We start from the raw sequence: 57,671 nt of genomic DNA, 5'->3' as shown, positions 1-57,671 counted from the left end.
CTGGGGAAAAGGAACTTAAGCATGTGTGGAGTCCTAAGAAACCGTATGCTCACTCTGATCAGAACGGAAACACGTTCGGGTTTACACTTGATGATTTTGTCACAGTAAATCGCAATACGGATCAACAATGGTTCGAAGGATTCCGAGGAGAAATTGCAGCCGCTGCATCTATACCACTATTAAATGACGCAAGTACGTTTGATCAAGTTAGAAGGGCATCCATTGTGAACCCAATTCAGAAGGACTTGGAATACTATATTAATAAGTACAACAACTTTGCGAAACGCAACGGAGTCGCTTACACCTTTACACTGCCTCTCATCAGTCAGGAAGAATGGAACAATACCATTAATGACGTAGGAGTTCTCTCATTCGTACAAGGAATGCCAATGGGTGAAAAATACTACAACAACTATGCATTAGGTGGTAGCCGTGTAGTAAAGAAACCTATTTATAATGGGATTATCGCCAACGGGCGCAAGTATTATTATTCCAGGAATTCTTGTACATCCTCATACACAACAGAAGAGGTTTTCACATCTGAGAAGGAAGCAGCAAGTAATGGTTATATTCCACTTGATTGTACAGTGGGTAATAGGAATTAGTTTTATAAGAAGCATAGCAAATGAGATCGACAACAGATAGAGAAAGAAACCTACACTCGGTACACTTATGCTGTAGAACAACTTGATAGATTAGAAGTTCAGATGTTTGAAGTACTATAACGGAAAGATATATTTGCTACCGAGGGTATTCAGCATTTCGTCCAACTCTATCTTAGATATGATCGTTCCACTTATCCTGTAGTAGATGCGAATGCCAAGCTCACATAATTTCCCTGGGGAATTCTCACCTCACAAACTGTCGAAAACCTCTATTTTGTAGCGTTTTGGCAATAAATAATAGCTAATTTTGGTTTTAATTGAGTTGAAATACCGAAAAGACGTTCTTGAGATATTGATATTAAGTTCTTTTTCGCTGTCGCACTCTGTATGGAGTGCATGGATTGAAATAGCAGGAGGGATGTACTCTCAGTTAATGCAGGGGACACATTCTATATGAGTATGTAAATAGAAATTAAAGATATGGTAATAGCATGAAGTGAGATGATTAAAAGCATCCGATAACTCTCTACATCAGATAATAATGGTTTAGCCATTAAATCTTAGGTTTGAATGGCCAAACTAAAAGAGTACGTTGGAAAATTAGTATAAAGTGAAATGGTTGACAATCCCCTTCTTTATCCTTAATATTGAGTATAATTAAACTGAATATGATCCTTTATTTTAAGGTCACCAAAAGCGAAGCACGCTTAATGCCATGAGGCATTTTGCGTGCTTTTTTTGTTTTCATTGGAAAGGGGTGAGTAATGTTGTAATTATTCGAAAATATATTAGAAATATCAATTTCTTCCGATATAAAATTATATCGTCCCAAATTCGCGTTCCCTTATGAATCCTAATATGATTTATTGAAGGGACAGGGGCTGAGTCATAAGACTCAGTAAAAATTAATTTAATGATGGAGGAAAACATTAATGAAGAAGATGATTATTTCCGGAGTTACTGCTTTAGCTTTGTTAACAGGGGGAGTTGTAGGTGTTGGTGTCATAGGAAATCCGGTAGAAGCCGCACAATCCACGCTGAAATTCAAGGATGTTCCCTCGACACACTGGGCTGCTGCAGCTATCAACTCAGCAGTTGAATTGGGATATTTTAAAGGTTATACCGACGGTACATTCAAACCAAGCTCTCCCGTAACTAAAGCTGAAATGGCAAGTATCCTTGGTAGACTTGATCAACCTAATACTTCTAGTCCAGGAAGTAATAATTTTACTGATATCCCAGAGTGGGCAAAAAGTGGGGTAGCCTCTGCAATCCAGAAAGGGTTCATTAACCCTACAAGTTACAAAGGAAAACTGGATGCAAAAGCATCACTTAAACGTGGTGAAATGGCCGTTTGGTTGACACAAGGTTTAGCTACTGTGGATTCGGACTACAAACAAGCACTGTCTGACGTAAAAAACACGGTCGTTCCCGCAAAAGAATATTTCACGGGTGACCTCGCGGCTTCGGAAAAAAATGCTGTTGCTGTTGCTATGGGTACCGGACTTATGAGCGTCTACAACGACAAAATGTTTGGATCGGATCGGACGACGACTCGTGCTGAGGTTGCTGTATTGATTGCTCGCTATGCATCAATTGCTAAGACCAAACCTTCGAATTACAAAGGTTTGAATGAACTTCGCCAAGTTGGTTTGACTGGAACAAACATAAATATAATAGCGCCTAAGTATCAAAAAACACCAGAGGATAAAGTATCACTATCAGTTGATTACAGCAAGGTTACAGATGACTTCTCGAAAGTTCGCAATAAAAATATTATTACTGATACTAATTATGCTGACCTTAAGATAAAAAATTGGATTATTGTTAATACCTTTGCGAAGGGTGCTGAAAGAAGTATTTATTATCCTGCCTTCGTAGATGAAGGATTCACTCTCTTACGGGGAGCATACTTTTCTTTTGCAGAACTTGAGTTGAATGTGAAAAGTACTACCATGAATACACTTCAAGCTGGAAGTTTACTTAACTCAGCAACAATAAATCCTATGAGTTCTCCAAATTCAGATGCATTTTCTGCATATCATGGACCAAGTATTAATAATGTCACAAAAAATAGAGGTGTATTCGCTGTTAGTAATCCAGTTTACTGGAGTGTAGGACTTTTACATTTCGATAAAGAGTTAATTTCTGCTGTCAGCCTCGTGACTAAAGAAGGTCCTACCTACAGCGTAATAGCCACAGATTAGAGGGGATAATGTTTGGGGCAAAAAACATCAGTTAGAAAAGTAATGCTGATCGTGCTGTCACTTGTACTATTTTTTTCATCAGTAGGACAAGTCAATGCAGGTGGGGGACCAGGAACTAAACCAGAGTTGAAAACATTTCATATGGAGCCTTCTTCACCTGCTAAGTCACAAAAAAAGGTTATACCTGTTGAAGGGAAGAGGAAAACTAACATTGGTGTATATATTTACCAGGTTGATAGCTTAAGATGGAAAGTTGACGGTCAGTGCAATAACATCGAAATAGAAAACGATCCCACAAAAAACCTTCCGGTATCTTCAAAAGTCTGCGTCGACCTTAATTTAAATAAAGATGTTTATATTCCGACTGAGTACTTTGATAGTGACGGTAAACCTCATTCTTTTGCGGAGATAACTGATAAATCTAACGAGCCACACTATATGGATAATACAGGTTATTATTATCCAGGGTTACCCATATTAGTTTCTGTTGAATCGTTTACTGGTCGTAACACAAAATTCACCACTCAAATTGGCGGTGCTATTCCACCTATAAAGACTGAGGAATATAATCCACCCAAATGGAATGCTGACTATCAATTCAACACAGATTTGTATTGGAAAGGATTAGCAGAGATCACCAAAGAGATCAACCTGACCAGTGGTGGTCAGCTCCAGATCAATGATCGAAAACAGTTAAATGCAACAGTTAAAACCAAAACTGGTGATGGAAGCTTCGGTGCTGAAACCAATGTGAACAGTGGCAATGGTAAAACAACGTGGACCTCTTCAAACCCTTCAGTAGCGACAGTAGGATCTTCTGGACTCGTAACAGCTGTAGCTAAAGGAACTACCACAATAACAGTATTGTGGGAAAAGGATGACTTTCAGCTAACCACCACTACAGTTGTGGGTGTAGAAGAAGATCCAGGCGATGATAATAACAATAATGGTGGTGGTGGCGGCTCCTGTACACCAAACATCGGACCACCGTCACAAGGAACCACGATGAACATGAGTGATTTGGATCCGAATGCGAATGGAGTTATTAAAGCAGATAATAGAGACGCTGAGAAATTCGATGTGTTAAAAGGTATCCCTACATCTGAATCTTTGTACACCAATGCATTTGCAGATAACTACTTGTTCAAACAAGCTTGGGCAAAAATGTCTGGTAAAACAACGTATGATTGTAATGTTACGATCTCATATGTCAGAGAATGGACTATACCTGGACCAGAGGTTTGCCCACCTAAAGGTGCATGTACGCCAGGACCGCCTATAAAAACAGGCGATACTGTAACGCAGCCCTACAACTTCCAGATCACAAGAGACTACTCTTACTGGAAAATCAACAATCTTGAAGTGTACAAGATTGCTAAAGCTACCATGGAGAATTACGCTCTTCCAGGTAAAAAAGTAACCATGACTCCAGCTGGTTACACACCACCAACGCTAGAATCCAAAAATGATGAAGCGGTAGATACACATGTAAAACCAGCACCGACAGCTGCAATCTCGTATACGCCACCCAAGTTAACAGGGGGATTAAATTCTCCACCAGACGTACCAAATGATACTGATCGGTTAAAAGGAATGGCTGAGTCGAACACGCCTCAAAGTAAAGTGAAGAATGATTTGGTGAAGTTTAACAACACCAAAGTTATGGATGATGCAGAAGCAACCAAAGATGGCCCAACACCATCGAACATCCCTAATCCAACAACCATTGGACGAGATGTTCTGTACAAGCCAAATAACATGATTAGTAACACGCTACTTAATGAATTAAATACCACCAGTTCTGGGGAGATCTACTATGACTTGTTACCTGGAAATATCAACGGTGGAGCAAACAAAGTGTTACCGATTAATGGAATCAATACCGTTACAGTACACACCCCAACGGTTATTTATTCTAATGCATCAGATGATAAAGAACACAATCAGCGAACGAAGCCCGATGCGTCTCGTCGTGCATTTATCCTGGATCGACCGTTTACCGTAAATCTCCCAACTAGTGGGCAGCATCGGAACATTCTCGGTTACGGAAACAGGGATTACGCGAAATACATCAAACTCAAGCAAGTACTTTTTGAATTCGATGTGTACACTGCAGACAAATCGCAATATTATCCAGCCAATACCTGGATTGATGTCCCTGTAAGTCAAATTGATAAAGAGTTCTACTTGCCATCTTGGGTTGACGAAGGCAACTATACTGTATCCTACAGGTCCTTTGCTGAGAATTCACCAAGTACCGGATTTACATGGGAAGACAAAGCTAACCTTAACCTTGTAAACCATGTTGCAGTGAACACAGTGCCGGTACAGGTTATCGGACGTGTGTATGATTTCCGAGTAACTGATATTGCCGACCCGAATTGGGAAACCGTATTCCGAACTGCGAAAGGTAGCAGCACATCTAAAGGTACATCCTATTGGGTAGGCATTAAAGGAATTGATGGGGGATCGAACGGTTCATTCTCTCCTTATCAACTACCTGTTCTGAGAGGGAGCCATCCATTAGCCAACTTTAAAAGCGTTGCGGTTAAGACCGGTTACCATTTCAAGTTTGATTTGAAGACGAAGGGAAATATGTTTGGAGATAAGGATGCTATCCGAATCACACCAACCTTCTACTTCCAAGATAATGATAAAAGTACAGCTGCTAAACGAGTACCGGTGGATCTGTATTACCACTCGGACAAACAGAAGTTTGTTAAGATTGGATCCAGTGCTGATGTAGAGCGCCGGAATGTCACACTCAACACCAGGCTTCGGAATGTCCCATACGCAGATATCGTGAACTCTGCTGGGTCAATTTATGACCTGAATACTGGATGGTCGGTCACTCGAAATCAATATCTGAACTCCTACTTAAAACGCGCTAAAGAAGCGACGTATGTAGGCGGATATGATGTTCAAGTTTTGCCATCACCACTCCGTACTTACATTAATACGTTTGATCGTCCAAGCAATGCAAATGCCACTCCAGCGAGAGTGAATGCATCTGTTCAACAGTGGTACGGCGAATATAGTTTGCCCGCTGCTGTATATGTAGTCCCTGCAGGGACCGATTTAGCTGCGTACGGTAAAAAGAATAGATTAGATGAAAAGTCTCCTATCTTCTTAAAAAATGGTTATATCACGGTTAATTTCAACATTGAAACCATTCGTAATGCAGACTTGAATAACCCTTATCTTCAATACATCCATGGTCCATTGAACAACCAATGGTGGGACATGGAAGGATATGATGGTACAGATGGTTCACGTGACCACAAAATCACTGATCCGTATGGAGTCCAATTCCTTCTCCAAGATGGGGACGTTATGTTCTACGAAGCAAATAAAAGCTCGTATGACGACTATACCCCCAACGGAACACACTAAAGGGTAGCATTGTGAATCACATTTGTATCGTTTATAATGAAGGTAACCAAATAAACAATTAAACGGAAGCACCGTCATCCTAAGGAAACCCTTATGGATTGGCGGTGCTTTTTTTATGTGTAGGAGGCAATTCAATGATGAATAAAAACATTCAAAAACCCATAATTATGGGCAACTACTATTATGGGGAGGGGGAAATGGCTTGGGCATGGTGGCAATACAATCAAGCGGAACTTGCAATTATAGGCGATAGCACAATTTCTCCACGAAGAAAACTCGTTTCGGATATCACTAAAGAAATCAGTAAGCGGGATCCCAATGCTGTTTTCATGATATCCACGGAGGCTCCTCAACTTGGCGAGGCACACACAATTGAGTCTATCCCTTGGGTGGAAGGATATCCCGATCCACCTGAATTCTTTGAGGATCGAAATGTATTTATTGAAACTAGACATTTTTTTTCTAACTCTTATTTCAACCTGATTGCGAAGATACTAGATGTTTCGCGTAGTCAACTACTGCCACCGATCAGCTTCAAGCCGCATATTGAGGGTCCATTACAAGGTTATAGGAGAGCCATTGAGTCTCTGAGTGACGATGTAAACTATAAAGAAAAACTCATGGATCATCTGTTAAAGATCGGAAAGATCCCTTGGGTCCAAGTGAAGGATCACGGAAAAAGATATTATATTGAAACTACTGGGAGTGTTTATGAGCAAGCACTATCCTTTCTAACGGCTGCCTGGTCGTTCTGGGCTATGACATGTCAAAAGGATGACCCTCAACAAATGCTTTTAGTGATAGAACTTCCAAAAGAATTGTTGCGTCATAATGTAGATCCGGTTATAGAAAAAATAGTCATTGAAACATTGAAGATATTGAAATATGTTTCGATTGTTACCACGACATCAATTGTTCTGTCTTCTGAAATGCTGTATCCAGCACCTGAAATGAAGCTTAGATATAAGTTGTTTTTCGAGACAGCAAACTCTGATATCAATCTTAATCACGAGAGCTTAAAAAACGTGATTGATCCTCAGTTGCTTCATGAATGGAAGAATGGAAATCCTAATGTCGGGCTATGGATGGACGACGTTACCAGCAATCCGGATGACACTCGAATTGTAGTGAGGGTAGGAGATCAGAGTCCATTTTTCTGGGATGATTATGAACAATCTTAAAATGTTATTCCTGACAAGAGGGACGGATGGTAAACTCACACATATCATCTCTATTTTATTTTTGTAGATTCTAAGTGTGGCAATTCAACCTTAAGGTGCTTAATGTCTGTCCTTTTACAGACATTGGCCTCTTTAAGGTTTTTTTGTATAAGAAACGGGAAGATTATAATGAAAACTAAAACTTTTTTATTATTGTACCGCATTAAAAATGAAAACCGATTATACAAAAGTGCTTAGCAATCACCACATGAGAATCTTTGTTAAGATCAGTTTTGTTATTATCAACCTCAAAATACCTATACGATATTATTAATTAATCTGATTAAATGTTTAATGCTCCGTGTCAACATATAAGCTTAACCCCTTACTATGCTTTCTATTATTTTATTGCTAATGAAGATACTTAACTGATTATAAATTATAGACACAGCGTATAGGGCGGATACAGTCTGAGGGTAATATGAAAGCTTAAAAACACTTTATTTTAGTATGGAAATTATTCATTATATGAAGTATAATAGATGTATATCATTTACTAATATCTTAAACTTTCGGAAGGTCAGGCGACTATCCGCATTCTAAAGATCCTTGGATCCATTGACTCAAGTTTTATTACTTGCGTCTTTATTTTAGAATCGGTTGTTGTTCTGGCCTTTTTTTGTTGAGAGTTTTTAAATGCATCCCACCAGGATGAGTGTAAATCACACTACAATCTGGTGGGTTTTTTATTTATCCAATTATAAAGGAGAGATTTTGATGGAATTATTAATTGCTTTTCTGGTCGGAGGTATGACTAACCTTGCTGTTGCTTCTAAATTGGAGGATGGTGCATTATTACCATACATTAAAAAGGTGGGTAAAAAACGCTTCTTTATTCCTGGCCTACTGGTTGATTTCTTCATTGGTGGAGCAGCGGCACTTGCAGCTTTTTCGTTCTTCGAACCAGTTGGTTATGCTAAAATTGTTGGTACTTCTGTGCTTGCAGGATTTAATGGTTTAACTTACTTGGCAAAAAATGCTCTTAGCAAAGCTACAGATGCTGATCCAAAAACCATTTATGCTGAGTACAAAAAAATTGTTGGCAGCGATGCTGAAAAGAAGTAAATGGTTTCTTTGTGGTGTATATGCATTAAGTTTCATAAGCCCAATACGTCTTAAAAATAACCAACCGAGATGTAGGAACGTTTACTAATTGAAAGAAAAGTCTAAGCAAATTTGCTTAGGCTTTTTTTGTTTTTGTGGGAGAAATTAGTCTGTGTTATGATGTTGTTATAGGAGGGATTTGCATGGAAAATAGTTCATCTGTGAACAAACTAATTGAAACAAAAACATTAATGGCTAAGATACTTCGTTTATATTATTTAACGAATAGTATCGTGGAAAAGGAAGAATTGCAACTGAAGTACACAGAGCTAGAGGAGCAGTATCAGCAATATAATGAAGATTCATTGACCGAAAAAGAGAAGGCTCAGCTAGAGCGTTTAAATCACTATACTGAGCTCTATGAAGAGTACCATACTACAAATAGTATTGTTCGGAAGGCTGAGATTGAAGAAGTTTTCAAGAATATTGAGACTAATGACGAGGAATAAATAAATCAACTGTATTGAATAATAATGAGTAACTCTGCGTCGGAGACAACCGCCACGCGGGCAATGTGTCCAGTATAAGCAGCTGTCTGATAAAATAGTTTTTTTATAAGGAATGATCTACTATGAATCTACTCCTCAAAAAAACGAGCCAGGGCTAACTACTTGAAGTTGGTAAAACGATTTCCAATCAACTTAATGCTATAGCATTTAAAGTCTCACAATAAACCTCGTGTTTTTTAAGGAGAGATACATGCGGTTACATAGCAAGTTTTCTAAGGGGCTACGGTGGTAGCCCCTTATTTCTATTTTCTTCAGAAATCTTGACTTCAGGACCGTAATGAACGCAAGTGTTTCACCTGCGACTAACAGTAAGACTAAGCCATAAAGGGTTGATTTAATAATCACGGTTACTGTAGAAATTACTCAAGATCGAAAAAAAAATTGCTTGAAGGGATAGCTTCACATGAGAACTCAACAGGCAATTACGATAAGGAACTCCTGGCAGGGCTGAGATGGATGATAGTTATAACATTGGAGTTAATGAACATCTTTACTCTGAAGTGGCAGAAGCATCTTCATTCATGCCATGACGAAAGCTGTATCTATCTGAAATTGAGAAAACAGACGCCGTTGTTAGCCATCAACTAGTATTGTTCTATTCTAATAATTGTATCTCCCACGCTGAGGGCGGAGTGAAAACTACTTCTAATGAAATGAACGAATCTTGGGGGCAAGGGAACTACCGTTCAAGGAAAAGTCCAATGAGTGCATTTATATGATGTCTTATTAAAATTATGAGTGTGTTTGGAACTTACAATTTGGGACCTTGTTGATTATATATTCCAATATATAATCCAAGAGTTTCTATGTTATGATAGTGCTGGAGGTGAGTAGCTTTGATGGAGGAGCATATACCGCAATATTTTATCAATCAAGTTGTTGATGAGTTAGGCCTTAGATGTGAAGAGCTCTATAATAAACTAAATGAAGGAAACATCAGGGATTTCCTGCATGACATCATTTCTTCTGAGCTCACACCTGCCAACATACATGAGGTAAGAAGAAATACATTTAAAGAGCTACAAAAAACAAAGAAACGATGGCTCAAGTCTCTTCAAGAGCTTTCAAATATATCTAAAGTAAAAAACAAACGTGTTGAAGTGGTGAAGGAACTTGACCTTGCCAATGAACTCATTGAGATGTATGGCTTGGATCAGTTCAAAAAAATTTATGAAGTTAATACGCTAGAGGAGTTAAATGCAAAACGTGTCAAAGAGGTCACAGCATGGGCAAATGACAAATTATCAAGACTCATTGATTACCTATATATAAAAGACAAAACCCCTTTACAAATAAAGAAGGCAATTAAATCAGATACGATCGTAATCATCGCAGACATACTTATAAAAAATTTCGACGGAAACATCAACAAAATCATTATTGATCAGCCGCTGGTATATACAGATCATGCTGCTGTAAATCCAGGATGGTCACGTATGAAATTAACCAAAAAAAGTGTAATCATCGATAACAAATTACACTATATCAGTGAATATCAACCTGATGAGAACTATTCATTGCTAACACTTGTGAATCAAGAAATCATTAATGAAGACCAAATTTTGCGTGCCATTGATGAAACCGATTCAAAATTGTTTAGAGCTGTTCTTTCTATGAGAGATCGCAAACTATTTTTCGAAGAACGCAAAATATATGTAACGATTGGTGATCTAGTGAGAAGAACTCATGGTTCTGACAATAAGAGTAACTATCTCTCCGTAAAGAGCCGTTTGACTAAACTTGCTAACGTTAAGTTCAATGTCATCAACGACAACGAAACACTCGTATTTGGTATTTTTGATCGATTGCATATTACTGAATTCGGTGACGGTGAAATGGCAGAGATCACAATCGCAGAAGACATTCACCAAAATTATATGATGGGTCAAGTTGTTCGAGCGTACAGTGATAAGTTAATTCATTTTGAAAATCGGATGTCCGAGCATTTAATCTTCCCTCTACAGAAGGAAAGATTTCTCTGTTACTTACGCCAGCAAGGGTATACTGCTGAATTCGATTACACTTACTTTATTCACAAAATACAGTTCCGCAGTAAAAGAAAAGATATCAATCTCACATTTATTGAAGAGTGTTTAAATGACTTTGTTAACCATGGAGTCACCGTTGAGTCTTATGTACGAAAGAAAGATGTTTTTCTCATTACTTTTCTCCCGGTCAAACCATACGAGGCTGAGGATTTGTTAGGAAATCAACAAATCAATCATTTTATAAATGATCCCGAGCAATTGACCTTGCCCATCTAATATTCACTCAATAGAGTTAGTTATCTAACTCTATTTTTTGTTTTTCCCCCAAATCTCCGCTGAAAACGTGGGGAATTTTTTCGAAATAGTATAAAAAGTGCTCCGAATCTCCGCTAAACCCAAAAAAATTCTCCATATTTCCGCTGAATAAACATTTCTCACCTAAATCTCCGCTCAACTTAAACGAAATTCTCAATTCTATATTAATTTTGGAGGTAGTAGGGGAAGAAAATCGAGTTTTCTAAGTCAAAAACAACGAATAATTCCCCAAATCTCCGCTGAATTTTAATTGTTCCGCATATATATTGCTAATCGTATTAAATAGTAAAGATAAATTCCCCAAATTTCCGCTGTATATTTAGGAAATAAATATTTATTTTCTATTATCCCCTAAAAACACTGTCAGCTAGGGGGTTAGAAAATTTCCCCCAAATCTCCGCTCTTTTTTGGGACCTTATACTTCAAAGGATATTTCATAAATTCCCCAAATCTCCGCTCAAGCTACCTCTATTTACCATAAAATTTTTCGGTGCTATAATTGCCTAAAGCTTAGAAGATATATGGATACATAAACAAAAACTCGAATTTAACCGTCGAAATAAAAATCAACAAAAAAAAGAACCCAACCACAAAGTTCTACTAAATGGCTAAGTTTGGCGACCTGGCATTTAGATAGAATTCGAGAAATCGGGTCTTGGTCTTGCTTCTTTAACTGATATGCCTCAATTATAGCATGTCTATTTCAGAAAAAAAAGCCAAAACCTTTTATTTCCCATGCCATTTTCGGGTTGGATTGAAGGAGCGGCATAACATGAAACACCATCCTGATTTATTTGATGCACGCACACTCCACAATGATACTCGTTTGTTATTCAAACTTAAATTGTTGCTCGGTACGATTTGCGCATATGGAGGGGAAGTGCCCCTTTCTATAACAGCACTTGCAAAGCGTATGGGCACCTCCACATACCGTATACGAATCCTTCTTAGTAAGTTAGCGTTTGAGGGCATTGTTCACTATAATGATGCCGGAAACCTGTTCTTTAATCAGTACGTCTTTGTTCGAGACCAAGCAGAGGTTTCCCAAGAAAACCTCTATGCGAAAAACTTTGCATTTTTCACTTGCGATGAATTCCTATCTGAAGATCGCAATGTTCAACGTTTTGTTCTCCATTATGTCGGTAAAGAATTGATCTACATTCCAGGCAACTTTCGCTGGGGTTATATTAATGATCTTTATGGTCCAACCGGGCTTCTTAATATTCGAACGCCTAAGGAAGCGAAAAACATTCTTATCAAGGCTTCCAAGTATCTGAATATTAAAATACATACAGAAAACTATCAGGTACTCCATGTTCATCAAAAATGGATCGATATGGGGGAAATCTATTCTGAAGGTGCAGAGCTGTGGGTCTTTAAACAGCTTAAAAAGCATCGTTTTTGTTGTGACTTTTTATCACGAAAAGCAGTATGGCAGATTGCTAAAGTAATGGAAGACTACTATGCTAAATTTGGCTATGAGTATGCCACTGAAATCTTTGATACAGCTCTGTTTAACATTCAACTAAATAAGATGCGCTCTCAAAATTTCTTGAATATGATTTACCGAGAAGATTCTGATTATATTGTTACTGATGATAAGAATGAATTAGATGAGATCAGTGCCTACTTTCGGTCAGTGATGGAATCAGCCGAGCTGAAGTATGCTGTACAGTTATCCATGGACCTTGAAGTAGTACACCAGAAGAAACACATGGCAGAGGCTCAGCTTTTTGTTAATGATGCGCTCTCAGAGATGAATCAAGCTTTGATTGCCAAAGCTGAGGAACAACAAGGCAAGATATGGGACAAGCTTCGTCTCCTACACAACTGCTGGCTTATTCGCTTCAGACAAAACCCTGAATGGTTTGCTCAGCGGTATTACCAGATAAAAACCTTACCGGCACCTATTCTGGAAATCAAACTTGAGATTGAAAAATTCATCTCAAAACAAAAAAGTAAGGTAGTCTAATTAGTCTAATTTAGAGTAAAAGTTAGGCTTCTTTAAGTTTTTTTGAATCTCCTAAATCTAACTTTTGGTGCAGTGACTTCTACAACCACAGTAGAGTGACTGCTATTTGTGATGAACTAAAATGAAAACCGTTTGCAATATTATTGGCGAATTTTGATCCGTTAATTACTCTATCCTAAATAGTTCATCTGATTTAATACTAACTATCTAAAATACCTGTGGATAACGTTTTAATCATTTTTGATAACGCGTTAATCGATGTTGGTGACGTGCTAATCGATGTTGGTATTGAATTACTCTAATGGTATATCGTTTGTTAGAGTAGGGATCACGTTTAGATTAACGTTGATAAGCTCTATTGGCTCGTGGGTATAGGTTTTAGTTAAGTGTACCCATAGTTTATTCATTTTTTTCGCAAATTACGTTTATGTAAAAAGCCTTATGTAGCAAGGGTTTCAACGTTTTTTGGGGACCTATTAAAAGGTATTAACTAAAGGTTTTAATCTATGGTTTTAAAGAAAGTTATTAAAATAAGGTTTTAATTGATGGTGTTTAAGCATGGTTTTAATATGTTTTAAACCAACTCCATCACCTAAAAGATATGAAACTTACTACCATTTCAGAACATAAAATAAAAGTACAATACCAAGACACAATGAATACAAAAAGAGGTCAGCCTCCAGAATCCGTTTTACAAGATTTTTTTGATAAGGGTTTAACTACAAGTTTGCTGACGAAGAGATTAGAAAGGGTATAGAGCATTTATCAAAAGGTTGTTTATATTATTCTTTCATCTTAGAATGAGGCTAGTGCACTTCAAGTAAGTATCATATTGAGAAAGGAGCTTAATAGATAAGTTAAGCAAAACACATAGAAATGAACTACACCAAACCTCATAAAGTAGTTGCGAGAAGGCATTTTATTCGTGTTCAGTGGTTTAATGTTGAAGTATTTATTATTAGGAGGAATATGATTTTGAAGAATGAGTCAATGTATAAAATGTTAGCGGGGATTCTCTCCGTTTCAATCGTAATTCTATTCGCGGCAATATTTATCTCACCCAAGGTCGCTCTTGCAGCAACCGAACCCAAATATCACGAGTGGGACAATGAGCAGGAACATGTCGGATTGAGCCAACTGTGGTTCACTGACCGAGCTGCCAATGGACTAATTCCAGTTCGGCAAAATTGGAAATGGGGATTCATCAATTACCAAGGTAAGTTTGTAATTAAGCCACAGTTTCAATTAGCTAGAGACGCGTTCAATCAGGGAGTAGCAGTCATAAATAGAAATCAGTTGATTAATAGTGCGGGCAAAGTGATATTTCAGGACAAAAGCATCGAATATATCGGTTGGTTTGACAATGGACTTGCGATCGCAAAGAAAAATGGGAAGATCGGCTACCTGAATACCAAAGGAAAATTTGTTATCCCTCCTACATATGAAGAAGGAACAAGCTTTTATAATCAAGCAGCATTAGTAAAGAAGAACGGAAAATGGGCACTAATTAATTCCAAGGGAAAATCGCTTACAGCGTTTAACATTGAAGATATGGATTATGGGACACACTATCGTAAATCAGGGCTATTTCCGGTGAAAATCGATGGACTGTGGGGTAGTATGGATTACCAGGGCAAACTGGTGGTACCTGCGGAGTTCCAAGACAAGATCGAATTTAGAGGTAATACATATGATTGGGGTCTCCACCATAATAAGTACAGTGCAATTGTTCGACAAGATGGTGTGATTATTCCTTTAGATAAATATTATCTCGTTTTAAGTGAGCCACAGAATGGACTTTGGAAAATACAAGAGAGTGGCGAAGGAATCGTTGATGTGTCCGGGCATATGATTGTTGAACCTCAAGATGATCAAAAGGTCATTCTTTCTGGAGATGGTAGCTATGCTGTAAAAGATATGAAGGATCTGACCTCCAAATGGAAATTTTATAAAAAAGATCAATCGCTGTTATTTGAGGGCAACTATAATGATGTTCAAGCTTTCTCGGAAGGCCTAGCAGCTGTGAAAATCAATCAAAAATGGGGTTATGTTTCGAATCGGGGAGACATCAAGCTACCCACTCAGTACGAAGAAGCCAAACCTTTCCAGATGGGAAGTGCCGTCATTCGTAAGAACGGTAAGTATGGATTGATTGGAAATCGTGGTGAGGTAATTCTTCCTACCAAATACGATGAAATTGTACCACTTATCGAGCGTAACACTTATATGAATAACCGTATAGAGAAAATAACTACGAAGAACCCGCTATACCGTGTGAAACTGAATAAGAACTATGGGATCGTGGATAGTCGTGGAAAAATAGTAATGGAAGTGAAATTCGAACGTCTTGATTTCGAGCGTGCCGATTATTACCACGATATTGATCCAATCGGAACGATTCGCTATGCGGTGAAGGCCAAGGATGGTGCGATCACAACAGCAATCAATATTCAGACTGGTAAACGGATATTTCCTAAATACGGTTTCGTAAACTACCTTGGTGACGGGATGTACAGTGGGGTTCCGCTAGGAAACAATAGTAAGTATATAATTTTCAATTCACAAGGAAAGGAAGTATTCCGCTCAGGTATTGATGGATAAATCAGCACCATTAGTTGAGACAGGTGAGGGACTCCAAAGTTACAGTACACGATGATAGTAATAATTTATTCAATATCTACTTGGACACAAGAAATAAGCTTGTTGTGAACGATCATGGTGTTGACCACTGAAGTTCTTTTTATCTATACTATGCCGTTGTTCATTTGTAAAATGATCTTTATATTATTCAAAGTACTATGATATACTTATGGTAATTAAATACTAAATAAGTGGAAGCACCGCTACGTCGATTCAGACGTCTAGTGGTGCTTTTTTTGTTTAAATATATGAACTTTGGGGTGAATTTTATGAACATACAGAAAACTAAACCAATCACAACAATTGCAGCAGACATCAAATTAAAAAGGCTGTCAAAAATGTACTCTCAGCAACAATTAGCATTGAAAATGGGTGTAGATAAGACCACGATCTCAGCCTGGGAACGTGATGTGCGATTTCCAAAAGAAGAGCATCTACTTCAGATATCTGAGTGCTTAGGTTTGCCACTCATGTACCTTCTCAAAGTCTCCAAAAATAGAAAGTCTGTAGGGTGAACAGCATGAGACCAGTAGGAAAACGTCTCAAAAGTGCAATTCTGATCGATGAAAGTAATGCTATCTATCAGTTACATGAATTAGGAATCAAAGGCATACGTTCTTGGCGAAAATTCTATGAAATGGTTGAAGATTATTTGAAGGCTAACTATGGATCAAAGATGTCTACAGATTTTAATTTCTATGGTACTTTACCACCTAAGCATGTAGATGAGATTAAATATAATAAAAGGCACAAATTCTTACAAGCGTTAGAACATGATGAGATTAATGTGTATCGCGGCGTGTGTTATGTCAAAGAGGAAACCTATGTGGAAAAGGGGGTTGATGTATTGATCTGTTTGGATCTTTACCAATTCTCAGTATATAAGTATGATTATGTTGTTGTTTTTTCTGGGGATGCAGATTTCGTGCCTGCTATTAAACGAGCAAAAAAAAATGGAACACTAGTTCTTGCCATATTAGGCCATAATAAAGCTGCTTTTCATCTTAGAAGTATGGTGGATGTAATAATTGATCTGGAGTCTATTATAGAAAAATTAGATCAGACAACACTCATTCAAAAATTGAGTTAACTGGATTTCCAGAGACGAGTCTTCCCCAAAAAATATGATGTAAAACCCATAAGACGAGAGATGTGGTGTGCACATTTTTATGTAAATTAAATATACTTGATGGGCTGACATTATTTTGTATATAATAATCTTAATTAAATATATGAAGCGACGAAGAACGCGCAAACTCTTAGGAGTTGTGCGTTCTTTTTTTGCTTAGGAGGAGAAAAAGTGTGTTCAAAAAACTAATGATTAGCTCCATCGTTGCGATATCTTCGTTATCCGCACCATTACAGATGAGCGCTGCAGCTATGGAGAACGAAATATCGGTGTACCTGGATGGAGAAAAGCTACAGTTTGACGTTTATCCAAGAATGATAAATGGAAGTACATTAGTTCCCATGAGGACGATTTTCGAGAAGTTAGGGGCATCCATTGCATGGGACAATAGTAATCTTTCCATTAAAGCTAAAAAGGGAGATCAAAGCATATATTTAGTCATTGGGAAGAAAGAGGCCACAATAAATGGTGTATCGTTAAAACTGAGTCAAGCACCCGTCATGATTGATAATGTTACATATGTGCCTCTTCGTTTTATTAGTGAGAGTATGGGCACCACGGTCGGATGGTTGAGTAAAAATAAAACCGTGACCATCAGTTCTATACCACTGGAAAAGGTTAAGGTCACACGTGTAAAAGATGGCGATACTTTTATCGGGCGGTATACAGATGGGACAATTGCCGGAAAGCAAGCGGTGTTTCGTTTAATTGGTGTTGATACTCCAGAGACCCTAAATGGACCTGTCCAATTTTATGGCCCAGAAGCTTCAAAATACACCAAAGAACAACTGACAGGTAAAACGGTTTATATATCTCGAGACCAGACAGATGATCCTTATGGTAGAGTACTCGCTTATGTATACTTGGAGGATGGTATATTCTTTAATGCAGCTCTCGTATCTAATGGATTTGCTCGGTCTATGGCGATCGAACCCAATACGCGCTGGGAAGAACTATTTGGCCAACTAGAATCTAGGGCTAAAGAAGAAAATAAAGGGATGTGGGTCCAAAAGGATTCTCCTAAGTCCATCATTGATCCTTTCAAAAATTATGTTGAAAACAAGGGCAAAGAATTAGGGATTGTCCAAGGAGAGTTTCATCCAGAGCAGCTGATCACGAAAGAGCAACTATTAAAGAGCCTTCTTATTGTTCTTTTCCCTGAAACGAAAGCTGTACTTCTGGCAAAGTCATTCTATGATCTAAGTCAGGATGAGCAGTTCAAAGAAATTCTTAAATATGCAATAAACGCGGGTCTAGTATTAAAGGATGAAATAGTCCATTCAAATGAACCAGTTACATCTGCAGAGGCGGCATCCATTCTGAAACGTGCACTGAGTTTAGATAGCATGGAGCAGGGGACTACACTAAGTGACTTTGGTATTTATTCTCTTCATACTAATGCGAATGAAAAGCTCACTTATACGGATGCAATGTTATTGATGGAAAAAACGAACAATGCATACCTACCAATTAAAGATTATATTTACCATTTGAAAGAAGCTGCGAAAGAAACAGAATTGATAGACCAATTGTCTTTAACTTTATCAGATAGAGCAATGGCGGAGAAGATTTCGTCTTTTGCAAATCAAATGTCTCTAAGTAGCCTTACGGATGCTGATGAGTTAACAATTCTAAAGTCAGGCGCTGCAGATATTCTTAAAGCTGTGACCAAAGATATCAAAACTAACTGGAAGGATATACTGAACCTGACCCAAATAAAAAAAGCTATCGGAAATGCTAACGATAGCCTGGATAAAGCAGATAGAGCTCTTCGAGAAGCACTTGATGTGAATTGATGGTTTTTGCCGTTCAATGTTTTACATTTAGATGTATCATTCAAATAAAACACGGACTATAATCTGATATTTTTTAATCGTAGGCATGTATGTTATTCATTTTCAAAATAGGATCGTATACTCTATTGGCAACATCAAGAATTAACGGATCATGGACATTATCCTGGACTTCCTTGAAAAGAAGAAACAGAATGATTGAGCAACAGGAGAGGTTGTTGTATAATGAAAACAATTAAATATGCTAACGCGAAGCACGCGAACGTCCTTAGGGATAGTTCGCGTTTTTTTATTTTATGAAATGGGAGGTGAACTATGAAAAGGCACAACAAAGTGATCTTGCTTATTTCTGTAATACTGGTTTTGTTCGTCTTTAATCTTCAATTGGTTATACCCGTTCTCTATGTTATTTGCGGATTTATCATTTATGTGATTCTCTTCTGCTGGGCCAAAGCGAAGGGGTTGGATACTGAGTATCATGCTTGGGATCCTATTCTGAACACAACTAAAGGAATGATCTATTTTATTCTAAGTGGAAGCATTATTTGGGCACCCGTTTTAATTCCATTTGTAATAGCACAGCGACAAAAATGGAGATCAAGAAAAGAAGGGAAAAATGAACGGTTGTATTTGTGGGTTCAATACTTCAAGAACCCAACGAGATTACATCGTGACTGGTTTGATAATTTCTATCAATAAGAAGGATGTGCAATACTTATGAGTATTTTTGATTTTTTTGTTGGTATTAAAGGGAGCTTCGTTGCATCGCTTCTCCTTTTTCCAATATTGATATTGTCTTGGGTTCTATCTAGACAACTACATGAGAAAAGGAGAAGAAAATCGTATATATTCTTATCTAAAATTACACTAGGATATCTTACGTTCAATGGAATCAGCCTGATATTCAGTCTAGTTGCTTCCTCCATAGGAATAGAATCTTTTGCAATATCTTCTTTCTTTAACATCATAGTGAAAAGTACGTTCATTATATTTCTATATGGCTTCTACCGGATACATAACAAGGAAAACTTTAAGCTTCAACTGATTTTTATAGTTCCAACAATCATTGTGATACTCAGTGGTCTGTTTGTTCCCGTAATGGGATATATCATAGCAATCTTATCAATTGTAACAATGAATATTTTATATGGGAATAAGTTAGGAAGAGGTAAATCCATCTATATTGCATCTGGATTGTTTGTAGTTTCTCTTTTAATTTCTATAGTTATAGGCATCGCTCCTTCGTTACATGGATCTTTGTACATGCTCAATATTTTATTAGAGGTCAGTTCTTATACTCTTTTATTGGTTAATCTTATTGAACATTCATTGATCATAATGCAAAGCTCTTACGTTTCCGCAATTACTGATTCTTTGACTGGATTATTTAATAGAAGGTATTTTACAAAGTATATTAATGGTTGTGTGGACCGAAGTATTCCTGTGAATGTTATATTTTGTGATATCGATAATTTTAAAAATTTAAATGATACAAAAGGCCATAAAGTAGGAGACGAGGTACTTAAGCAAGTGGCAACCATTTTCAGAGAAGAGGTTGAGGGCATTGGTGTGGCTGGGCGTTATGGTGGTGAGGAGATGGTTCTACTTATTCAAAGTCTCGACGTTGATATGGAAGAACTAACTGAACGAATGAGATCCCGTATCGAAAAGGAAACGATAACTACAGCTAGTATAGGTTATCGTTTGTATGACCCAAGTGTACCAGCCGACCTTTTAATCAAACAGGCGGATGAAGCGATGTATGAGGCAAAAGCGGCAGGTAAAAACCGAGTAATGTCATATAAACTAAAAGCAGTTAATACATTGAACTTAGCTGCCAATGAGTAGGGCATGAACTATTATTGACCCTCCTTCAAAAAGATTTAATAAGAGATTTCCCTTGAATTTTATGAAGTTCTAGGGAAGTCTTTTTTTAACCTCTATTGAAAAACCATTCATACTATCGTAATACATGAGGTTTACGTTTTGAATGTAGATCAGGTACTTTACATATGAATTCTAGTTAAAGGTAACCTTTTTGTTTCTGAACCAGAAGAAACCTCGTTTTAATTTTAAGGAACAACCTGGTATGATGACAATAACAACATGATTGAGGTGGTTGATGTGTTTGATTATAAGGAGAATATAGGGTCTACAATACGATTTTATAGAGAGTCTAGAGGACTAACATTGAAAGAATTAGCTGAGGATTTAGATATTTCATATGCATCTCTTTCTAAAGTCGAGAGCGAAAATCAAAGAATAGATAGTGAATTCTTGTTGAAAGTGGCGGACTACTTCGGAGTATCCAATGATGCAATGCTTAATCGATTAGAAACAGAAAATATTAACGAAAGAACAGGTGAGCTACACATCAGAGAGACGCTAAAATACATACTCGATCATTACCAAGAAGCAAGATTGGCATTGTTTAAGAATCATGAAATGGGTAAACACGTACGCCATATTTTTAAAGACATACTTGCTAATGAAGCAGAATTGGTTCAAAAACGCTTCTATATCATGGGCTCAGTTGGACAAGGACAATGGGCTGAAATACCGTGGATGTCAATTTTTATTAGAGATATCACTACAACAGCTACAAAAGGCTATTATATTGTTTATTTGTTCAAAGCAGATATGAGCGGTGTATATATCTCTTTGAATCAAGGATGGACTTATTTTAAGAACAAGTACGGTACTAAACTAGGCCGTGAAAAAATACGATCGACTTCAAACATCATTAGAAAGAAGTTGAATATCACTCCAGATCATATGACTGCAACAGCAATTACTTTAGGAGGACGAGGGGACTTAGCTCAAGGTTATGAAAATGGCCATATTTTCGGTCGTTATTATAGCGCCGATAATTTACCTAGTTCGAAAGAACTTATCAGTGACCTTAAAGAATTACTGATTACATACAAAGAAATTGAATATATGATTGGGGAAAGAACGTTAGAGCAATTTAACGACTACCTATTGTTAAGTGATGATGGTCACTATTTAGAAGAAGAGCAGCAACAAGAAGAAGACTTTCAAAATCGAGTGCAGTCAATGCTTGATAAAAAGGTGAAGATAGCCGAAAAGAATAGTATGGGAGAAATAGAGACTGAGGATATTCCGCTCCCAAAACCAGATCCTGTTTTTGATAAGTCTAGAAAAGCACGCTGGCCAAGAGATGCTCAAGTTGCAGCTAGGGCACTTCATTTATCCAAGTTTAAGTGTGCCTTCGATGAGTCGCATGTTTCTTTTACTTCGAAAGTTACTGGGAAACAATACTTGGAAGTTCACCATCTCGTACCAATGAGGTTTCAGGGTGAATTTGATGTAAGTTTGGACCGAGAATCACAGCTTCTAGCTTTATGTCCAACGTGTCATCGTCAGATTCATCATGGAACAGATGAAGCCAAAGAGATCATGTTAACAAAGTTATTTTACGACCGACGGGAGAAGTTAAAGGCCATTGGTATTGAGATAGATACAGATGAGCTATGTCAAATGTATGGTATCGAGAGGTAAGCAAAGAAGAGAGAGATGTATTACTGATTAAAGAAGCACCGAGTTGAGTGTTGGAGAGTTAAATATCTTGAATATAATAATGAAAGTGATGTGTTAGTTATGATACTCGCTGGAAAACTATTTTCATTTGAAATGCTTAAGAAAACACGAAAGGAATTTGAACATTTTGATGTTAAAGATTTTGATATAGATACAGTCCCAGTGGTGTATATCCAAAGAGACAAGAAAAACCTCTATGTAGGGAAATCTACAGATGTATATGGCCGTTTTTCTGTACATTTAAAAGATATTAGTAAGACGTTTACTGATATTACGATTATTAAAAGTGATCTCTTTAACGAAAGCTCCATTAAACATATTGAAACGCTATTAATCGATTATTTATTGGCAGATGGTCATTACAATTTACTTAACAAGATTAAAGGTCAAAATATTCACTCTTATTATGGCATTGAAAATGTAAATGATATGTTTGTAAACATATGGGATAAACTTATTCAAGAAGGAATAGCTATTGAACCATTAAAGGAAATACATAATAAGTTTATTTATAAATACTCACCTTTTAAGGAGCTCTCTGCAAATCAAATTGATGTATGCCAAGGCATATTACAAGCAATGCTAACTTCATCCGATAGTAGGCATCTGATAACTGGGGATCCAGGTACAGGTAAAACAGTAGTTCTAACGAATATTCTGTATGCACTCATTTATGACCAAACAACAGTTAAGGACCGTGAAGGAATAGAACGGGAAGACATCGCACTCGTCATTCCACAAAACCATTCATTAGGTTTATATAAAGACTTAATTCGAAAAGTTGGTTTACATGGTATTACAGTGTTATCACCTTCACACTTTATTAAAAAGGCTAAAGGTAGAGATACAAAATATAAGTATGTTTTTGTAGATGAAGCACATCGGCTAAAACAGTATTTTGGTAAGCAAGCGAGAGATTTAAAACATCTAATTACTTCTGATGGGTTTACAACGGAGTTAGACCTAATTTCAAACTACGCTCATCATCTAACCGTTGTGTATGATCAGTATCAAACTATTCGTCCAGCTGATATAGATTCGGACCGTTTTAAAGAAAAGACAACACATTATCGTAAACATATACTACGTAAACAGTTCCGTTTGAAGTCTGGAGATCAATATTTAGCATGGTTGAGAAAATATCTACAAATTGCTTCAGATGTTCCTGTGTATGAAAAAGGATTACTAAAAGATTATGACTTTAGAGTGATGGATTCCATTTCGGATTTACACAAGGGGATAAAGCAACTAGATCAGACCCATAAATTATGTCGGGTGATTGCGGGCTATTCTTGGGAATGGGCAACACAAAAGGATAATCATTTATATGATATAAGCGATCCTATCACAGGTAATACATTTAACTGGAACTCTAGAACAATAGGTTGGATTAATCAAGAAAATAGTGTTGAAGAAATAGGCTGTATTCACACAACTCAAGGTGCAGATCTAAACTATGTAGGCGTAATTTTTGGAGAGGAAATCGATTGTAATTATACGGGTGAAGAAGATGGAAGCTATGATCTTAAAAAAGTAAGAATCATTGTCTATCCAGAAAAGTATAAGGATCGAAATGGTCTTCCAATCAAAGGTACTGACGAAAATAACGAAGAATTAAAATCCTATATCCAGAAAATCTATTATGTCTTACTGTCACGTGGCATAAATGGTTGTTACGTATATGCAACAAATTCTAATATGCAAAAGTATTTAAAGGAACTTCTAAAAATCAGTCAGTAGTTGATAAGTTACAAAAGGGAATTTCATAAGGAAGGAGAGTTCCTTGAAGAATCTCAAGGGGAATGTAGCTTCAGATATGAAGTACTTGAGTACAAAAGATAATCTAGAGATATAGTTTATTATTTGTCTAGGAACTTTACTAACTAAAGTTGTTTATTGCAGTATGCAGTGAATAATGCAAAGCAATTTTAAGACAAACGAGCTAAGATAACCTTTTTTATAGGGTTGTCTTTTCTAAATACCTAGAATAAAATACAAATATACAGAAGCACACATTAAATTAATGAGTTATCCGTGAGATATGGAGTAAATATATTTGTATTACACATAAGAGAGATGTATATAGTTTTAAGAAAATTCAACTACTAATAATGCTTTCTTGATTATAAAATCATGATGAGAAAGGAATATTTTTCATGAAAGTACCTGAACGTTATTTAAACAAAGGTCCTAGTGTTTTTAAAGTTGTAGGTTTAGCATTTAGACCTGAAAAACACGAGACTGCATCCGAAAATAAACTATCCATTGGATTTAAAATTGGTGATTGGGATGAACCTATTAATTTTATTCCTTACTTCCAAACGGTCGACCGAACCCAATTACATTAAAAAAACACTTTTTTTAAGGCTTCCTTATAGGAAGTCTTTTCTTCTAGGTTGGGTCAAGAAATACAGCAGTTGACTAGCCAATACTGATCATAATCACGCATCAGTATATTATCAAAACTCTGCTGCTGCTCATGCTTATGGTGTTTCTCTTTTTTATAAAGGGGAAACAGGGTACCGTAGAGGTCTTGACCGAGATAATGATGAAATCGCGTGTGAACGGTGAGTCAGTGGAATAGCTATATATTATGGATGGGCAAGGAGATGTACGAATGGATCCTATACAAATTCTAGCCAAAGGATTAACCACGGGGTTAACTTCTTTTATAAAGTCTAAAATTACAAATGAGAAATGGTTCCGAGATTTGGAATCTTTCATAAGGAAAGATGATTACTCTAGAGAAGTTACTAATATGTTCAGTGCAGCTATCGTGGATGCAAATAGTCAAAGCAGATTACCTGATAGCTTAATTAACGAATTATTGGAAGATCCGCAAAACAGGATTGAAGTGTTTCGATGGGTTATTGAAGGTGAACCTGATGATGCCCCTAAAGCAGATCTAAATTTAGAACCATACATGGAAAGGTACCCTAAATATCAGGATGAAATCCTTCATTTCTTTTATATTGTCATCAATAAGATGCAAAATTATAAAAAAACTCAGTGGCCACCAGGTATATTGCAGATTCTGAGTACACTAAAAAATATGCAGACTGATCTAAAAACGATAGATCATCGAGGTAAAGAAATACTGAAAATGTTAGGAGATATTCAACCAAGAAATTCTAGTATACAATTTCAAAGAGCTTTAGAGGATATGCTCTATGATATGAACTTAGATGGTGTTGAACAGCAATTAAAAAAAGCCCTTCTAACCGTTTCTAATGCAGAACATAGTGACCCGAATTGGAAGTACGCTTGGCAAATAGACGGATCAGATATTAGCGTTGTAGAGAAACCAGTGAACCCAGAAATATTGAAAGATATGGAGAAGAAGATTGTGGTCATACCGAATTTCCCACAAGAATTCCGTCGCTTCGGCAATTTGTACGAAATTATTGAATATGGAAAAAGAAAGCAGATCACAATTGAAATGCCTCTTCAAGAGTTCCGTTCTTATGCAGGTCAGCATCTCCTTCATAAACAAGTTGCTAAAGAGCCTGAGGAGTTAATCATGTCTATACCCCCTGTACCTTTTCCACACGAGGAGTGTACTTTAGCCATCGGTGGGCAAATTAAATCTATGGTCTGGCTGCAAGTAGTCGAAATAATGGATGATGATACCCGAATCTTCAGTAACCGAAATCAACCAGATCGAGTTATTGAATATGAATTCCGTTTTCATCCAGATCGTGAAACCATCGCAGAGTTCCGTTTAGTAGCGATTAAAGATTCTAATCTCGTAGAAGCTTCTTTACTATTATTCAGGTATTTACTAATGGAAGGGGAGCATGAAATTCAACTTACATTGAATGATAATAATATGGTTATACTTGGAGGCATTCTGTCTAAAGATAGAGAAAAGGATACTAGGATAGAGAGATCTATACCTGTCATGGAACATTTGTTTGAAATTGAGTGCTTCTTTAAGATTAAATTTCAAATGCCTACTACGTTAACAGAAACAGATGTAAAGCAAATTACTGAAGTTGTCCGAATCATACGTTTAAATAATCTTGAAGAGGATGTATCAGGTTATACATGCGGTGTGTATTTTTCTGATTTAGAAATGTTAAGAAAAATTGTTTATGAAGAGATTAATGATGTCACTTTTCAACCATATGACGATGCTAAGATTACGTTGCTCAATTATTGTTTCAATATCAGGACAAATTTTATATCAGACATTCCTCCTAGAATCAAAGATGTTGGGTTACTCAAGAAAAAGTTGGAGCTCTTATCTCAAGGAGAAACAGTGAATCTTCAATTTGTTTCACCAGAAGGAGCTAATACGAAAATCAGGTTCAACATTATCTGCGGGGAACTGTAAGTCAATTATCTACTACAAATTTAGTGAAATTAGCAACTGGCCAATATGTATGAGATAGTTGTTAGAGGGTGCAAAATTTTGTAAACCAAGAAACGTAGTTTCAATCTTTCATTACTTAATGTCTTTAAATATCCATCCATATTGTGCTATACTATCTTCATACATTAGCAACATTTTTCTTTAAGGAACAGGCACACGCCACATTCCAATTCTACGTCCTATCAAGGGCGATCTGTATCACTTTTATTTGGTGATCATGTAGAATTCGGAAAGGGCAGGTGCCTTTTTTTGTTGTGTTGATAGGCTATACCTCTCTGAGAATAGGGTGACCTAAAAGTGACCTTAAAGACACCTTTAACACTTAGGTCCATCCAAAGAAACCAAAGGAGGTCTATACAAATCCATGAAACACATATAAACGTACAACTCGCTCATAGGACTAAACTTCTTTTAATACATCCTAGTCCTGCTGCGTTCTCGCCGCTCATTTTTTGGTTGACTATTTAGCCTGCCTGTTGTATTGCCCCCTTTTAACGAGGGTTTAGATTTGTATCTAGAAATCTGCAACTTTTATTGAACCTGGAACCCCCTTTGCGCGCGGCGCGCACTCACTCTAGCCCTAAAAAAAAGATATAGATACGTATCTAGGTTTCAGAATTGAAAGTAGATCATAGATCCGTGCTTATGTGTCTCAGGGTTGAAGATCTCGTATAAAGGGGAAGGAAAAGGCGAGAAGGAAGAACGTATGCGAGAAGACGAAGTGCTTTCCTGTGACCGAGTAGTACGATATAATGTATATATGGATGAGTTTTACAGTTGATGGTCTATTGCCCTTCCTCCCTCTCCATATGTGTTGACGATCGTTGCTCTTCGCATCTACTAAACGTTCATCATTTTTTTTAGAAACAGATACATATACGCTTAGATTTGCGGTTCCATCGAAAGGTACCTGTAGGGTGAAGAATGAATTTCTGTCTCGAGATCAAAGCTTTTTCTAGTAAACCGATTGTTTCGAAAGTATCTATAGCACTATAGGGAGAACGATAAACACACAGAGGGCGGACATAGCTTGTGTAGTAAAAATCAGAAAATAAAAGGAGTATGAAAATGAATAAGGATTTTTTAGTAGCATTAACGGAGATTGAAAAGCAAAAAGGGATTTCAAAAGAAGTTTTGTTAGAGGGTCTTGAGGATGCACTCGTATCAAGTTACAAAAAGAAGTTCAATACGGCAACGAATGTGCGTGTCGATATTAATCGTACGTCTGGTGCAATGAAAGTGTTATCAAAGAAAATGGTTGTAGATGATATTATTGATGAACGAGTCGAGATATTGATCGACCAAGCTCGGCAGATCAACCCAGAGGTCCAGCTTGACGAGTTTATTGAAATTGAAGTTACTCCGAAAGACTTTGGACGGTTGGCTGCTCAAACGGCCAAACAGGTGGTTATGATGAGAATTAAAGAAGCTGAACGAGCTCTCGTGTTTGATGCGTACGCTGGTAAGGAAGAAGAGATCATCACTGGAAAGGTCCAGGGCATGGACTCATCTAACTTATATGTTTTACTAGACCACACCGAGGCTGTCCTACCTATCAGTGCCTTGATGCCAAATGAAAAGTTTAAGCTTGGGGATACTCTATCAGCGTATATCTCCCGCGTTGAACAAACCTCTAAGGGAACTTTGGTTATTCTGTCTCGTGTACACCCAGGGCATCTGAAGAAGTTGTTTGAAACAAAGATCCCAGAAATACAAGAAGGAAAGGTCGCCATCAAATCCATCTCCAGAGAAGCGGGGATCCGTTCGAAGATTGCAGTTACTGCACTAGATCCAGATGTGGATGAAGTTGCGGTATGTGTAGGCGTAAAAGGGCAAACTATTCAATCCATTACCAGTGAACTCGGCGGCGAGAAATTAGATATCATTAAATGGTCCAAACAGATGGAAGAGTATGTTGCAAATTCCTTAGCACCTGCTAAAGTACTTGAGGTCCACATTTTTGACGATGAAGAGGATCCGACAGCACGTGTGATTGTGCCCAATAATCAGCTCACACTTGCGATTGGTTTGAAGGGGCAAAATGCACGTCTTGCAGCAAAATTAACGGGTTATAAGATGGATCTGTATAGTGAGGATCAAGCATTTAAACAATTCGGCCGTCCAGTAACGATAGTCGAATAGATTCAGTTCTTTCTAATTAGGGCAATGGACACCTTGGCTTTATAAAATGATTTATAGGGTTAAGAGAGATATAGCAGGCGCAGAAACAGCCCGAGATAAAGAGGCCTTCTAATCGGGTTTATAACCGTACAAGCATAGTCTTGATCCAAATGATAGAATATGAATGTTTAACTTGCCATATGCAATTTTAATTTCAGCAACAGAGGAGAAGTAATTATGCAGTTCCTCATAAAAATCGGAATTTGTTCCTTTATTCTTAGCATGTTTTTTGTGGCCAATCATATTCATGGCGTGATACCTCCAAGTGTTTACCGAATCTTTGGTACGATTGGGATATCTCAAATCATTATTTCTTATTACATGTGGAAAGCTGAATTTTCACGGATGCAAGGTAGTATGGATCGTAAAGTACCATATGATGAAGTTGAAAAACCTACGATGACAGGACCTATGGTAAGAGGCGCTGTAGTTTCACTAGTCTTATGCGGCACTCTTTTAGTTCCTCATCTGATTGCAATAGGTGGGGTGTGGATCCTCTCATATGGAATTAGCTTTTTCGTGGTATATACGTTCCTTTCGAAATACATGGGCATTCGTCAAGACACAAAGACACTACGTCATAAACAATCTTTTTCACGTTCGTAATCAAACTAAAGGATCCGGAAAGTGAGGGAGTCTAATGCCAGTGAAAGAGGAGATTAAACTCGGTCCAGAACGCTTAGGGCTCAGTGAGAGAGATATCATGTACTTGCTCATCTTTCGTGAACTTCACAATCAGTCGGCATCTCCTTCAGAAATCTTTGAGGTGGTCCGCGCGGAATTAAGTAATATACAACGAGGACGAGCGAGATCCTATTTCTACAATGTAGTAAATCAGATGGAGTCTTTCGGATGGATAACATCGATTCGGACGGAGAACAAGAACAATAAAAAATACTACGCTATTACCGCAGACGGTTATGCGAAAATAGATAGTTTTAAAGAATCATGTATGGATTCCATGAAGAGTTTAAAAAGTATGGCCGATCACTTTGACTTTCATATCTCGGGTACCGGTAAATCCGAACCCATTCAACTGAATACGCAGCAACGAAAAATGTTTAACCGATTAATTAACGTGCGGCATTTGATCCGGTTCTTATTTTTAAAGATTCTAACGGAGTCTGAACATCGTCAAGAAAGTGGAAAGAAAGTGTGGTTACTTTTTAAAGAAAGATACGAATGGCAGCCTGCACAAGGGTATTTTTACGAGGTGCTTCGAGAAATGGAAGTAGACCAGGGATATGTAACAGGAAATTGGACGACAGATCGGCGTAGCACCTATATTTATCAGATTACGAGTCACGGGTTAGAGTCTATCGCAAGTGAAGCAGAGACTACGTTACACTTCTTACGACAGTTACAGCACTATACACGTTTTATACTAAACTTGTTTCCTGATCGGAACAGTTAATGCCTGAACGAATTGCATATTCAATAGACTCAAAGCTGCATCTAAATCAGATGGGCTTGGATAAGGTCATCTCAACAGGAGGAATTACGAGTGCAATCTTTAAATTTCGCACTACAACTGTTTAAAGATAGTGGTGTTCCATTCAAGCTAAGTGGCGAAGAGCAAGCAGAAAGAGAACTGAAAGTAACACGCTTAGTTGTAACTAAAGATCATGTAGTACAAGGACATATTCAATCGTACTTAAATGTACTAGTGAACGTTGAAAAGAGAAAACAAAAAGGGTACAGCTCTGTGGTCATTTTATTTGAAGGGTATGAACATGAAGCCCGAAGAATGTACAATGTGCCCGAGTTAAAAGCTTGGATCCAAAAACTAGTGAAGAACAAACCACATCTGTTTTATTTTATTGCTAATATGAATGATCATTATGTTCATGATATGGCACTATGTTCAGTTATGCCTTCCGCTTCTTTTGTTCCTACATCTTTATTGGCGTATACGGGTAAGTCCCCGGAACTTGAGTTAAACGGAGCAGATGTTACACCAGTGATTCAAAAACTGGCTAAAGCAGCATTTATGTATGCCAAAAAGTTGAAGCACACGCCTGAAGAACTGATGGACCAATGTATCACTTTTCTGGATCATGTGAAGTACGAAGAACATTTAAAAGAACATAAGCGATTTCTTCAAGAGATCTAGATTACTTGCCGGTATGACGGAAAGCACCTCAAAGAAGGTGCTTTTTCTTTTGCTTCTAATGAGGGTTTATGAGCAGTTTTAAGCCTCTTCACACAAGAACACCTAATTCAAAGATGAGTCTGAAAACGAGTAGTGCATTGACGCTGACTGCGCCTGCTTCCTATGTGATGCTTACGCTTCGGTGTATCAAGAGGCCGTAAGCAAGGACTTTGCCGTTGTATGTCGAATGACTGTATAGAGGTGGTTCATTGTGGAGGAATTAATACAAAAGATTACTACATTTAGAGATGAGCGGAACTGGGGACAATTTCATAATCCCAAGGATCTGGCCATTTCTTTGAATCTCGAAGCGAGTGAGTTGCTTGAAATATTTCAATGGAAAAGTAACGAAGAAGCCATTGCGAAAAGCAAAGACAAGCTTCAAGATGAATTGGCTGATGTTCTATATTATGTGTTACTCATGTGCAACGATCTTAATATTGATCCGAAGAAAGCTTTAATAGAAAAGCTGAAGAAGAATGCAGAGAAATATCCAGTAGAGAAGGCATATGGCTCAAACAAAAAATACACCGAGCTTCGTGGGAGTAACCAAGAATAAGGGTCCCTTTCCTTCATTAAGGCTACATTGTTCATTCATAAGGTAGTAGATTAACTATCCGTGGGAAAGGTTAATCAGTTGGGTTTTAATCCAGATGACTTGTTCACATGTAAGTAGAGACCGCAGAATAAGAAGATGTTTACACGCTTCTGGACAGCATACAGGGTGACCTCGGTGTAAGATTACGGTATAATGAAATCAATTGAATACTCACAAAGCGAAGCACGCTTCTCCCTATGGGGAAGCGTGCTTTTTGCTCGTTATAGGAGGTTTACATGAAACTTATCATAGCTGAAAAAAAAGACCAAGCCCAACGACTAGCGGCTCCTTTTCCAACCAAAGGGGAAGGTTGGGGCTACATCGAGGTACTTCCCTGTCCGACATTCCCCAAGGGAGCTTACTTCTCGTGGGCAGCAGGACACTTAGTTACTTTAAAAGAACCAGAGGATTATGATCCAACGTTTGAAAAGTGGAGAATGGAGCATCTCCCCATACTACCAGGACCCTTTCAACTGAAGCCTGCAAAAGGGAAAGAAAAATTGTTCGCTCACTTGAAGAAATTGATTCAAAACAAGAGCTTTAACGAAATTATAAATGCCTGTGATCCGGGCCGCGAAGGTGAAGCCATCTTTACTTTGATTTATCAACTTAGTGGGTGTAAAAAACCCGTGAAAAGACTTTGGACATCTTCGTTAACGAAAGATGCGGTTTTTGCAGCATTTCAGAATCTTCTACCCGAATCAGAAAAGAAAAATTTGTTTTATGAAGCATATGCTCGGTCATGTGCAGATTGGCTTGTGGGGATAAATACATCAAGAGCATACTCCATATTGCTTCGAGAGAAAGGAGTCAAAGTTGAAAAAGGAGAGAGCTTCTCAACAGGGCGTGTTCAAACACCGGTTCTAGCACTTATTGTTGAACGCGAGAGGGAAATAGAGAGTTTTGTATCCACGCCCTATTGGGAAGTCATTGCAAACTTCAGCTTTAGCGGTATGGAGTATAGGGGGAAATGGTTTACAGGCAATCAAGACCGACTTATGGATCAGGGTAAAGCTGAGAAATTGGCCGCTTGGTGTTCAGGAAAAACGGCAGATATCGATGAGATATCTGTGGAGACTAAAGAGACTTTTCCCCCTTATCTGTTTAGTCTTTCCGCATTGCAAACCCTTGCCAATAAACTTTTTAAACTAAGTCCGAAAGATGTCTTAGATGCCTGTCAAACGCTATACGACAAGGGATATCAGAGCTACCCACGTACGGATAGTAATCGGATAACGACTGAGGAAGCAAAGGAGTTACCCAGCATTCTTGAAAACATAAGTAAACTAGGGTCTTATACTCCTTTAATCCCTAAACCGGTTCCCTCTATTATGAATAATAAAAGATATGTGGATGCTTCGAAAGTATCAGACCACTATGCGATTATACCGACCGATACAGCTCCAGATTTAAGCAGATTAAGCCATAATGAAAGACTGATCTATGATTTGGTTGTCAAATCAGTAATTGCAGCTCATTATGATAGTGCTATTCTGGAACACACCACGATCATCACGTATGTGGGAGATCAATTTTCGTTCATAACCAAAGGGAAGAGAATCATTCGAGACGGCTGGCGTCTCGTTATGAATACAGATGACCCTGACGAGAGCGAAGAAAGCCTACATCTGCTTCCTAGTGTAGTGGAGGGACAAGTTGGTCACACCACCGATTGTTTTGTTAAAGAAGCCTGGACTTCTGCTCCTAAGCGTTTGACAGAAGGTAACCTTATCTCAATGATGAAATCTGCGGGGAATCAGTTAGCAAATAAAGAACTAGAAAGCATCATGCGCAAAACGCATGGTCTTGGGACAGAAGCGACTAGAGCAAGTATTATAAGCCGATTAAAGGATCAGAGTTATATTGAAATCAAAAAAAACTTGGTGTATCCCACTGTGAAAGGACGAACGCTTATTCAAGCTATCGGCCAATCTGCTTTATCCTCAGCCGAAACAACTGCCAAGTGGGAACAAACATTAAGTGAAATTGGTCAGGGGAGATTTACACATACTAGCTTTATTGATCAGGCCAAGAAACTGGCTACTAAGCTTGTTTATGATGCTGTGAACTCTGTTCATTCTATGGACATGCCCGAAGCAGTTAAACCAAACTCAGCAGCGACTGGTAACGGCATTCCCATGTCACGACCTCCATTATCTAGCTCACCAAGACAATCTGTATCGTCGCTGGGGGAGTCCAATACTACACATATCAAGAGGGATCCAAGACATCAAAAGAAATCGATGCATGATGAGGATATAGAAATCAAGGGGAACGCTACTGAATATTCAGATGCTTCAGAACAGATTACTTCTCCTATATCCAGTAGCCCGGCTAAGACATTACCTATAACTGAAGCGCACCGGCGGCCAAAACGAAATGTGACCGCTGATCACAACTTGGGATCTTGCAAAAAATGTGGCCAGCCTGTCATCGATAAAGGAGTTTTATATGGCTGTAGCGCATGGGAGAACACGGGATGTGATTTCAAAATTAGCAAAACAATCAAAGGAAAAGTCATTGAAAAGGAAACGATCCTACGTATTCTGGAAACGGGATCGAGTGGTTTGATACGGGGATTTGTTCATAAGTCCAAAGAATCGAATAAAAGCGATACCGTCTTTGATGCTATATTACAGTTTGACCAGACAGGCAAATTGTGTTGGAGTTACCCAAGCACCGGTGTGTTGAAATTACCTGTCACCTTACTTAAATCTTCAACAGTCATCCCCCCTTCAAACCAGGATTCAAAAAGTGCTTTCGCTGAGCTTGAAAGAGAAACAGCTAATATGAAGTTACCTGCCAAAGTTATTCGCGTCACCTATGGACCTCGTGTAACGAGATATGAATTGGTACCGGCAGAAGGGCTAAATATATCCCATTTTAAGCGACTCAAGATGAATTTGAAAATGGCTCTCAAGGCTGAAGAAATTACGCTTTATCTCCCTATCCCAGGCACAAACGTAATTGGTATTGAAGTACCCAGTAAACTACCCTATACCGTTCATTTAAGACCACTCCTTGAGAATAAAGAATTTTTAGCTATACGAACTGCTCTAAACTTCCCTATTGGCATGGACATGTCGGGGGAACCGGTTTATGCAGATTTAGCCAGCATGCCGCATCTACTGATCGCAGGAGCTACAGGAGCAGGCAAATCCGTATTTATCAACGCTATGATCATAAGTCTTTTATACAGTCTGGGTCCGGATAAGCTTAAATTTTTGTTCATTGATCCCAAAATGGTCGAACTCTCTATTTACGAAAACATCCCGCATTTGTTTGGCCCGATCGTAACGGATGTGAAAAGAGCAGGAATTGCATTGAAAAAACTTGTTGTAGAGATGGAAAAGCGATATGAAATTTTAAGCCACTATGGTGTGCGTAATATTGAATCGTATTACGATAGGGTACAATCTGTAGATCCTAGCGCTCCTCGTCTACCTTATATCGTTTTAGTCATAGATGAACTTGCGGATTTGATGATGACAACAGGAGCGGATGTAGAGGAATGTATTCAGCGAATTGCCCAACTTGCACGTGCAGCTGGTATTCATATGATCATAGCCACACAGCGGCCCTCCAAACAAGTTTTATCGCCTGTGATTAAAGCAAATTTACCCGTAAGAGTTGCATTCGCTGTTGCCAATCATTATGATTCTAAGGTAATTCTGGATGAGTCGGGAGCTGAAGATTTGCTAGGGAGAGGAGACATGCTCTATCTCCCTAAGGATGGGGCAAAAAGAAGATTGGTTTCTGCTTATGTGTCTGATGTTGAAATTGAGAATATAGTATCTCACCTCAAATCAAGTGAAGAGGGTCCCTCACGAGCTTTTGCAAAACGAATTTAATGTATCTTCACTATCTCCATTTTGTACACTTTTTTGCACCCGAGCCACGAAGATGGATATGACGACTATGAGTAGCTACAAAGCGCCACGAAGAGGGCCGCCGAGTCAGCGTTGATATCGAAGTACTCCGCGAACTACTAAGGATTCCCGATAATCAAGGTTTACTGGCCTTCGTGACTACGCGTCAATCTTATTGACGTTGGATACCGGTATTCGGCTATCGGAAGCCCTGGCGCTGTTACCAAGCAATTTCCGTCCCAAGGCTCGCGAGATCCACGTTACGGCATTAACGGCGAAGACACGGTGATCTCGGGATTTTCGATATCTGACGCGACGATTAAAGCTATGAAGAAGTTAATTCGTGCGCGGCCGCTGAGTTGGGCGGAGAATGTTCCGATATTCTGCACGTACGAAGGGAACGCGTTGAACCGGCATGTATGGTTCGATAGACTTGAGCGGCATAGTAAGAAGATAGGCGCTCCATATTCGGCCATACCATGATGGAAATGACCCGGCGTTGAGTTGATTAACGATGACTTGAAGATCGAACATACGAGGACTTCACCGCTCAATAAGATTGCGGAGGACGAAGAATAAAAGAGGCGCTGTTCTCGCGGATTAATTTCTGTTGAGGGCTGCGTCTTTTGTTTATTTTCTCAGGTCTAAATTGTATATTTGACTAAGGGGAGGGATTGACAATGCCGGAGAATACAAATGAAGTTGAAAAAGTTCAGCACAGGAAGTTCAAGTGTAGCAGTGCTTCATGGACATTACTTGTTGTTGGGGCAGTATTCATCGGCTTAATCGTTTTGCTCACAGTTAGCCGGGCAGGACTGATATCTACTGGCTCAACGGACGCTGTTGAACAATCTAAGCCAGAAATCGGTGAAGCGGTGAAAGTAGGTTCATTCTATATATACATAAACGATGTTTCGGAAACAACGGATGAGAGTGACGGGATGAAAGTCGTAACGATTGGCGTTACCGCTATTAATAAGGCGAAAGAAGCGGACGCATTCTTAGGGAGTCAAATATTACTGCTTGATACACAAGGAAACGTATATAATCCGGAGATATCTCTGTTTGGCGGTGTTACGATTAATCCGGGTATCACCGAAAAGGGGACGGTTGATTACCACGTGCCAGCGAGCGTTAAAATAACAACCGCAATGGTCCGCGCAGAAATAGTCGACTTGGGCGGCGCAGATTATGTACGTGTGGATTTAACGAAATAGGTACCGGATTGACTGGCACTCAAGTTCTTCCTTCCACCTTTCTCCCTCTCAAGATAAGATATATAACCCCTTCATATGCAAATGGTACACTTGCCCGCAGCGGATATAATTTTCGTTCGCGGGCTTGTTTGTCGTTACGGGAACGCATCGCTGCAACTATTAATTTCGTATATCTGCTGTATGTAAGATGTTGCGACGTCGCTAATTTATCCCGCTTGAATATTCCGTCCCTCCCGCGCTATACTAAGAACAAACGTTCCGCTCTCGCGGATTCAAACGGAGTTGAAACGGAAAATGATCGATATCACCTCGGAAGACCACACGCTAATCAAATCGCATATCATACTGCCGCGTGTTCTCACCGCATTCGAACGGGACATCGCGCTTATAAACGCAACGCTAAAGACACCGGGCCCTTACGTCGACGTGATTGCGGAGGCCCAGCGGAAGATTACCGCGGATATATATGAGATCCGTAAGTGCTTTCGTCAGCGCGGCATTAAAGTCTACGAAGAGGTATCAGATAATGACGGCGTAACGGCGCGCTATAAATGCCGCGGCTATGAATCGCAAATGCGTATAAGGTGGACCATGATGGCGGCGGATGCGAACGTGGTTATGCGGAAGTATCTCGGGTTGAATACAGATATGTAGAGAGGGCGTTTGTGACGGTGCCTCCGATGTAGACAGCAAAAAGACGCAGCTTCGATCGACTGCGTCCGGGGTCTTGCGTGTGTTGGCAGTAAGCGTTATGATGATTGCATTAAGTAGATGGCGGTAGCAGCTCTTGGCGGGGAGGCTATCGCTTTTTTTGTGTAAGGGAAAGTAGACCAATAATAACTAATCCAAACTGCAACATTATCGTGAGGGCTTCGTAGGTACTCATTTAAATCACCTCCCATCTCTATTCTAAAATTATACAGTAGATTCTATGTTGGCCAATTGTTCGCATAAAAAGGGAAACAAAATATGATAGCGATGCTTCTACTAACTCGTTGATACCTCCGTAGTATAAGTGGAATAGCGTAATTTGGTAAAACGTCATCTTCGGCGATTTTGATTTAGTGGGGAGTACAATTACCCTAATAAGAATAATCCTCTGACTTAAAGGATTTTTAGCGAATACGGTCTAGCCCCATTTTTGCAATGTACTCCTACGAAAACTCGTATATGCTTTGTATTTCTCATTCTCATGCTATTTTTCATTATTTGAACATTATCTCGTGTTCACTCCTTCGATTTTGACGCTGAGAAACAGCAGGGAATTTGCGCCAATTTGTCGAAGTATATAAGCAACCAACAACGAAAGGACTACGTCTATAAATGCGTCCGCTAACTTCCGACATCCAACTTTATACCGCGCAACTGGGCCGGATGCCTATCGTTATATTTATCGGCGCGGAGCTCATTGGCAGCGGTGTGGTCGAGGACATTACGGAGATGAGCGTTGCGGTGAAGGGCGAACGGTATTGCGCAGAGTCTGCACGTTTAAATATGCGGGATAGAGGGAGGATGGGGAAGTATGAGCGAACCAAGTTTATTTTCGGAAGCTTTAAATAGCACAGGAGATATCGTAAAGAATCTACCTGAGGAGGTTAAAAATGACGTTATGCGCGGACCAGCCAAAGAAATTGGTACAGGTCTTAGTAATTTGATGTATATAATTTTCAGCCCCTTTTTGAAGTCTAGGGTAAAAATCGAGCATAGTGTCAAGAAAATGAAAGCAGAGCTAGAGGACTCAATTAGTAGCGTCCCAACTAACAAATTAGTTGAGCCTGCCTTAAATATTGTAGGTCCTGCAATAGAAGGAAGTAAGTACCACATTGAGGATGACAATGTGAGAGGACTGTTTGTTAAATTAATCACCTCCGCTTCGAATGTTGACAAAGTCAAACGAGTACACCCTTCTTTTGTTGAGATTATTAAGCAACTATCACCTTTTGATGCTATGTGTATAAATTTTCTAGCAAAGAATCAATTACTTGTGGGATGCGGCATTATACATATGAGTTACGGTGGGGGCCATGGTTACAACGAGACTAAGTATTTATTTCCATTCAATGATATAAATATAGAAAATATGACCGCCTATTTGTCTTCTATAGATAATCTGATTAGGTTAGGATTAATACATTTTTTTGAAGAAGAATTTATTGACGAGAGTATGTATAATTCTTTTGGCGTTCTTGATGACATAATCGTATACCACAAAGAGAGACTTCTTCCGGATTATCCTCATTCAGTAGTTACATTAAAAAGATGTTCTTGGAGTTTTACTATGTTGGGTTTAGATTTTATAAATTCATGTGTAATTGACCTCAATTAACTCTAAAGATTAGCTTTGTGAAATACCGCATCCCATACGCAGGGATGCGGTTATTTTTCGTTTTCTCCGTCAAATACCCGTACATATAGCGCGATTAGCCCGGCCGGGGATGTTCCCCTTAGCGAAGCCCTAATACGCTGAATCCACGGTAAATCCACGCAAAAAAGAGCCGCCAATCATGCGGCTCTCCTATTCCTTCTCTATTACGATAAGCTCCGATATATCGTCGATCTCAAGCGCGTCAGCTATTTTAATCAACGTTTTGATATTGATCTGTTCGCGAATGTTACGAGACATCTCCGAGATAGCGGCTTGCCTAACGTTTGATATCTCAGCGAGCTGTGTCTGTGTCAACCCACGCTCAACCATTACTTCATTAAGGCGGATTCGAATCCTTCTCATATGTACACCTTCCCTTAAACCCCATTATAACGAATATACAGATATGCGTAAATAAAGTGTTGACGATATACTAGAAGTCGTATATACTAAAATACGTATATCATAATATACGTATAAATAAAAAATGAATTTCAATTTTCACAACAATGTACTCGAATGACATGCCACTCATTTAAAATATCGCCAAGGAGGCGCATTATATGAGGACAATCGTTCCAACTTACAAAATTAAGTACACTCGCGATCGCATCGCCACAATCTTCACCGTCACGCTTAACGGTATAGAACGCAACATTCCGCATAACCTGTTTCTCAGAGTATTCCCGTGCATTAAGTGAACTAACCGGACAGCCAGCTTAGAGGCATCAGCGGCGGTGCTCGAAGTGTTAAACGTTATCGCAGACTCTCTGATCCGTTAACTTCGTGGATTACAAACGAATTTGGGCGAACGGCACGGCGGCAATTCGTCGTAACGCACTTGTCATCCGGACAGAAGCTCAATATTTTGCCGGGAACACTTTGGAGGGCACTTGGATTGAGTCCGCGGACAACCGAAGGAGTAACTGCGCTGTCAGCCGCTAAGCTTGCCGAAGTCGGATTTATTATCCAAGGAGGAAACAACAATGACTGCAACTACCATTATGAAAACTACGTGTAACAACTGGAATTATAAAAATTTATATAAAAGTAGCTCTAACCGTATGCTCATATTCGTTTACTGTCTTGTACTTAACGTGAAGGAATTGATCGCCTAATGACAGCGAAAGTTGAACTCGAACTAGCTTCGATGGTGCTTGGGCCATTTGACGAGGACCACCAGTACGTATTGTATGAGGGCTATGTATTGAATGGCCGTCACATTTTCATTATGGATTCTGGCTACCTTTGGTTGCGCCAAGTACACAAGGCTCAGAACATGGATCACCTTTATATCGACGGAGACTCCAGCGGGCTAATTATTGCCAATGAAGTAGAGGGCATGGACATCCGCGAGCTCATAGAAACGATTATCACAGAATTGATGCAGATAAACGGTCTCCAGTTCCTTCTCGATATCATGCTATGGACGAAGGATCGTAGCGACCTGAACCTCAAGCTCGAACACCTTCGATGAACCTAACGGCGCGAGCCGCCTATTGGGGAGAAGACGCACGCCATGGCGACGTTATGTACTAAGGGGGCTGAATGCTGACATGGATCGCTATGCAGTTCGTAGTTTATCCGAACTTTACCGCGCCGACGGTTGGTCCGGAGCTTTTAACGCGATTGAGAGGTGGCCGGTTAAACTGGAACAGTCACTCATTGTCCGTTTAATATTCCTATAAATAATAATGTTAGTTTCTGTTAAATTATCTGGTAGAAAATCTTATGTTCATGTCTCAAATTCAGAAAAAGTGTCCTACTCATATATAGGGGGATTCTTAAAAATACCCTAGACTCGAATCGGTCGGCATTAACAAGGATACGCAATTTTCCGAAAAGTGTGTTAAAGAGATGGGGAGTCTTCTAGTACGAATATACCTGAGATTTACGAGGAGCCGAGGTAATGTCATTGAATGAAGTAAATTCAGTATGCTGTCTCAACCCGTATATCAATATTTTCATTCTTCAATCCTACGCTCATCCTCATGATAACCAAAAGGGTGTGGTATCCTCTCAAACATACATATCCCGTTTGAGGTTTTACAGTTTTATATTAAAATGCTCACAAGTTATACACTTGCGAGCATTTTTTCGTGTTGTTCCATAACTCTGAAAAGGCTTGGATCTTCTTCAAGACATTGAATGAAAATCTCAACAATATAGGGATCAAATTGATGACCAGCGTTATTTCGAAGTTGCTCAATAGCATAGTTTACATCTAAGGCAGGTCTATAGGACCGGCTGGTTGTCATTGCATCGAAAGCATCGCATATGGAAACAATTCGTGCCGGCAGAGGAATCTCATATCCGGACAACCCTCTTGGATAGCCCCTTCCGTCCATTCGTTCATGATGATAGAGAACGATCTCACTAACACCTATAGTTCGGAGCTCTTCAATCTCATTAATAATCTGAAAACCATATTCGGGATGCTTACGAATAACAGCAAATTCAGATTCCGTAAGCTTTTCTGTTTTAGAGAGGATGTTCTCAGGAACTCCTACTTTTCCGATATCATGAAGAAGCGCACCAATCTCTAAATAATAACTTTCACTTTCATTAAGCCGCAATTTCTCAGAAAGTGCCTTTGCGTATCGGCTGACATTTGTTGAATGAGAAGCTGTATAAGGATCTCGAGCATAAACCAGTTTAGAAAGAGCGCTAATTGTATCTTTAAAGAGGGTGCTCATATTCTCATTTTTTCGGATCAGTTCATGATTCATCGCATTAATTTGATGACTTTGAAGTTTTAATGTTGCTGTCAATTGGTTAAATCCATTTTCCAAAATACTAAATTCATCCCCTTTAGGATGAGCTCTATCTACAGTACTTCTGACTGCAGCTGTATCCAATTTTTTAATGACCTGCGATAGCGGCCTCATAATTGGCCCTGCAACCATATAATTGACGCTGGAGATTAAAATAAAGCATACAATATACTTTAGGATCTCATAAGATAAAATCTCAACTGTAAACCGATCATTACCTACAATATACCCGCTGAAAAGGTTCACTGATATTAAAAGAGTCGTTGCCATAATACTAAAAAGAGTAGCCAATTTAATCCTCACAGCCATCTGAATTTCCCTCCCAAAACAAAAAAAGCCCACAGCAATCCCTTTGGATTACCGTGGTGCTTCCACGTTTGATATTATATTATCTATATTATACCAGAATATAGTTCGTAAACAAAATAAAAGATTTCCCCAGAAACACCCTGAATTAAGCTGACAACTCTCGAGATAGTGGAGGTTTTCTTCGTATGAGGAAAAGGAAAAGGACCTACCCATTCGTTGAAAAAATAACTCTATTCATTCTAGTACGATTCAAGTATACTATGGTTAATTGAATACACGGTTCTGGAAGCACCAGAGGTTTAGCCGATCGAGAATTCTCGATTGACGTACCTTTGGTGTTTTTTTGTTGTTTTTTATGGGGTACTCTATACGTTCTCACCTTGGATTTGTTGTTGTTGTAGTCAAATAACCAAACAATAATGACGATCCAAACTTGTTTGATTGTAGATGAATAATGTTCAACGAGTACTCCATAAGAACCACCTACAGGATCGATATTCAATTTATTCCTTATTAACCTAAAGAGAACATTTGAGACATAAATTTGAACATTTCGAACAAATATACTTTAATAGTCCTATATGGATTGGTATATTAGTCATGTCCCTAATAGTTCTTTAGGATTACGTCAATGAGAGGTGCATGCAAGATGTATACGTCTAACGATTCATATTTAGAAAGAGAAAACCCACTAGTGCGAAAAAACAACGAAAATCTCTATGATCAAATTAAGCTCTGCATTATTTCCGATTATTTCCCAAGAACACTTTCCAAGCTCCCCAGTGGCACGATGGAATTCTTTGTGAGAGATGGAGAACTCGCAATTAACTATCACACTACAAAAATTGGACTCAGGGGTCCCAAGCAGGGGTTAGCAGGCGAGGGGATGAACCGTAGCAAACTGCTAACATTGTTACTACTTTTAGAGGATCAGATCACTGGACATCCAGCAATTGATTATGGAAGCATCACAATTACATACGAACTCCTTGAAAATGGTGAAGTAGATGGAGAAATCGAGTTCAAAACACAAGTAAACCACCGGCGACGCTAAGTACTTTGTGTACGAAATTTCAAGAATAGATCACCAGCATCCATATAGTTTTTTTTAGTTAAAGGGACTTTTTCAGAAGTATAGTCTAATGAAACGTTATAATTTTTTGTAAACATACCATCAGGTTGTATAGCCGTGATATATAGTATGTTAATGAGATAGCTTCTGTGCGAATAGACTAAGTTTGGCGAACACATTTCCTTAATCTCTTTAAGGTGTGTACTCGTCTCAACAGTTGTTCCATCTTTGAGGTGAACAATGTATCTATTACGATACTCTTTATCCTTCTCAACAAAGATGATCTGATTCTCTGCGACAGTTACATCACGGTAATTCTGCTTTAATATAACCCAATTTATAGCTTCTGCTACTTCAGCATCAATTAGCTTTTTTGCATATATCAGTTCTTTAGCTTTGTTAATCGCTCTCTTAAATCGATTTTCGTTCACGGGCTTTGTTATATAATCAACGGATTCAAACTCAAATCCTGCTAATAGATGTTCTGTAATGATAGAGCCTGTAACGAAAATGATCTGTGGATGAACACCCGATTGCAGTACTTCTTTAAAGGCAGTTATACCGTCCATTTTTTTTAGTCCTATATCTAACAAGATAATATCAGGTTTGTGTAATTTGGTTTCCTCTATTAAACGTATCCCGGATGATACACAGGAGACGACGATTAAATCCATTTCTTCTAAGTACTTTCTCAACAAAGACACTTGATGTATGTCGTCTTCTGCAATTATTACCTTATATCTTTGTTGTTCCACTTTCTAACCCTCCTATGCTGAATTACCTGACTAGCTTTAGATCACTGCATAACTCTACTCATAATTACCTTCAACGAATAGCATCTGTACTTCTTAAGAATCAAATCTGATTTTAATAAGAAGATGTTTGAAAAATTGTTTAGATATCTAAGGATCCAGTTGTTTTGTTGAACGATATTCTACATTTGACTAAAGTTTTAAAAATGTCTCGGAACCACGCAGTCCCCTTTAAAATTAAAGGTAATACCGTTCTTAACCACAAGAGAATAATACCTTTTACTCAAGATCATTTGTGTCGTATTGTGTCGAAGACTGTACATTAAAACGCGAGTATAGTTAAAACTTCATTAAACAACGAATAAAGAAAATGATTAAATTTTCTATTTTAAAATAGAAAGAAAGTAAAAGAGATCATTTTTCTGCAGCTCATCCTTACAAGAATATTATAAAAAAAACCCACTTCCTTTATAGAACAAGGTGATGGTTATTTTAGGTTTTCACCCACTATGTGGTGATATCATTAATTACACCATGATAAGCTTCAATACGGACGTGTTCATTTCTACATAATCTTTGTGACTCTTCAAAGGAAAAAAGACTGTCAAATTGGCTTTGTGCTATTCGAATCGCCATCCTGCAACCCTGCCTCTATAAAAGAACGCACAATATCTATTGGATTGGTTTCTTCATATAAGAATTCAGATTGACCACCTACTAAAATAGCGCGCAAGTACACGTTCCGCATATCATTGTTTTTCTGAATACCACTTAATTTAATATATCTTTTGTTCTCATTAACTGTAGTAAACCAAACACTCTGTGGGGAGAGCTTTTCTAGAACTCTCAAGTTATGAGAAGTAAATATAAGTTGACCTTTACTATGATTCTGGAATATTTCGATAAGTTCACCTAGCAGGTATTCGAAAACTCCTTCATCAAACTTATCTATGACAACAATTGTTGAAGGATTGTGAAAAGCAGATATAAGAGAAGTAGTTACAGCAAATAACTTTAGATTTCCAGCCGATTCAACCTTTAATGGTAAAATTTTATCCTCTTTAATTGAAATAAATTCTGCTCGGACTCCTTCTTCTCCATTAGTTAGGGTTGTGGTTCCCATATTTTTAAGCTGTACTTTCAATCCTGGAATAATCGCGCTCAGGACAACATTGTTTCTTTCAATGACATTTGCGAGATTTTTGTAATGTTCTTTAGATAAGGACACGGGATGATTAATATCAAAGGTGCTGTTTTCCATTGATTTTGAACTTAAATCATCAAATAAATAAGATGGGAACACGCTTTCTTGCAAGTTCTTTATTACTAATAGATTTTTAGAAAGCTGATCCCTTAAGGCTCGATAAATTACTAACTCCGGACCATCAAAAAGTCTATCGGCGTGGCTTGTAACTATTTTACCAAAAAATAATGACCCTTCTATTTGATCAGATAGTAACTTCATACCCTTTAGAAGAATCTCGTCTTCTTGTTTTGGTTTACGGCTTAATTTAATTGGTTTTCTTTCATCATTTTCGTAATGGAACATTTTACGGTACGATTTTTCCTTAGTGCTCACACTTTCCATCTGAACAACCATTTTATCTTCTCTATACTCCAAACTAACTTTGTATTTAGCTTTGAACCAGTTTGTATCTTGTTGTAGCATAAATTCAAATTCCAGAGAGAGTTTTTTTTCACCCTCATAAATTAACCGTTGATTCTTACCTGGAAGTTTCTGACCATTAAGTAAGCTCTTTAAAATTGACAATGCCTCAACTACAGCAGTTTTCCCTGAACCATTTTGACCATAAAAACCTACTACTTGTGCATCCAAAATATTATCGTTGTTAAGATCAAAATTAACTTTACCGTAACGAACATTTTTTATGTTTTGCATCTCTATGGATAAAATTTTCACTTCACAATTCAAATTTAACACACCACACTTCCTTAACTTCTTATACATATAATATCGCTAATCGAGAATCAAATACATTGTTCTCGATAGGAATTATGGAATAACTCAATTACAAAAAGATTATATTTGGTTTAAATTGTAGTTTTATATTTAAAATTTGAAATATCAATTTTCATCATGGGTAAAGATCGAAATGGTTTAGAGCATAAATAAAACAAAATACTAAATATTGAGAGACTTTTCCTGTTGCATGTAGAAATTAGTATAAGACGGTTCCATGGTTTTTTCTTTTAAGATGTTTTGATGTGAGGAGATTTTATAGTTTCTATTGCATAAGCAGAGCCCCAAAAAATGTTGATTTCATGTATACCACTGCAAAATTTTATATCTTGAGACCTAGATAAATATATTCCAAATTACCTAATTATGTTATAATCCTTTTCGGTACAAATTTACTAAGGAGGATGAAATGGGAAGAATAATTTTATACATTATTGTTATAGCATTCATAATTGCTGTAATCACTAAGTTTTTCTATCTACTTGTCGCTGGTGCTCTAGGATACTGGGCATATAAGCAATTTAAAAAGAATCAAGTCAAGGGAAGTAAGCAAACACTGACTTATATCTTAGGAGCGTTTGCGGGAGTGTTTCTAATCTTCTTTTTAGGATCTCTTTCTTCCGAAACAGCAAACAAGACAGAGCCGATTGCTGTGATTGATACTAAAGAGGACAGCTCATCTAATTCTGAGACAAAAAGCATAACGGCAGATGATATAGAGACATCCCAGAGCTCAGATTCCAAAGGGAAACAAACTCAAGGAACTCAAAATAATCATGATAGGCTTCCTGCTACTTTGCTTGAAGTCACGGACGGCGACACGTTAAAAGTTACGGTAGAAGGCAGAGAGGAACAAGTTCGTTTACTACTTATTGATACACCAGAAACCGTTCATCCAGAGAAGGAAGAGCAGCCTTTTGGTAAAGACGCATCCAACTTTGTAAAGAAGCAGGTTGCCAAAGGTAATATGGAACTTGAATTAGATGTTTCGGAACGCGATAAATACGGGAGATTGTTAGCATATGTATGGATAGATAATAAAATGTTAAATGAGCAACTACTCGAATATGGGTTAGCTCGTGTTGCTTACATATATCCACCGAATACGAAATATGTAGATCAATTTGAAGAAATCCAGAAACAAGCACGTGTACAAGCCAAGGGGATATGGAGTATAGAAAACTATGTCCAAGACAGTGGCTTTGTTGAACCTAAGCCTACGATGGAAGAGCCGGTTGTTGTCACAAAAGCACCAAGTGTTGAAAAGAACAACGAAGTTAAAAACGAACCAATTGTAACGAATGTGTATTATAAAAACTGTGATGCTGTAAGAGCCGCAGGAGCTGACCCGATTTATGAAGGGGAGCCTGGATACAGTCGTAAACTTGATCGTGATGGAGACGGTATTGGTTGTGAAAGATAAGTAGTCAACTATCTCAATAATGGATCAGATACATTCAAGCGTATAATTTAATCTGACTTAAGATCTTTATCAGTTTTTGAAACTTTTGAAAGGTTGTGTAGAAGTGAAGGAAATAAAGAGAAGTAATATAGTATTACCTATTATAATTAGTTTGATGGTCGTTGTTTTATCTGCTTGTGGTAAGCCAATAACGGAAGAACTGTATTCAGAGACCGTATCACAAGATGTGAAGAATAGCACTCAACTTACACAAGAGGAAAAAGATTATTATAGCAAAGCAATTGAGAACGCAAATAGTGAAAGTGCAGATCTTTCTGCTAAAACCGTTAGTCAAATCATAACTGGTGAAAAAGAGAGACAGCTAAAAATAGAGGAAGAAGAAAAAAAGAGACAAGAAGAGATTAAACGTAAACAAGAAGAAGCAGAAAAAGAAAAACAAGTTCAGCTTAAACTTTTGAATGAGTCCATAAAAGTTGGCTTAATCAAGAAAAGTGTGACCTACGCAGACACGGATAAATGGATTTTCAGAGACATCATTAACATGACACTCGATTTGAATAATATTTCTGACAAGGCAATAAAAGGATTTCAAGGGGTCATCACTTTTAAAGACATGTTTGGAAATGAGATCAAGTCACTTAACGTAAAATACGATAAAGCAATTAAAGCTGGTTCATCCGTTTCTTATGATGGTAGCTTTGAAGTGAATCAATTTATGGATGAGGATAGCGAGCTTCGGGATACACCACTTGAAAAGATCACAGTTGATTTTCAGATGGACCAAATTATCTTTAATGACGGAGTAACTGTAAAGAGTAGCGAAGTCGAGTAGTAGTGGGTATACAACCTAACAGTGTATTGGTATAGGTATTTGTATTTTATTTATGAGGCTTGGAGTAAATAAAACCCTTTAATTCGTAAAATAATGACGTTCTGATATTTTAACTTTATAATGTAATGAAACTGTTACATTACTTGGAAAGCCTGATAACCATAGTGATTGTATGATATATCAGGAGACATTCATCGAAGACATAGCGTCTATAGCGATTAAATCAAGGAACTTCCCACAACAGAAACACCTGATAAAGATGATTATGTCATCATTGCTGGAGAACTATGGAATGATGTGGGATGGTAGTAATTTGGAGCTATACTGGCTTAAGTGGCTAGACAAGACCAAGTCGTTCACAACCCTTTTTAGATAGAAATCATCTAAATTTTGATCTGGTTGAGCAGTACCTTGTTGAAAGCTAGAATGGGTGTGAAATACATAGGATAGTGAGGACAATTTTAAACATTGGAGGACAAACTTTTTTTTTACGTTTGGGGGAGCCTCTTCTTGTATTAGAAAGTATCGAAAAGAAGGTACGCTGTGGTGGAACTGTGAATGAATACGCAGGCAGCGTAACAGAGAAGGATTAAGGAACTTAAGAAGGTTGGTTGGGAAGTGGACTACATTATAATCCACACATGCTTGACTACTGCTTCAGAGTACACAACAAACCGTTGTGAACTTTACATGGATTAGATGAGATACATCCATACTTCAAGGGTATTGAGCACAAGGCCTATGATAAGCAATGGTGCTTTGGTCATTTTCATCATGACTTTGAATTTCCGAATAATCAAAGGTTGTTGTATACAGATAGGATACGTAGTAGCTAGATCAAAGACTAAATCAAAGATATAGCAGAGAAGTCGTTGTTTATGAAGAGGAAAATGAGCGTACATTACGATGTAACCTAAGGAGGAACAGATGCAGTATTTCCCAATGACGGATATCGTAAAGAAATTTAGTAATAACCAGAGATTTGCATATAATGTCGTGGTGAATCTCTATACTCGTAAAGATGAGAAAGATGATTATATTAACAAAAATGTTCGCATTTGTTCAAATGAGAACATCAGTGAGGAAGAACTTATACAAAGAGCAACAAATGTGGTTTATGGGCTGATTGATTCAAAGGAAGAGTTCGGGCGTTACGATCAAGTAAAAATTGTAGGAATTGCTTTTGCAGGTGCCTATGATCGAGATTTAAAATAACAAGGTCATCGAGTGCACTTCACCTTATATACACTAAATTCAGTTATACCATAGAATTCCGAACTTCATCTTGCCTACAAAATTAAAAAAGGAATACAATATGCCTTTCTACAAACAGAATTGATTATAATCTGGAAATTTATAGATTAACGTCGCTTTTCATTTTTGGATCTATTGTGAGACCTTATAAGTAGACAAGCAAACTGATTTCCCCATGATACTTAAACAGTATTTAGAATAGGTAGATCCTTTAATGAGAAACAAAATTGATTCAGAATCTTTACTGTTAATCATATTAATATTTCTACGTGTATATAGAAGTAAACATAAAATAAGAGAAGGGCTGTGCCAGTATTGAGAGGTAAGATATCTAAAAGGTTGATAGCAATTTTCGTAGTTTTCACATTGTATTTAGCCAGTACAAATCAGATGTACGCAGAATTCACCGAATTAAGCTTAGAAGAGCACGGAGGGCTACAGCAGGAATGGGTACATACTTTTCCTAAAGAAATTGACTATCTGAGCTTTGAACTAGGTTACACTCCACAAGACCATGTTAATCGTGCTGCTCAGCTTGTTATGTTAAACCCTGCGACTGTGTCTGGTAATAACTTCAGCCTATATACGATAAATATTAAGACAGGGAAACTTGCCTGGACGTATGACATTAAAAATAAAGTGAAAAACTTTTATCCATTGAATCATACATGGTTTTACAACCAGAGCGGTAATATATTTTATCAATATTCTACGAATCACGGGAAAACGTTTAATATTCTTAGTTTGGATGCGAAAGGAAAACGTATATATGAGAAGAAGGATTTAAGTTTCTCAAATATCTATCCGTATAAAAATGGAATTGTTCTACAGCAAACGGATAGTCTTAAAAATCAGTCCCGTTTTATCACACTAAATTCTAAAGGAATAACGACAAGCGAGACTGTGTTAGGTTATAAAACTGAAGTACTTACTTCTGGTTATGTACTCCATTTTGTAGGTGAGAATAAAATCGAGGTTTTTAAAGATGTAACCTCTTTAAAAAAGCCATTATTTACGATTAACTCCAAAAAGTTTAGTGGATTCTACGTTGCGGGTTATCATCAATTAACTGGCGGTACCCTAATTGTAGAATATGAAAGATCCAATTCATATGGTGGACAAAAATTAATGGCATATGGAGTTAATGGCAAACTCAAATGGGACACAGTACTCGATAGAAATATGAATATTTCTATGCATTCAACCGGAAGTAAACTATTAATCGATAACCAATCTGAACACAGTATCACTTTGTATGATCATAACTTCAAAAAACTGTTTTCTCGTGAATATGAAGGAGAGCTTAATTTTAACGGTTTTATGAGCTCCTATCGTAACGATAGTTATATTGAGTATACTAGCTTTGGAACCATTGATGGCAAATGGGGAGAGAGGTATACCTTAATGAAAGATAATGGAGACATTATACTTAGTAAATACTTTGTTTTAGATGATGTGCATAAGAGTAACTTTGCATATGACTCGTCCGAAAATGTGGTCTATCGCACCGTGATTAACGACCACCGATATAATCTGATTAAATACAAGGTAACTAAATAACAGTTGGAGTGCCGTTGATACAACAATCAACGGCTTTTTATATTCTGTGAAGTTTCAATATTTTATTTGGAATTTAGTATTGAACTGAGTTTATGAAATAACTTGTAGAATGAAGCTTCCTACACCGTATTTACACAAGGTGAAACCACCATGACTACGCACATATTAGCATAATGAAATGCAGTAAGTTGAAAATCCTCCACCAACAGGAGACAGTCTTTAGTCTGCTTAAAACGATCGTTCGCAGGCAGTATTCAGACCGATTGGTGAAAGGCATACCTTACTGTGCTAGTCATAAAGGTAAACGGCAGAAGCCTGCCGAGACACGCGTCAAGTTCGCTTGGGGTAAGACCATCTCTCAGCGACCGAAAGAAGTTCGATCCCGCAAAACCTTTAGCATTAGGAGCCGAAAAGCAATGGCAGTTTAGTTAGCTACGTTCATCGAACGTAGGACCTACTATATGCCGCATTCCCATGCCTGACCTATAGGTTTTTCCATAGAGATTGCTTTTGGTAGCAGCTTCTCAGTACACTGACCGTGCATTTTAAACCTCTCCTGCAGATCGTGGCAAGGAGTTCGCCTGTTACGCCATCCGGGAAACAGCGGCCTACAAGGTGTATTTCGCAGATCCGTATTTTCCCTGGCAACGCCGCTCAAATGAGAATGCTAATGACCTCTTGCGAGAGTTTTCCCTATGGGACAGATTGCGCACAAGTGACGGATGAAGCCTTGGAGACTACATTGCGCTTAATCCACCACAGACCAGGAAAATGTTTGGGTTGGAGAATCTCTCACGAATCCTTTTTAGAGGATCTATTTCCCTTAGCTTTACAATCCGTCATAAGTAGATTTGCTTATACCTAAGGTGTTCTTCGTTGGGTAAGTTATATATCAATGAAAGTAATTAATAACCATAACCTAATGCAAATTTACAAATGACTGTTACTAGTTCACATAAAATAAAGAAACATTAAATTAAACCGATTAATTATATGGTTCTTTAAGACTAGTTATATTTGTTATTTTATAAATATATAGACCTATTTTTATTGTGCTGATATAATAATGGAAAATGTTAGGTTGGAGGATTGAATAATGAAACAAAAAGTAAAAATAATATCTGCGTTCCTGTGTGGTGCGATATTTTTCTCAGGAGTTTCTTATGCAGCAGATAATTATTTAAAAGCTGTACCTGTGAAAAATAGCAAAATACTAGTTAATGGTTCAGAAGCGGTATTCGAAGGTCAAGCAGTTACGATTAATAATCGCGTATACATGCCATTAAAGGAATTAGGTCAAGAGGTTGGGTTTTCTGTTTCATCTGGAAGTATTATTCAAATCAATAAGTTCGAAAAGCTGCCGCTTACTGTTACACGTGAGGGTGTAACTATCACTTTAAATTCTCTGAGTAAAATTGATGGTAAAGTACAATTAAATATTACAGTGAAAAATAATAGCGATAAGAGAGTTGATGTTGATCTCTCTCAAGTTAGAGCAGATGATAATGTTAAAGGTAGAAAGATGTACACGACTAGTGCATCAAGTTTTTTCACACCAATCAATGATAACTGGAGTCTAGCCTCTAAAAAATTCTTAGATGATCCATTAGATAGTAAAAGTGAAGTGACGGGCAATATGCAAATATCAAGTGTTTCAAAAGGAACTAAAAACATATATTTTTTCTTTGAATCACATAGCATACCAACATCATTTTCGTTTTATGTTGATACAGAAGGATTGTTTTAATTTGATAATGTAACGATAGGCCAAAGATAGAATCAAGTTACCATTTACAGTTGAAATAACACTGTTAATAACAGTAAGTCCGATATGCTATATGGAGCATCACACTTCAATACCAATTACATATATCTACACATGTAACGAGTGCGGCATATTACGAGAGCCACTTTAGAGTGAAAACAAAAAATAAGAATACTAGTCAGTAGACCTAATAATGGAGGAATAGAAATGAATATGGTTCGCGGTATTACGTTGGCTGAGAACGAGATTGTCATCCGGGAATATGAAGCCTCTGCTTTATATGTTCCTAAAGGAGAAGGGTATGTAATTGTAACGAATCGGAGAGTTATCTTTACTGGTAACTCAGAATCTGTTGCGGGTACTGGACTCATCATCCGAGATGCTAAAATCGATACAATTACCGGTGTCATGGCAGGCCTAGTTCGTCATCGTAGTTTCAAAATGCTTATCTTTGGAGCTATTATTGGACTTCTTGGCTTGATTATGACAATGAATAATTCTACATTAATCTCGTGGATTTTACTCATTATTGGTTCCATAATGGTGTACTTTGGCTTGAAATCTAAAGGCGTGTTGATGCACATCAATATTTTTGGAGCACAATCTTCTTCCGCACTCAGCGTAGCAGTTGAAGCAAGCACGTTATTCTCGCGCGTAACAAATAACCAGGCACTCATGACAATCACCGCTGCTGCACCAGGCCGTCATACTGAACAAATGCTGCGTGAATTAGGAGCTCTGATTCAGGATGTACAAGTGATGGGAGATATGGCGATTGAAAAATGGAAAGATACACCTATGACAGAAGGAAGCATACTGACCATTCCAGTAAGTGAGCAACTGTCGTCTTCTATCAATACAGTGATACAAACTGCAAACAAAGTTAAAGAAACGACTGTTACAGCATCTCGTAATCTACAACAACAAATGAATAAAACGGAAGATAAGGATCCTTCAGATTCACTAACAAACCAGTGCAAATGTGGCACTGCATATGGAATAAACGCTGTTTTTTGTCCAGAATGTGGTGCAAAAACGAGTTAACAAATACATAGATTGAGGAAAAAAGAGCCAATGTTTTCTAATGGACTCTTTTTTTCTGAGGAGGAAAACCTTGAGTCTTCTGAAAAATAATATTGTTAATGGTCAGCAACTTCATACACTAGCACCTAATGAAGTGAAATGGTTAGATGAGCCTCAGGCCAATTATGGAATACCAGGAGTAGACCGAACAGGAGTTATGCTTCATCCTTTACTTCTTCAACGTCATCTTCTCTTTGTAGGTTCGATTGGAAGCGGAAAGACAGTTTCCATGGATCATGTTGTTCGTGCACTACGTAGCGGGGCAACAAGTGACGATGTGTTTATCTTCTTTGATGCCAAAGGGGATTATTTGAAAAAGTTCTATCGACCAGGAGATTATGTTCTCACTAACGAAAGTGATAATGTAGAAGGTAGGGTACGATGGAACATCTTTCAAGATATTGTCGCGACACCGTTAGAGAAACGAGATGAAGTCATCTGGGAGATCGCTTCTTCTTTATTTAAAGACGATATTGAGCGATCGTCAGCACCCATCTTTGCGACAGGAGCTCGAGACTTATTGGCTGCTATTTTAAGCGCAAAAGTAAGGGGAATGGAAAAAGAAGGGGGAACCGAGGATCATGAAACCCTGATTCAATGGGTAAAGAAGGCAAGCGATGTTTCTATTCGAAATTTGCTGTTAAATCATCAGGATTTATCTTGGGTTCGTAGTTACATAAGTAAAGAGAATAATCCAAACACCAACCAATCTTTCTTGATGCATTTGTATCAGAACCTTTTTGGTGTGTTTAATGGTGCTTTTAGAGAAGCAGGAGACTTTTCTCTCACTAAATCTATACAAGAACGTGATGGTAGAGCCATCTTCCTTGAGTACGATATTGCAAGTTCAAATGTATTAAAACCGATCTATACGATGATCTTAGATATTGCTATGAAAAATATACTCGGTACTAAAGAGGAACAGTGTCGTGGAAATGTATATTTCATTCTTGATGAATTTCCACTTATTCCAAAGCTAAACTATATGGATAACGCACTGAATTTCGGACGTTCCCTGGGTGTTCGAATCATCGCAGGTATTCAAAACATCGGACAAGTGAAACATGTATATTCAGAGTCACTGGCAGATAGTATTCTGAGTGGATTTGGTACGGTCTTTGCATTCCGACTCTTCGATGAACCAAGCCGCTCCTATATCACAAATCGTCACGGGAAAAACCAACGGATGATTGCTTATTCCTCATCTAATGCAAACAAAGGTATACAAGAACATCTCGTAGATGGAAATGTTATAGAAGACTGGGATCTTACAGATTTGAAGATTGGACAATGTATTATATCACCATTTAATGGAGAGCCTTTCCGTTTCTACCCAGCCAAACCCAAATTTTAAGGATGTTAACGTTAATAGAGTAGGAGTGATTTTATTTTGATTAATAAAGACCTGAGTTATGTGCGTGTGGGCAGAGGTCTCGGAGAGTTTCCGGCAGACAATGAATCCAAAATGTTTGTGGTAGCAAATGGTTTTCAGGAGTTTGAACTAAGTCAATTTGAATACACCGTTTGGGAGCAAATCCATCGCTATGAAACACTAGCAGCTTGGGAATCGGCCATTCTACAAAAGCTTAAAAACATTCCGAATTTTGATTTCTCAAAAATTGTTCGTAGACTCATCGAGAGAAATCTCATTATGCCATGGTCTTTTTCCGATATGCATGATAAGAATTTGATAAACCTACAAGTAACACGATACGGATATGCACATGGTCTGATCAATGAGGAATATCTCATCGGGGATTCTAATGCAAATAAGACCTTTGTATTCACCAAAGATCAATACGATGTGTGGAATGCAGCTGCTGGGAAGGTTATGTTGCTGGAAGTGATTGATACCCTAATGGATCAACGCGGAATTAATTTTGAAACTGCGATCTCACTGTTTAATATTCATGGTCTTAAATTATACAAGCTTACCCTATGGGGACTAGAGTATGTTAATGCAGACCAACTGGAGGTGCAAGCATGAGCTCAATTATGATTGGTGCTGGTCAAGAGCTAGGAAAGTTTCAACATAAAGATGGTCTTGTTCATTACGGGGTGCAATTTGAGAAACAACGATTGCTGCTCGAAAAGCATCGTTATAAAGTGTGGCAAGTTGCACAAATGGCATCTTACAGCGTTGAAAAATTCACAGTATTACTGGATCTGGAATTACACGTTATTCAAGGTCACATCGATGCTCTTAAGGAACAAGGACTTGTCTTTGAATCGAGGGACATACTTTCAACATCGTTTAGAACAAAACATATTGCTATTACTAAAGGGTACATAGAATTAAAAAATGACGGAGAGTTTGAATTGACAGAGTTTCTTGGCGCTCCTCCCGTATCACTACCGTTAATCACGGCTACTGTTTGGCGTTTGGCAAATCCTCTTTTCTCATTAGAATCGCTTGTTGAAAATCTTGTTCAAGTCATGGATATGCCTAAAGTTGATATTGAGTTAATGTTATCCGAAGCTATTATATTTCTGGTCAGTAATGGATTTATGGCCATTGACCGTTTACCCGAAGCGTAAAAATCAATGAGTATAAAGGACATAATAGCAGGTGCATCCAAAAAAACAAGCGAAGCGACACAAAAAGTAAGAAGTAGCACGGTCAACTTATATAGGAATCAAAAGGCGAACTTACTTGTTGGCAAATCTCCTGAAGCACATGTAAAATCAACAGAAAGAATGAAGGAAGCTCTTTCTGATCCAAGTAAAATGCCGAGATACAGTTTAGAAGACCTGATAAGTAAAATCCATATAGGATTAGATGTAGGAACAGAATTAGGATTATCCGGATTAAACTATTATACAAAGGTTTTCGATGCTTCAACAGGTACAACCTTGAAACAAAGTGTTAAAGATACATTAGGTCAAATAAGATCTGGCATTGAATACTCATCACACGCTACAAAATTAAAACAGAGCCAATTGGAGAAGTACCAGAAAAGTTGGGATAACAAAACTCCCGAAGAAAAGCAAGGTCAATTAAATAAGTTGCGAGATAAAATTCAAGAGAGAGAAAATCTTGAGAGTCTTTATAATAAGTTGCATTCTGAACAAATTGACAAGGAGCAAGGTTTAGAAAATTATCAGGAAACCTTAAATGCGACAAAAGATGAAGAGAATGAAATCAAGGATTTAGAACATTTAGCAGCACAACAACAGGAAATAGAGATCACTAGAAACATTGAGACAGACCAGGTCGGACAAAATTCTATTTCGGAGACTGAATTAAAAGAAGATTCTTTAGATGAATTTGTAGTCTCAGAGAGTCTATTTGGTAGCGGATTTGAAGATTTAGAAAATATGGCAGCTGAACTTCAAAAGCAAGAAGAGATTAATGGGACCGAACAACAGGGCCCTGAAGTTCAGCATGAAGAATTTCAACAACAACATAAAACTGAAGCAGAGCAAGAAGATGCTCAGCAGCAGGAACAACTATCTGAGCCTGAGGTGGAACAAGAAGTAGAGCAGCTAGCTGAATCTGAAGTTGAACAAGAACCGGAGCAGGTATCCGAACCTGAGGTCGTACAAGAACCAGAGCAGCTAGCTGAACCTGAGGTGGAACAAGAACCAGAGCAGCTAGCTGAACCTGAAGTTGAACAAGAACCTGAACAGGTATCTGAACTTGAGGTGGAACAAGAACCAGAGCAGGTATCCG

Annotated in this window: 48 protein-coding genes and 2 pseudogenes (1 of these 50 running past the window's edge); 45 read left to right on the top strand and 5 right to left on the bottom strand. The window is 38.0% G+C overall.

Annotated features, from left to right (window positions below; all coding sequences use genetic code 11):
- From BLS14_RS27985 to BLS14_RS27855, 27 genes and pseudogenes are all read left to right on the top strand, one after another.
- On the top strand, positions 1-605 hold the 3' portion of the coding sequence (locus tag BLS14_RS27985; protein ID WP_090954957.1) for a hypothetical protein. 388 nt of this gene lie to the left of the window's left edge; only the last 605 of its 993 coding nucleotides appear in the window; its start codon lies beyond the left edge, outside the window; the stop codon is at positions 603-605.
- Positions 606-1,537: 932 nt separating this feature from the next.
- A complete protein-coding gene (locus BLS14_RS27980; RefSeq protein ID WP_090954955.1) occupies positions 1,538-2,812 on the top strand; it encodes an S-layer homology domain-containing protein in 1,275 nt (424 codons plus the stop codon).
- 12 nt (positions 2,813-2,824) lie between these two features.
- Positions 2,825-6,205, top strand: a complete 3,381-nt coding sequence (locus BLS14_RS27975) for a DUF5704 domain-containing protein (protein ID WP_256336716.1) — start codon at positions 2,825-2,827, stop codon at positions 6,203-6,205.
- 134 nt (positions 6,206-6,339) lie between these two features.
- On the top strand, positions 6,340-7,386 hold the full coding sequence (locus tag BLS14_RS27970) for an importin-beta family protein (protein WP_090954953.1): 1,047 nt from the start codon (positions 6,340-6,342) through the stop codon (positions 7,384-7,386).
- Positions 7,387-8,142: 756 nt separating this feature from the next.
- Entirely contained in the window at positions 8,143-8,490 is a 348-nt protein-coding gene (locus tag BLS14_RS27965; RefSeq protein WP_090954951.1) for a DUF4257 domain-containing protein, read from the top strand.
- 182 nt (positions 8,491-8,672) lie between these two features.
- A complete protein-coding gene (locus BLS14_RS27960; protein WP_090954949.1) occupies positions 8,673-8,978 on the top strand; it encodes a hypothetical protein in 306 nt (101 codons plus the stop codon).
- 899 nt (positions 8,979-9,877) lie between these two features.
- Positions 9,878-11,302 carry a hypothetical protein gene (locus BLS14_RS27955; protein WP_256336731.1) on the top strand — a complete coding sequence of 475 codons (1,425 nt, stop codon included), beginning with the start codon at positions 9,878-9,880 and terminating at the stop codon, positions 11,300-11,302.
- Positions 11,303-12,113: 811 nt separating this feature from the next.
- The gene (locus BLS14_RS27950; protein ID WP_090954945.1) at positions 12,114-13,313 is read left to right on the top strand and encodes a hypothetical protein; all 1,200 of its coding nucleotides are present in this window, start codon (positions 12,114-12,116) and stop codon (positions 13,311-13,313) included.
- An 876-nt stretch (positions 13,314-14,189) separates the two neighbouring features.
- Positions 14,190-15,914: a WG repeat-containing protein gene (locus tag BLS14_RS27945; RefSeq protein WP_090954943.1), complete on the top strand. Its 1,725-nt coding sequence runs from the start codon at positions 14,190-14,192 to the stop codon at positions 15,912-15,914.
- Between the two features lie 308 nt (positions 15,915-16,222).
- Positions 16,223-16,468 (top strand): helix-turn-helix domain-containing protein, encoded by a 246-nt coding sequence (locus BLS14_RS27940; protein ID WP_176854807.1) that lies wholly within the window; start codon positions 16,223-16,225, stop codon positions 16,466-16,468.
- A 5-nt stretch (positions 16,469-16,473) separates the two neighbouring features.
- Complete coding sequence (locus BLS14_RS27935) at positions 16,474-17,043, top strand: NYN domain-containing protein (RefSeq protein WP_090954939.1); 570 nt, start codon at positions 16,474-16,476, stop codon at positions 17,041-17,043.
- A gap of 212 nt (positions 17,044-17,255) precedes the next feature.
- A complete protein-coding gene (locus BLS14_RS27930; protein WP_090954938.1) occupies positions 17,256-18,878 on the top strand; it encodes a stalk domain-containing protein in 1,623 nt (540 codons plus the stop codon).
- A 312-nt stretch (positions 18,879-19,190) separates the two neighbouring features.
- The gene (locus BLS14_RS27925) at positions 19,191-19,574 is read left to right on the top strand and encodes a hypothetical protein (RefSeq protein WP_090954937.1); all 384 of its coding nucleotides are present in this window, start codon (positions 19,191-19,193) and stop codon (positions 19,572-19,574) included.
- A gap of 18 nt (positions 19,575-19,592) precedes the next feature.
- The gene (locus BLS14_RS27920) at positions 19,593-20,723 is read left to right on the top strand and encodes a GGDEF domain-containing protein (RefSeq protein ID WP_090954935.1); all 1,131 of its coding nucleotides are present in this window, start codon (positions 19,593-19,595) and stop codon (positions 20,721-20,723) included.
- A gap of 258 nt (positions 20,724-20,981) precedes the next feature.
- Positions 20,982-22,397, top strand: coding sequence for an MrcB family domain-containing protein (locus BLS14_RS27915; protein ID WP_090954933.1), 1,416 nt, complete (start codon positions 20,982-20,984; stop codon positions 22,395-22,397).
- 99 nt (positions 22,398-22,496) lie between these two features.
- Entirely contained in the window at positions 22,497-24,176 is a 1,680-nt protein-coding gene (locus tag BLS14_RS27910; RefSeq protein ID WP_090954931.1) for a DNA/RNA helicase domain-containing protein, read from the top strand.
- A gap of 416 nt (positions 24,177-24,592) precedes the next feature.
- Positions 24,593-24,784, top strand: coding sequence for a hypothetical protein (locus BLS14_RS27905; protein WP_090954929.1), 192 nt, complete (start codon positions 24,593-24,595; stop codon positions 24,782-24,784).
- Between the two features lie 121 nt (positions 24,785-24,905).
- Positions 24,906-25,007 (top strand): annotated as a pseudogene (locus BLS14_RS33605) (excalibur calcium-binding domain-containing protein); the annotation flags it as partial.
- Positions 25,008-25,053: 46 nt separating this feature from the next.
- Positions 25,054-26,772: a hypothetical protein gene (locus BLS14_RS27895; RefSeq protein WP_090954928.1), complete on the top strand. Its 1,719-nt coding sequence runs from the start codon at positions 25,054-25,056 to the stop codon at positions 26,770-26,772.
- Between the two features lie 1,107 nt (positions 26,773-27,879).
- Entirely contained in the window at positions 27,880-28,953 is a 1,074-nt protein-coding gene (gene nusA, locus BLS14_RS27890; RefSeq protein WP_090954926.1) for a transcription termination factor NusA, read from the top strand.
- Between the two features lie 216 nt (positions 28,954-29,169).
- Entirely contained in the window at positions 29,170-29,598 is a 429-nt protein-coding gene (locus BLS14_RS27885) for a hypothetical protein (protein ID WP_090954924.1), read from the top strand.
- A 34-nt stretch (positions 29,599-29,632) separates the two neighbouring features.
- On the top strand, positions 29,633-30,406 hold the full coding sequence (locus tag BLS14_RS27880; RefSeq protein ID WP_090954922.1) for a helix-turn-helix transcriptional regulator: 774 nt from the start codon (positions 29,633-29,635) through the stop codon (positions 30,404-30,406).
- A gap of 90 nt (positions 30,407-30,496) precedes the next feature.
- Positions 30,497-31,105 (top strand): hypothetical protein, encoded by a 609-nt coding sequence (locus tag BLS14_RS27875; RefSeq protein WP_090954920.1) that lies wholly within the window; start codon positions 30,497-30,499, stop codon positions 31,103-31,105.
- Positions 31,106-31,355: 250 nt separating this feature from the next.
- Positions 31,356-31,703 carry a nucleotide pyrophosphohydrolase gene (locus BLS14_RS27870; protein WP_090954918.1) on the top strand — a complete coding sequence of 116 codons (348 nt, stop codon included), beginning with the start codon at positions 31,356-31,358 and terminating at the stop codon, positions 31,701-31,703.
- 275 nt (positions 31,704-31,978) lie between these two features.
- On the top strand, positions 31,979-35,593 hold the full coding sequence (locus tag BLS14_RS27865) for a DNA topoisomerase 3 (protein ID WP_090954917.1): 3,615 nt from the start codon (positions 31,979-31,981) through the stop codon (positions 35,591-35,593).
- A 698-nt stretch (positions 35,594-36,291) separates the two neighbouring features.
- A complete protein-coding gene (locus BLS14_RS27860; RefSeq protein ID WP_090954915.1) occupies positions 36,292-36,828 on the top strand; it encodes a DUF4352 domain-containing protein in 537 nt (178 codons plus the stop codon).
- 282 nt (positions 36,829-37,110) lie between these two features.
- Positions 37,111-37,482 (top strand): YhjD family protein, encoded by a 372-nt coding sequence (locus tag BLS14_RS27855; RefSeq protein WP_256336715.1) that lies wholly within the window; start codon positions 37,111-37,113, stop codon positions 37,480-37,482.
- 145 nt (positions 37,483-37,627) lie between these two features.
- On the opposite strand, the gene BLS14_RS33600 is transcribed toward BLS14_RS27855, so the two are convergent.
- Positions 37,628-37,714 (bottom strand): putative holin-like toxin, encoded by an 87-nt coding sequence (locus BLS14_RS33600; protein WP_371121677.1) that lies wholly within the window; start codon positions 37,712-37,714, stop codon positions 37,628-37,630.
- A 437-nt stretch (positions 37,715-38,151) separates the two neighbouring features.
- Between BLS14_RS33600 and BLS14_RS27850 the strand changes: the two genes are divergently transcribed.
- Complete coding sequence (locus BLS14_RS27850; protein WP_090954912.1) at positions 38,152-38,388, top strand: hypothetical protein; 237 nt, start codon at positions 38,152-38,154, stop codon at positions 38,386-38,388.
- The gene (locus BLS14_RS27845; RefSeq protein ID WP_090954910.1) at positions 38,351-39,154 is read left to right on the top strand and encodes a DUF4393 domain-containing protein; all 804 of its coding nucleotides are present in this window, start codon (positions 38,351-38,353) and stop codon (positions 39,152-39,154) included. Before BLS14_RS27850 ends, BLS14_RS27845 begins: the two co-directional genes overlap by 38 nt.
- Before the next feature lie 189 nt (positions 39,155-39,343).
- Here the strand turns inward: BLS14_RS27845 and BLS14_RS27840 are convergent, their stop codons facing one another.
- Positions 39,344-39,556, bottom strand: coding sequence for a helix-turn-helix domain-containing protein (locus BLS14_RS27840; protein WP_090954908.1), 213 nt, complete (start codon positions 39,554-39,556; stop codon positions 39,344-39,346).
- Positions 39,557-39,756: 200 nt separating this feature from the next.
- Here BLS14_RS27840 and BLS14_RS32805 point away from each other — a divergent pair, with 200 nt between their 5' ends.
- The 4 genes from BLS14_RS32805 (at position 39,757) to BLS14_RS33340 (ending at position 40,881) form a co-directional block, all read left to right on the top strand.
- Positions 39,757-39,894 (top strand): hypothetical protein, encoded by a 138-nt coding sequence (locus BLS14_RS32805; RefSeq protein WP_176854805.1) that lies wholly within the window; start codon positions 39,757-39,759, stop codon positions 39,892-39,894.
- Positions 39,895-40,091: 197 nt separating this feature from the next.
- Positions 40,092-40,214 (top strand): hypothetical protein, encoded by a 123-nt coding sequence (locus tag BLS14_RS33345; protein ID WP_256336713.1) that lies wholly within the window; start codon positions 40,092-40,094, stop codon positions 40,212-40,214.
- Positions 40,215-40,310: 96 nt separating this feature from the next.
- Complete coding sequence (locus BLS14_RS27835) at positions 40,311-40,670, top strand: hypothetical protein (protein WP_090954907.1); 360 nt, start codon at positions 40,311-40,313, stop codon at positions 40,668-40,670.
- A 79-nt stretch (positions 40,671-40,749) separates the two neighbouring features.
- The gene (locus BLS14_RS33340; protein WP_256336711.1) at positions 40,750-40,881 is read left to right on the top strand and encodes a hypothetical protein; all 132 of its coding nucleotides are present in this window, start codon (positions 40,750-40,752) and stop codon (positions 40,879-40,881) included.
- 387 nt (positions 40,882-41,268) lie between these two features.
- Here BLS14_RS33340 and BLS14_RS27830 read toward each other — a convergent pair whose 3' ends face one another.
- Positions 41,269-42,276, bottom strand: a complete 1,008-nt coding sequence (locus tag BLS14_RS27830; RefSeq protein WP_090954905.1) for an HD-GYP domain-containing protein — start codon at positions 42,274-42,276, stop codon at positions 41,269-41,271.
- Positions 42,277-42,925: 649 nt separating this feature from the next.
- Here BLS14_RS27830 and BLS14_RS27825 point away from each other — a divergent pair.
- Positions 42,926-43,330 carry a hypothetical protein gene (locus BLS14_RS27825; protein ID WP_090954903.1) on the top strand — a complete coding sequence of 135 codons (405 nt, stop codon included), beginning with the start codon at positions 42,926-42,928 and terminating at the stop codon, positions 43,328-43,330.
- Here the strand turns inward: BLS14_RS27825 and BLS14_RS27820 are convergent.
- Both BLS14_RS27820 and BLS14_RS27815 read right to left on the bottom strand, forming a co-directional pair.
- Entirely contained in the window at positions 43,327-44,103 is a 777-nt protein-coding gene (locus BLS14_RS27820; protein ID WP_090954902.1) for a LytR/AlgR family response regulator transcription factor, read from the bottom strand. The two genes, BLS14_RS27825 and BLS14_RS27820, sit on opposite strands and share 4 nt — an antisense overlap.
- A gap of 601 nt (positions 44,104-44,704) precedes the next feature.
- A complete protein-coding gene (locus BLS14_RS27815) occupies positions 44,705-46,069 on the bottom strand; it encodes an AAA family ATPase (RefSeq protein WP_090954900.1) in 1,365 nt (454 codons plus the stop codon).
- 421 nt (positions 46,070-46,490) lie between these two features.
- Here BLS14_RS27815 and BLS14_RS27810 point away from each other — a divergent pair, with 421 nt between their 5' ends.
- From BLS14_RS27810 to BLS14_RS27760, 11 genes and pseudogenes are all read left to right on the top strand, one after another.
- Positions 46,491-47,504: a thermonuclease family protein gene (locus BLS14_RS27810; RefSeq protein ID WP_090955143.1), complete on the top strand. Its 1,014-nt coding sequence runs from the start codon at positions 46,491-46,493 to the stop codon at positions 47,502-47,504.
- 103 nt (positions 47,505-47,607) lie between these two features.
- Positions 47,608-48,336: a hypothetical protein gene (locus BLS14_RS27805; RefSeq protein WP_090954898.1), complete on the top strand. Its 729-nt coding sequence runs from the start codon at positions 47,608-47,610 to the stop codon at positions 48,334-48,336.
- A 927-nt stretch (positions 48,337-49,263) separates the two neighbouring features.
- A complete protein-coding gene (locus BLS14_RS27795) occupies positions 49,264-49,551 on the top strand; it encodes a hypothetical protein (protein WP_090954896.1) in 288 nt (95 codons plus the stop codon).
- A gap of 405 nt (positions 49,552-49,956) precedes the next feature.
- Positions 49,957-51,150, top strand: coding sequence for a hypothetical protein (locus tag BLS14_RS27790; RefSeq protein WP_176854803.1), 1,194 nt, complete (start codon positions 49,957-49,959; stop codon positions 51,148-51,150).
- Positions 51,151-51,323: 173 nt separating this feature from the next.
- Positions 51,324-51,578, top strand: a complete 255-nt coding sequence (locus BLS14_RS32800) for a hypothetical protein (RefSeq protein WP_176854800.1) — start codon at positions 51,324-51,326, stop codon at positions 51,576-51,578.
- Positions 51,579-52,246: 668 nt separating this feature from the next.
- Positions 52,247-52,897 (top strand): hypothetical protein, encoded by a 651-nt coding sequence (locus tag BLS14_RS27785; protein ID WP_090954893.1) that lies wholly within the window; start codon positions 52,247-52,249, stop codon positions 52,895-52,897.
- 225 nt (positions 52,898-53,122) lie between these two features.
- On the top strand, positions 53,123-53,959 hold the full coding sequence (locus BLS14_RS27780) for a zinc ribbon domain-containing protein (RefSeq protein WP_090954891.1): 837 nt from the start codon (positions 53,123-53,125) through the stop codon (positions 53,957-53,959).
- Between the two features lie 70 nt (positions 53,960-54,029).
- The gene (locus tag BLS14_RS27775; RefSeq protein ID WP_090954889.1) at positions 54,030-55,352 is read left to right on the top strand and encodes a type IV secretory system conjugative DNA transfer family protein; all 1,323 of its coding nucleotides are present in this window, start codon (positions 54,030-54,032) and stop codon (positions 55,350-55,352) included.
- Between the two features lie 36 nt (positions 55,353-55,388).
- Positions 55,389-55,985 (top strand): hypothetical protein, encoded by a 597-nt coding sequence (locus BLS14_RS27770; protein ID WP_090954887.1) that lies wholly within the window; start codon positions 55,389-55,391, stop codon positions 55,983-55,985.
- The gene (locus BLS14_RS27765; protein ID WP_090954885.1) at positions 55,982-56,536 is read left to right on the top strand and encodes a hypothetical protein; all 555 of its coding nucleotides are present in this window, start codon (positions 55,982-55,984) and stop codon (positions 56,534-56,536) included. The genes BLS14_RS27770 and BLS14_RS27765 overlap by 4 nt, the downstream gene beginning before the upstream one ends.
- A 6-nt stretch (positions 56,537-56,542) precedes the next feature.
- Positions 56,543-57,671: pseudogene (locus tag BLS14_RS27760) on the top strand (hypothetical protein); the annotation flags it as partial.

It is taken from the genome of Paenibacillus sp. OK060 (genome assembly GCF_900101205.1).
Taxonomy (GTDB): domain Bacteria; phylum Bacillota; class Bacilli; order Paenibacillales; family Paenibacillaceae; genus Paenibacillus; species Paenibacillus marchantiae.
The sequence above is the reverse complement of the archived record's forward strand: the minus strand, read 5'-3'. Positions and strand labels throughout refer to the sequence as shown.

What these genes read in the sequence shown, in the direction of transcription:
- BLS14_RS27980 (WP_090954955.1), top strand. Translation starts at nt 1,538, where the DNA reads ATGAAGAAGATGATTATTTCCGGAGTTACTGCTTTAGCTTTGTTAACA.
- BLS14_RS27970 (WP_090954953.1), top strand. Translation starts at nt 6,340, where the DNA reads ATGATGAATAAAAACATTCAAAAACCCATAATTATGGGCAACTACTAT.
- BLS14_RS27965 (WP_090954951.1), top strand. Translation starts at nt 8,143, where the DNA reads ATGGAATTATTAATTGCTTTTCTGGTCGGAGGTATGACTAACCTTGCT.
- BLS14_RS27960 (WP_090954949.1), top strand. Translation starts at nt 8,673, where the DNA reads ATGGAAAATAGTTCATCTGTGAACAAACTAATTGAAACAAAAACATTA.
- BLS14_RS27955 (WP_256336731.1), top strand. Translation starts at nt 9,878, where the DNA reads ATGGAGGAGCATATACCGCAATATTTTATCAATCAAGTTGTTGATGAG.
- BLS14_RS27950 (WP_090954945.1), top strand. Translation starts at nt 12,114, where the DNA reads ATGAAACACCATCCTGATTTATTTGATGCACGCACACTCCACAATGAT.
- BLS14_RS27945 (WP_090954943.1), top strand. Translation starts at nt 14,190, where the DNA reads ATGAACTACACCAAACCTCATAAAGTAGTTGCGAGAAGGCATTTTATT.
- BLS14_RS27940 (WP_176854807.1), top strand. Translation starts at nt 16,223, where the DNA reads ATGAACATACAGAAAACTAAACCAATCACAACAATTGCAGCAGACATC.
- BLS14_RS27935 (WP_090954939.1), top strand. Translation starts at nt 16,474, where the DNA reads ATGAGACCAGTAGGAAAACGTCTCAAAAGTGCAATTCTGATCGATGAA.
- BLS14_RS27925 (WP_090954937.1), top strand. Translation starts at nt 19,191, where the DNA reads ATGAAAAGGCACAACAAAGTGATCTTGCTTATTTCTGTAATACTGGTT.
- BLS14_RS27920 (WP_090954935.1), top strand. Translation starts at nt 19,593, where the DNA reads ATGAGTATTTTTGATTTTTTTGTTGGTATTAAAGGGAGCTTCGTTGCA.
- BLS14_RS27915 (WP_090954933.1), top strand. Translation starts at nt 20,982, where the DNA reads ATGATTGAGGTGGTTGATGTGTTTGATTATAAGGAGAATATAGGGTCT.
- BLS14_RS27910 (WP_090954931.1), top strand. Translation starts at nt 22,497, where the DNA reads ATGATACTCGCTGGAAAACTATTTTCATTTGAAATGCTTAAGAAAACA.
- BLS14_RS27905 (WP_090954929.1), top strand. Translation starts at nt 24,593, where the DNA reads ATGAAAGTACCTGAACGTTATTTAAACAAAGGTCCTAGTGTTTTTAAA.
- BLS14_RS27895 (WP_090954928.1), top strand. Translation starts at nt 25,054, where the DNA reads ATGGATCCTATACAAATTCTAGCCAAAGGATTAACCACGGGGTTAACT.
- nusA (WP_090954926.1), top strand. Translation starts at nt 27,880, where the DNA reads ATGAATAAGGATTTTTTAGTAGCATTAACGGAGATTGAAAAGCAAAAA.
- BLS14_RS27885 (WP_090954924.1), top strand. Translation starts at nt 29,170, where the DNA reads ATGCAGTTCCTCATAAAAATCGGAATTTGTTCCTTTATTCTTAGCATG.
- BLS14_RS27880 (WP_090954922.1), top strand. Translation starts at nt 29,633, where the DNA reads ATGCCAGTGAAAGAGGAGATTAAACTCGGTCCAGAACGCTTAGGGCTC.
- BLS14_RS27865 (WP_090954917.1), top strand. Translation starts at nt 31,979, where the DNA reads ATGAAACTTATCATAGCTGAAAAAAAAGACCAAGCCCAACGACTAGCG.
- BLS14_RS27860 (WP_090954915.1), top strand. Translation starts at nt 36,292, where the DNA reads ATGCCGGAGAATACAAATGAAGTTGAAAAAGTTCAGCACAGGAAGTTC.
- BLS14_RS33600 (WP_371121677.1), bottom strand. Translation starts at nt 37,714, where the DNA reads ATGAGTACCTACGAAGCCCTCACGATAATGTTGCAGTTTGGATTAGTT.
- BLS14_RS27850 (WP_090954912.1), top strand. Translation starts at nt 38,152, where the DNA reads ATGCGTCCGCTAACTTCCGACATCCAACTTTATACCGCGCAACTGGGC.
- BLS14_RS27845 (WP_090954910.1), top strand. Translation starts at nt 38,351, where the DNA reads ATGAGCGAACCAAGTTTATTTTCGGAAGCTTTAAATAGCACAGGAGAT.
- BLS14_RS27840 (WP_090954908.1), bottom strand. Translation starts at nt 39,556, where the DNA reads ATGAGAAGGATTCGAATCCGCCTTAATGAAGTAATGGTTGAGCGTGGG.
- BLS14_RS32805 (WP_176854805.1), top strand. Translation starts at nt 39,757, where the DNA reads ATGAGGACAATCGTTCCAACTTACAAAATTAAGTACACTCGCGATCGC.
- BLS14_RS27835 (WP_090954907.1), top strand. Translation starts at nt 40,311, where the DNA reads ATGACAGCGAAAGTTGAACTCGAACTAGCTTCGATGGTGCTTGGGCCA.
- BLS14_RS33340 (WP_256336711.1), top strand. Translation starts at nt 40,750, where the DNA reads ATGGATCGCTATGCAGTTCGTAGTTTATCCGAACTTTACCGCGCCGAC.
- BLS14_RS27830 (WP_090954905.1), bottom strand. Translation starts at nt 42,276, where the DNA reads ATGGCTGTGAGGATTAAATTGGCTACTCTTTTTAGTATTATGGCAACG.
- BLS14_RS27825 (WP_090954903.1), top strand. Translation starts at nt 42,926, where the DNA reads ATGTATACGTCTAACGATTCATATTTAGAAAGAGAAAACCCACTAGTG.
- BLS14_RS27815 (WP_090954900.1), bottom strand. Translation starts at nt 46,069, where the DNA reads ATGTATAAGAAGTTAAGGAAGTGTGGTGTGTTAAATTTGAATTGTGAA.
- BLS14_RS27810 (WP_090955143.1), top strand. Translation starts at nt 46,491, where the DNA reads ATGGGAAGAATAATTTTATACATTATTGTTATAGCATTCATAATTGCT.
- BLS14_RS27795 (WP_090954896.1), top strand. Translation starts at nt 49,264, where the DNA reads ATGCAGTATTTCCCAATGACGGATATCGTAAAGAAATTTAGTAATAAC.
- BLS14_RS32800 (WP_176854800.1), top strand. Translation starts at nt 51,324, where the DNA reads ATGAAATGCAGTAAGTTGAAAATCCTCCACCAACAGGAGACAGTCTTT.
- BLS14_RS27785 (WP_090954893.1), top strand. Translation starts at nt 52,247, where the DNA reads ATGAAACAAAAAGTAAAAATAATATCTGCGTTCCTGTGTGGTGCGATA.
- BLS14_RS27780 (WP_090954891.1), top strand. Translation starts at nt 53,123, where the DNA reads ATGAATATGGTTCGCGGTATTACGTTGGCTGAGAACGAGATTGTCATC.
- BLS14_RS27765 (WP_090954885.1), top strand. Translation starts at nt 55,982, where the DNA reads ATGAGCTCAATTATGATTGGTGCTGGTCAAGAGCTAGGAAAGTTTCAA.